The sequence below is a fragment of the Streptomyces sp. NPDC039423 genome (assembly GCF_055598725.1).
Map to the genome: position 1 here is coordinate 57,672 of NZ_JBVKAH010000011.1, position 57,006 is coordinate 114,677.

The window sequence follows — 57,006 nt, forward strand, 5'->3', positions numbered from 1 at the left end:
CACGGGCTCCGGGAAGCGCCTTGACTCGGCACGCATCACTGCATCAGGATGCGCCGATAGGGCTGGTAATTGCAAGAGTAGCGATGTTATTCCATCACCGGAACTCTGCCATCGTCGAATCTCCGGCCCGGACTATTCAAAGCTACCCGGGAGGAGCGCGTTTCCATGCGCGTGCTGTTCGTCTCGTATCCGGCCATTGGCCATGTCTTCCCCACGATTCCGCTGGCCTGGGCGCTGCGCTCGGCCGGACACGAGGTCCTGGTCGCCAGCGCGGGTGACGCCCTGGAGGCCGCCAACGCCGGTCTGCACGTGGCGGACGTCTGCCCCGGCTTCGAGCTGGAGGGGTTCCTCCAGTCGACGGCCGGTGAGCTGATGGCGCGGCTGCGCGGGCCGGGCGGTGTCGATCCGATGGACGGGCTGCGGCTGTTCACCCACCTCAACAACCACCTGGCGGACGGCATCGTGCGGACCGCCGACGCGTTCCGGCCCGATCTGATCGTCTTCGAGCAGATCTTCGTGTCCGGTCTGATCGCCGCCGCGCGGCTCGGTGTTCCCGCCGTGCAGCACAACTTCGGCTTCGCGCGCGGTACGCAGCTCCGTGAGCTGACGGTGTCGATGCTGAGCGAGACGATGGCCCGGCACGGCGTCACCGGGGTGCCCGCCGACGTACCGGTGATCGACATCGCGCCGCCGAGCATGGCGGAGGCCGAGCGTGACGGCTGGTCGATGCGGCCGGTCCCGTACAACAGCGGTGCCGTGCTGCCGGACTGGCTGCTGGACGAGCCGGGGCGGCGCCGCATCGGTGTGACGCTGGGCACGGCTTCGGTGCACGTGAACGGCCTGGGCCCGGTCCAGCGGCTGGTGGCCGCGGCCTCGGCCGTGGACGCGGAGTTCGTGCTGGCGCTGGGCGACGTGGACACGGCGGCGCTCGGCGAACTCCCGGACAATGTCCGGGTGGTGGGCTGGGTGCCGCTGACGGCGCTGCTCCAGACCTGTGACGCGGCGGTGCACCACGGTGGCGCGGGCACGACGCTGGCCGCGCTGAACGCGGGCGTACCGCAGCTTGTCCTGCCGGACGGCGCGGACCGCCAGATCAACGCGGAGGCGGTACGGGACCGGGGGGCGGGTCTGCTCGGCACGGCGGACGACCTCGACGCGGCGGTCCTCGGCCGGCTGCTGTCGGACGAGAAGATGTCGGCGGTCGCGCGGGAGGTGCGGGAGGAGATCGGGACGATGCCCTCTCCCGCGTCGCTGGTGCCGAGGCTGGAGGAGCTGGCGGGCTGAGCCCCCCGGGGCCCGGCGGGACGAGCTCGGGGTCCGGCGGGACGGCGCCGGTTCGGACCCGGCGCCCGACCTCCGCACCCGGCGGGACGAGCGGCAGGGGCCGTATCCGGGAGTGATTTCCGGATACGGCCCCTGCGGCGTCAGGTGCATGCGGGACGCGCGGGACGTACGGCGCATGCGGGAGGCGGCCCGGGGGGTGAGGTGGAGGGGCGGCACGGGGGTTGCCACCCCTCCACCTCCCGGGGGATCGCCAGTTGGTCAGGGGCCTCGAGTCCCGGGCAGCGGGGCTCGAGGGGTTCGAGCGGGTCGATCGGGGTGGAGCGGGGCGAGCGGTCCGGTGGTCTCAGGTGCGCGGCACGCGCTCGATGAAGGGGGCGAGCAGCTTGGGCACGGCTTCCTCGGCGAAGGCGAGGCCCGCGCCGACCGGGACGTCCCGGATCTTGTACACGCCGTCGCCGGCCGCCGTGGTGGCGCCGATGGTGAGCAGACCGTTGCGCCGCTGGAAGTAGGAGCGGGTGATGTTCCAGCCGATGACGCCGTCGCGCTGAAGGGCGGCGGTACGGCGGGCGAAGGTGCCGGCACGGACGACGAGGTAGCGGTCGCGGAGGCCGTGGCCGAGGGCGCGGTAGGCGTCGTTGGCGAGGGCGATGACGACCGGCAGGCCGATGAGCGCCGTGATCCACGCGGTGTGGACGAGTACGGGGGTGAGCCACAGGCCCAGGCCCAGCGGAACGGCGACGATGGCGCCGAGGACCAGCAGGCCGCGGTTGACGCGGCGGCGGCGGGCGACGCGCGGGTGGGCGACGAGGTCGGCGAGCTCCGTCGGGGACCGCTCCTCGGCGAGGACGTCGGCGGCGACCCGCAGGGCCTCCGCCCGGGGCACCGGTGGCGTCAGGGAGCGGCGGCTGCGGTTCTCCTCGCTGTTGCCGAGGCCGCTGGCGATGGCGTTCAGGCGGGCGCCGCCGGCCCAGCGCAGCAGCATCGGCTCGGTGACCTCGACGCCGCGCAGCCTGCGCTCCTCGATGGTGACGGAGCGGGAGATGACCAGCCCTCGGCGTACCCGGAAGACACCGTCCTGTTCGCGCTCCAGGCGGTACTTGGCCCAGGCGTCCACGAAGGTGGCGACGGAGACCGCGACACCCGCGACGGCGGTGATGACGACGGCGACGAGGATGCCGAACCACAGGGGCACGGAGCCGAAGCGCTCCTCGAGGTCCTTGACGATGCCGAGTTCGAGCGGGTCGACCTTCATCTCGTGCAGGATGCGGTACGCGGTGCCGACGCCGATGAAGACGCTGCCGACGCCCCAGACGGTGAGCGGCGCGTACCGCAGCCAGGCCCAGTCCATCTCGGCGATGGTGAGGTCCTCGTCGTGGCCGGTGGTGCGGGCGCTGCCGCGGCGGTCGAGGAGGAGCCGGCGCAGTTCGCGGGCGTGTTGCTTGGTGATGCCGTCGAGGGACAGCTTGCGGCTGGAGGAGGAGCTCTGCTCGCCGGTGCCGATCTGGAGCGAGGTGAGGCCGAAGAGGCGGTGCATCGGCTTGGCGTCGAGGTCGATGCTGCGGATCCGGTCGACGGGGACGGAGCGGCGGCTGCGGAAGAGCAGCCCGGAGCGCAGTTCGAGGCGGTCGCCGGCGACCCGGAAGCGGGTGGTGAGCAGGCGCATCGTGCTGATGCCGGTGATGACCAGGAAGGTGATCACCAGGGAGCCGAGCGAGATGAGCGCCTGGAGGTTGGCGCCGGTGAGGGCGACGGTCAGGGCGAACAGGGCGAGCGGACCGGCGAGCATGCTGAGGTTGACAAGGAGCAGCCGGGGGCTGAGCTTGGTCCACCCGGGGTCGGCGGCGGCCTGGACCGTACCGTCGGTGTGCGCCGTTCCGGTGGTGCTGTCGTGGCTCATGTCGCGTCTCCGGGGGTGGCCTGGGTCGAGGTGGTGAGGTGCTCGACCACTTCCTGCGCGGTCCGGTGGTCGATGCCCTTGATCTTCACGGCGCCGGAGGAGGAGGCGGTGGTGACGGTGATGCCGGAGAGGCCGAAGAGCTGCTGGAGGGGGCCGCGGAGGGTGTCGACGGTCTGGATGCGGGACAGGGGGACGACCCGCCAGCGCTGCCAGAGCCAGCCGGACGCCGCGTAGACGGCTTCGTCGGTGGTTTCCCAGCGGTGGACCCGGTAGCGCCAGATCGGCATGACGGCCATGTAGGCGAGGCCCGGTACGAGCGAGATCAGGAAGGCCCAGCCGAAGAACGGCCTGGCGGGCGGGATGAAGAGGTACAGCACGCCGAAGACGAGCGGGAGGGGCAGGGCGAACATCGACGACTGGAGCGTCCACCAGCCGATCGCCCTGCGTTCGACGCGATTGCGCGGGGGCCTGAGCCTTACATCATCCATGCGTTCCACTGCTTCACCCTAGCTCTGAGACGATCTTGTACCGAACCTGATCCGACGTCCGTCATCTCAGTGCGTGCCCGCGGAACTGCCCTGTCGGGCACCGGTGTTGCCGGTCGCGGGGAGCTGGCCGCCGCGCAGCCGGCGGCGCTTGTTCAGCAGGACGGCGGTCCGCGTCAGCACCATGGCGAGGGCCATGAAGACGAAGGCGTTGGAGTAGACGTCCTGCCCGCTGAGCTTGTACTCGATGCTGAAACGGATGATGCCCTCGCTGAACCAGTGCTCCGAACCGTAGGCGAAGAGCACGCGCGAGGCGGACAGCGCGGTCCACACCAGGGCGTACCCGACACCGCCCTTGGTGTAGATCTCGCCGGAGGCGTCCCGGTGGGCGGGGAGCAGGGCGGCGGCGACCAGTCCGCAGATGACGCCGGCGCCGATGCCGGCGAGCTGGAGGGAGGGGTCGTTGCCGTCGAGCGGCAGGGTGTGCACGAACAGCGCGAGGACGATGACGACCGCGAGGATCGAGCGCAGCATCCGCATGTTGGTGACCTTGCGGGTGCCGAGGTCGGTCGACAGGATGATGATCAGGATCGTCCCGCTGGCGATCAGTGCGGTCAAGAACGGGCTCATGCGGCGGGCCTCTTCCTCGGTCTCGGCGGTGCCGGTGTCGTGCACCGCCGTTTTCGTGCGGCAGTGCGGTGCTCCCTGCCTCTCACCTGCAACGCTAGGGGCGGGACGGGGCCCGTGTGGACAACCGTCCAGTGGGTTCGGTCGTCAACCGATCGGTGGACACGGTGGACACCGCCCCATCCCGGGGAGCACCGCTGCCACCCCCGCACGCGGCCCGTCGCCACCCCCGCACCCGGCCGCGTGCCCGGCGTCCCTGCCGCCCCCCGCCCGACCCCGTCGCCACCCGCACCCGGCGCCCCTGCCACCCCGCCCCGGCCCCCTGCCCGGCGTCGTGCCGGGCCCGGCCGAGGTGATAGGACTGGTGACGTGAGCACTGAAACGCGGGTGGTGGAGGCGGCCGGCGGCCCGGATCATTCGCCCGAGGCGGGGACCCGTTGGTTCGGCCTCTGGGACGCGTTCTTCGCCGTCTCGTACGTCGTCACCACCATGCTGCTGTTCACCTCGGCGGGCGAGCAGGTCCACCGTGCCGTGGCGATGGCCGCGCTGACGCTGGCCGTCCCCTGGTACGCGGCCCTGGGGCGCAGCGCGATGATCCAGCCGGGCCAGGGGCACGGGCGGCGGAGCATCGTCTTCTCGGTGGGTCTGTTCCTGCTGTTCGCGGTGGCGGTGCTCTTCGACCTGGCGGCGTCGTTCGCGCTGTTCGCCGTGGTGCCGATGCTGATGATGAGTTTGGCGACCTCGCCGGCGATCGCCGTGGTGGTCCTGGCGAACCTGATGCCGATGACGGTGGTGTGGCTGCGTGGCGGCACCCTGAGCCGCGACATCATGGCCGTGCTGCCGACGTCGCTGCTCGGGATCGCGCTGTCGGTCATGCTCGGGCTGTGGATCACGCGGGTGACCCGGCAGAGCCGGGAACGGGCGGAACTGATCGAGGAGTTGCACCGCAACCGTGAGCGGGTGGCCGCGCTGTCACGGGCGGCGGGGGTCTCGGCCGAGCGGGAGCGGCTCGCCCGGGAGATCCACGACACCCTCGCCCAGGGCCTCACCAGCATCATCGGCCTCGTGGAGGCCGCCGAGACGGAGCTGACGGCCGATCCCGAACTGGCCAGGGAGCATCTGGGGCTCGCCGGGCAGGTGGCGCGCGAAAGCCTGTCCGAGGCGCGGGAGTTCGTCACGGAGCTGACGCCGCCCGCGCTGCGTGAGTCGTCACTGGTGCAGGCCGCCCGGCGGCAGGCGGAGGGGCTGACGGCGCAGACCGGGATACGGGCGGACGTCTCCGTCGAGGGTGATGAGCGGGAACTGCCGATGGCCGTCAGCGTGGTGCTGCTGCGTTCCCTCCAGGAGGCCATCTCCAACATCCGCAAGCACGCGAGCGAGGCACGCTCGGCCGAGGTCCGGCTGGTGTACGGGCGGGAGACGGCGCGGCTGCTCGTACGGGACGACGGGCCGGGGTTCGCCGTGGGCGACGACGACCAGCAGGGGTTCGGGCTGCGCGGCATGCGGACCCGGGCGCAGGAGATCAACGGGGCGGTGACCGTGGTCAGCGCTCCGGGGCGGGGCACCACCGTCGAGGTGACGGTGCCCGTGCCCGCGAGTGGAGGGGCGGACGGTGGGAGCTGACGGGACGATCAGCGTGATGTTGGTCGACGACCACCCGGTCGTACGGGAGGGCCTCAGCTCGATGCTGCGGTCCGCCGACGGGGTGAGCGTCGTCGGGCAGGCCGGTTCGGGCGAGGAGGCGATCGCGATGGTCGCCGGGCTCGCTCCCGACATCGTCCTGCTCGACCTGCGGATGGGCGGGATGGACGGGGTGGAGACCACCGGTCATCTGCTGCGCGTCGCTCCGGCCACCAAGGTGGTGATCGTGACGACGTACGAGACGGACACCGACATCCTGCGGGCCGTGGAGGCGGGCGCGGCCGGCTATCTGCTGAAGGGCAGCTCGCGCGACGACCTGGTGCAGGCGGTGAAGGCGGCGGCCCGGGGCGAGACGGTCCTGACGCCCTCGCTGGCGCCGAAGCTGTTCCGGGCGAGGGTGGTGGAACCGCCGGCGCTGTCGGACCGGGAGCGGGAGGTGCTCCAGCTCGTCAGCCTGGGGCTGACGAACGCGGACATCGGGCGCCGGCTGTTCATCAGCGAGGCAACGGTGAAGACGCATTTGCTGCGGACGTTCAAGAAGCTGTCGGTCTCGGACCGTACGGCCGCGGTCATCACGGCGCTGGAACGCGGCCTGCTGTCCTGAAGGTTCCTGCGCCGGTACCGGAAGCGGTACCGGCGCCACCCCTCCACTCCCCCGCACGCCCCTCCCCTCCCCCTCCCCTTGTCACGCCCGCCTCCCGAGGGGTCAGGCGATGCCCGGGAGGCTCATGTCGGAGAGGCGGGCGGGCAGGTCGCGGCGGCGCTTGACCTTCAGCTTGCGGTAGATGCGCGTCAAGTGCTGCTCGACGGTCGACACGGTGACGTACAGCTTGGTCGCTATCTCCCGGTTGGTGTGGCCGCGCGCCGCGAGCAGGGCGACCCGCGCCTCGGCCTCCGACAGGACCTCGACCTCGCTGGGGGCCTCCGTCTCCCGGCCGCTCTGGGCGGCTCCGGTGTCGCCGTCGCCCTGGCCCGGCATGAACTGCTGGCACAGGGGTTCGGCACCGCAGGACTTGGCGACGTGCCAGGCCTTGCGAACCAGCATGCGGGCGCGGTTGAAGTCGCCCAGCGCGCGGTAGCCCCGGCCCAGTTCGCCGAGGGCCGTGGCCAGTTGAAGCCGGTCGCCGCCCTCCTCCAGGGTCTCGACGGCTTCGGTGAGGCGCTTGAGCCGGACGGTGAGGTCGGTGCCGGTGCGGGCGAGCGCGAGCAGCAGGAAGCCGCGGGTCCGGCTGCCCGCGGGGCCCGTCTCGCGCGCCTTCTGCTGCTCGGTGTACTCCTTGGCGCGGGCCGTGTTGCCGAGGGCGAGCCACGCCTCGGCGGCGTCCAGTCGCCAGGGGACCAGCTCGGCCGCGTCCATGCCCCAGGACTGCATCAGCTCGCCGCAGTTGAGGAAGTCGCGCAGGGCGGCGTGGTAGCGGCCGGTGGCCAGGTGGCAGCGGCCCCGGGCCCGGAGGTAGTGCAGGCCGGGGAGGGTGCTGAACATGGCTTCCGGTACGGGCTGTTCGAGCAGGCTCATCGCCTCGTCGTGGTTGCCCATGCCGAGTTCGGACTCGACGAGGATGGCCAGCGGCAGCGCGATGCCGACGCCCCAGCTCTGCACCGAGATGCGGGACATGGCGTGACGGGCCTGAGCGGCGGCGCCGGGCAGGTCGCCCCTGCGCAGGGAGATCTCGGCGCGGACCACCCCGAGGGCGGCCTGCCAGGTGGGGGTGTTGCGGCCGGAGCATTCGGCGAGGAGGCGTTCGCACCAGGCGAGTGCGAGGTCGAGGCGTCCGGCGTAGACGACGGCGAGGAGCGCGAAGACGAGGGGCTGGAGGGTGCGGTCGCTCAGGTGGTAGCGCTGGAGGACCCGGATCGCCTCGCCGACGGCGGCGTCGGCCTGGTTCCGGCCGCCCAGGGCGGTGCGGACGGCCTCGGCGGCCTGCACGTGGGCGTTGTCGGGGATGTCGTACGGGACGGTCTCGAGTCCCGCGAGGGGCAGAGCTCCAGGGGCGCCTGACAGCGTTGTCCGCGACGGGTGCGCGGCGCCGAGGACGTCCCGTACCGGAGGGCTGACCATGGTGAGCCAGCTCTGGGCGGCGGCGAGGGTGTTCGGGTCGTACGCGGGGGCGCGGCCTTCGGCGCGGGCCTTGCCGTCGGCTTCCTGGAGGCGCAGTACGGCCTCGCCCACGGCGCGGGACTCGCCCATCCACAGGAGGCAGGACACGACGTGTACGAGGTCGCGGTCGGCGAGCCGGCCGGCGGTGAGCTCGCGGGAGAGCTGGCGGAGGTGCCCCTCGGCCGCGGCGGGGCTGCTGCGCCAGACGATGCTGACGAGGCGGGACTTGAGCGAGGCGTGCCGGGGGCCTTCGGCGCAGGAGGCGACGGCCAGTTCGCCGCAGCGCAGGGCGAGGTCGTGCTCGTCGTCGACGAGGGCGTACTCGGCGGCCTCCTGGAGGACGGGGATGGCCCAGTCCTCGACGTTCTTGCGGGCGGCGAGGAGGTGGCGGGCGACGTCGAGGGCCGCCGCGCCCTCCTGGTGGAGGAGCTTCGCGGCGCGGGAGTGCAGTGCGGACAGGACGCCGGCCGGCGCGGCTTCGAGGACGGCGGTGCGGGCCGCGGGGTCGCGGAAGGAGCCGTCGTGCAGGACGGCGCAGCGGGCGAGGTCCTGGAGGGCCTGTTCGGTGGCCTTGACGTGGAGGTCGACGATCCGGCTGAGGAGGACCGGGGAGCCGGCGTCGCCGAGGACGGCGACGCCGCGGGCGACGGTGAGCAGTTCGGGGTCGCCGCGGTGGAGGCAGTCGAGGACGGCGCGTTCGAAGGTTTCGGCGGGGGCGAGCCGCTGGAAGGGCTCGCTGTCGCCGAGCGCCGTGAGGCCGTCGCCGACGAGGGCTCTGACCAGCAGCGGGTTGCCGCCGGTGGTCTCCTGGCACTCGGCGGACAGTCGCTGTGCGGCCGAGGGGGAGAAGTGGTCGGCGAGGACGCGGGCGATGCCGCGCGTGCTGAGCAGCGGGAGCCGGAGGGTGGTGCAGTTGGGCTGGCGCTGGAGTTCGGCGTGGAAGGCGAGTTGTGCGGGCCGGAGGCGTACGGCTTCGGTGAGCACGATGAGGACCCCGGCCTGCCGTACGCGCCGGGCGAGGCACAGCAGGAAGGCGAGGGAGAGTTCGTCGCCGTGGTGGACGTCGTCGACGGCCATGACGACGGTCCGGTTGCGGGCGAGGCGCAGCAGTGCGGTGGAGACGTGCGGCAGGACGCGCATGCCGGCTTCGGCGGCGGCTTCGGCGTCGGTGGTCCCGTCGGTGACGCGGTCGAGCAGTTCGGTGGCGTAGGCGTGTACGTCGGGGGCCACGGGGGCCGCGCTGTCGAGGATCCTGCGCAGGATGCCGAAGGGCAGGTAGCGCTCCGCGCGGGAGCCGGCCGCCTCCAGTACCAGCGCGCCCTGCGCGAGGGCCTCTTCGGTGAAGCTCTCCAGCAGGCTGGTCTTACCTCCCGCGACCGCCCCGCTGATGACGGCGACGCGTCCTCTGCCGCGCGTCGCACTGCCGAGCAGTTCCTTGAGTGTCTCCAGTTGCTTTTCGCGCTCGACGAGCCTGGCCGCCACAGATTTTCCTTCCCCCGAACTGCATGACTTGCTCACGATCCACACCGGTCCGTGGCGTGCCCGGCTGGCGACGCCGACGCGGCTCCGTGTGGTGTGACGGGCGCGATGCGCCCTGCCGGGCCGCCACCGCGGCCTGCCCCCGCCGGTTCGCCTCCGGTCGGCCGTTGGTCATGCGGCCGTCCGGATGCACGGGGTTCCGCCGGGCCCCTGCCCGGCGTGGTGGTTCCCGCCGCGTTCCGCTCAGTGGCTTCGAGCCGCGGTGGTGAGTTCCTCCATCACGATCTTCATGATGTGTTCCTGATGGTTCGCCAAGAAGAAATGGCCGCCGGGGAAACGGTGAATGTCGAATCCGCCTGTGGTGTGGGCTTCCCAGGCGTCGGCCTCTTCGCTGCTGGTCTTCGGGTCCGCGTCACCGGTGAGGACGGTGATGGGGGCGCGCACGGCGTCTTCGCGGGCGGCCCGGTAGTTCTCGATGGCGGTGTAGTCGCTGCGGATGGCGGGGAGGACCATGCGGAGGATTTCCTCGTTCCCGAGAATCTTCGCATCGGTCCCACTGAGTTCCCGCATTTCCTTCACGATTCCGTCATCGTCCCGCAGGTGCACGGTCTCGTGACGGTAGCTGGAGGGCGAGCGGCGGCCGGAGGCGAAGATCCGCAAGGGGCTGGTGCCGTGGTCGCGCTCCAGCCTGCGGGTCACCTCGAAGGCGAGGACGGCGCCCATGCTGTGGCCGAAGAATGCAAGGGGCCGATCGAGCCACGGCTCGAGTTGTGCGGTCAGCGCGTCCGCGTAGGCACCGATGTCGGTGATCCCGGGCTCGTCCCTGCGGTCCTGCCGACCGGGGTACTGGATGGAGAGGACGTCCACCCCCGGGGCCAGCGACTGGGACATGGGGAAGTAGAAGGAGGCCGAGCCACCGGCGTGCGGCAGGCAGACCAGTTGGACCGGACTTTCGTCCGAAGCGTGGTAGCGGCGAACCCAGAGGCCGGTGTTTTGCTTTTCAATCAATGGACTGAAACTCCCTGTTCAAGTCCCAGATGCGTCGCGCGCGGCCGGCGGTTCGAACGCTTCCGCCAGTTCCGTACACGCGTTTCGGTGTAGCCAGTTCTAGCAGAGCGCCCAAAGCCGGGAGTACCCCTACTTCACACCCCTACTTTGGCTGGAACCAATCAGTCCAAAGCGCTGACCGACCCGGGCGAGAACCGCCACGACGAACCCACCCCGGCGGAGTCCCCCACCCCTCACCGAGGACCCCCTGGCCGAAAACCACCCCCACGCCGACGTCCAGTCCACGCCAGATCTTTACCTTCGCTTTGCGGCCCCCGCCACCCCACTCACCCACCCCCGCAGGCACACCTCCCCCCGTCTACCCCACCTCCCCGGCGGTACGCACCGAACGCCCCGGCACCTCACACCTCAGGGCCCCGCACCGTCGAACGGATGAGGCGGCCGGACAGCCGGCCGCGGTCCCGTACCGCGAAAGAGGAGGATGCGATGACCTCGCACGAGTCCGCCATCAGGACCCTGCTGGAACACCGCGTCGACGCGAGCCAGGCCAAGGACATCGACCGGCTCATGACCCTGTACTCCGACGACATCGTCTACTACGACGCCGTCCCCCCGCTCCGATTCACCGGGCACGAGGAGGTCCGCCGCAACTTCCTCCGCTGGTTCGACGCGTACGACGGCCCGATCACCCTGGAGACGCACGCCCTCACCGTCACCGCCGGCGACGCCGACCTCGCCTTCGCCCACATGCTCCACCTGGACTCCGGCACCCGCACGAACGGCATGAACATCGGGCTGTGGGTCCGGTCGAGCGTCTGCCTCCGCCGCTCCGGCGACCGCTGGCTGATCACTCACGAGCACATCTCGATGCCCATCGACCCGGAAACCCTCCGAGCCTGGTTCCCGCCGCAGCAGTGAGCCGGCCCCGCCAAACCGGCCGCCCGGCACCCGGCCCACTCACGTCCATGCGGGGTGACTCAGCGGGTCCCCACCATGTGGCCGAACCACGAGGGGTCGTCCACACCACCCTCGTCCTCGTGCCACTGCGGCGGGGCGGTCGGCGGGCGGGAAGCGTCACCGTGCCGCCGAGGCTGGCCGCAAGTTCCCTAGGTGGTCGCACAGGGTGGTTCGTACGGCAGTTGGTGAACGTATCGGCTCCATTGCTGCCGACTCAGGGCGCCGGAGCTCCCGGCACAGATACGGCTGATGGCGGACTCGACGTTCAGGTCCCAGAGCGTGGCCACGCCGTCGTCGGTGGTGGCGGCCAGGGTACGACTGTCCGGGCTGAAAGCCAGGACGGCGACGAATCCGGTCTCCACGGTCAGCGGCCCGCCGATGGCGGTGGGGTTGTCGGGATCGGAGACGTCCCACAGGTGGATGGTGCCGTTGTCGGTGTGGCCGGCCGCCGCGAGGGTGTGCCCGTCCGGGCTAAAGGCCACCGACCACAGGCTGCCGCCGGGTACGGTCAGGGGGCTGCCCCTGCGCGTGAGGCGGTGGGGGTCGGTGGCATCCCACAGGGTGACGGTGCCGCGGCTGTTCCCGGTGGCGAGGGTGCGGCCGTCCGGACTGAACGCCACCCAGGTGCTGGTGGCGGTCGGCTGGTCGATCGGCTGCCCGATGCGGACCTCAGGGTCCGTCGTACTCCACAGTCCGACGGTGCCGTTGCTGCCGTCGCCGCCGGCCGCCAGCATCGTGCCGTCGCGGCTGAACGCCAGGGACATGACGGACGACGTACGGGAATTGGAGATGCCGCCCCGGGAGACGGGGTGTGCGGGGTCGCTGACGTCCCAGAGGGCGATACTGCCGGACCTGTGGTCGCCGGCCGCGGCCAGGGTGTCGCCGTCGGGGCTGAACGCCAGCGAGAAGATGAGCCCGCCGGCCCCGGTGAGGGTCTCACCGAGGCGAACGGGATTGCCGGGGTCGGTGGTGTTCCACAACGTGACGGTGCCGCCGCTATCGCCCGCGGCCAGGGTGCGGCCGTCCGGGCTGAACGCCACGGCGTCGACCGGGTCATCGGGGCCGGTGAGCGGATCACCGCGGGGAACGGGGTGGTTGGGGTCGGTGGTGTTCAACAGCGAGACGGTGTTGTTCTGGTTTCCGGCGGCCAGGGTCCGCCCGTCGGGGCTGAACGCCACGGATGCCACGTTCCCGCCGGCGCCGGTGATCCGGGTCGGCGGCAGATTCCACAGATCGACGTGGCCGTCGGTGTTCCCGGCGGCCAGGGTGAGGCTGTCCGGGCTGAACACCACGTCGGTCACCGCGCTGCCGGGACCGGTCAGCGGCCTGCCCAGAGGGCCGATGGCCTGGGGATGGGAGACGTTCCACAGATGGATGGTGTGGTCGGCGCTGCCGGCCGCCAGCGTGTGACCGTCGGGGCTGAACGCCACCGACATGACGGACTGGGTGAGACCCGTCAGCGGCTTGCCCAGGGGGGCGGGGCGGCCGGGATCGGCGACCTTCCACAGGTGGACCCTGCCGGGGGAGGCCCCGGCGGCCAGGGTGCCGCCGTCGGGGCTGAACGCCACGGAGTTGACGCGGTGCCCGGCCTTGACGGAACGGCCGCGGCCCGGGTGGGCCGGGTCGGTGGTGTTCCACAAGCTGATGGTGCCGGCCTCGTCGTCGCACGCGGCGGCCAGGGTACGCCCGGTGGGGCTGAACGCGATGCGACGGGAGAAGACTCCGGGGCAGCCGAGGTTCAGGGGCGCTCCCGCGGGGTCGACGTCGTCGGGGCGGGTGACGTGCCACAGGCTGACGAGTCCGGCGTGCCATTCGGCGGCCAGGGTACGGCCGTCGAGGCTGAACGCCAGCGAGTCGACGGCGGTCGCGGCGTCGAGACCCTGAATGGCGGGAGCCTTCGGCCGGCCGAGCAGGACGGGGTGACTGGGGCTGGTCAGGCTCCACAGGTCGACGAATCCGCCGGAACCGCCGTCGCCCTTGTCACTGACGCGGCCCCCGACGGCCAGCACCCGCCCGTCCGGGCTGAAGGCGAGCGACCGGATCGACGCCACGGAACGGCTCACGGATATGGGCCGGCCCAGCGCCACCGGACGGCCGGGATCGGAGACGTCCCACAGCCGGACGACGTTCTGGCGGTGGTACCCGGCCGCCAGCATGTGCCCGTCCGGGCTGTAGGCCACGGTGTTCACCGCGCCGTGCCGGCCGGGCAGCCGGGTGGCCAGCGGTGTGTTCTCGGTGCTGATGAGCCGGGACGCCGCCTCCTCGGTCGGGTCCATGCGATAGGCGGTCAACGCGAGTTGGGCGGACAGCGAGGGATCGGTCGGCGCCAGTTGCACGGACGCGGACGTGACGGCGGCGTTGATGGCCTGGTCGCGGGCGCGCAGGGCCCGGGACTCCTGCCGGAAGGCGAACACCGCGGTCAGCGAGGCGATCACGGCCAGGGCGGTGATGGTGGCGACCGCGGCGCGCCGGAGCCATTGCCCGCGCCGCTGGTGGTGGCGGGCGGCTGCCAGGAACGCCCGGGCGGCGGCGCTGAGTTCCGGCCCGTGCGTCCCGGCCCAGGCGAGTGCGGCCTCCAGGCGGTTGCCGCGGTACAGCGCGGCCGCCTCCCGGCCGGCCCGTTCCCAATGCGTGGCCGCCTCTTCGAGATCCTGCCGTACGAGGTTCCCGCTGCGGTCGTGCTCGATCCAGCCCCGCAGCCGGGGCCAGGCGCGGATGAGCACCTCATGTGTCATCACGACCGTGTCCCGGTCCCGGGTGAGCAGCCGGCCGCGGGTGAAGTCGTCCAGGACCCTGACGGCCGCTTCCCGGTCCGGCGCGTGACGCAGCAGCTCGTCGTACCGGACGCGCCGGCGGCTGTCGTCGGCGTCGCGCCCCACGATGACGAGCCGCAGGAACACCCACCGCGCGGCCTCCTGGCAGGGCGGCGGCAGGATGTCGTAGAGCCTGTTCGCCGTGGTGGCGATGGCGCCCTGGATGCCGCCGGTGACGCGGTAGCCGTCCACGGTGAGCGTGTGCCCGTGCCGCTGCTGCCAGGTGGCCCGCAGGGCGTGCGCGAGCAGCGGCAGCCGGCCCGTGGTGCTCGTACCGACCGTTCCGCCGACCGCCCCCAGGTCCGCCAGCAGCACCTCGACCAGGCCGTCCTCGACGTCGAGGCCCACGCTGCCGGCCGGGCGGCGGATCGCGTCCTTGAGTTCGTGCTCCGTCATCGGCTCCAGCAGGACCGGTCCGGCCCGGAGCGCCGCCCGTAGCTGCGGATGGGCCGTGCACGCGGCGTAGAAGTCCGCGCGTACTCCCAGCACCACGACCGCACCGCCCGTGGGCCGGGCCAGACGGTCGAGCACGTCGATGAGCCACTGCCGGTCGGTCTCGTCGCCGCAGGCCGTGAAGATCTCTTCGAACTGGTCGACCACGACGACCAGGCCCACGGAGGGGGACGCCCCGGTGGGCGCCGGATCGCCGGCTCCGGTGATCTCGTGCAGTTCGGCAACGCACCGTGCGGGATCGGCCCGCCACGCCGCTGCCGTGCTCCGGGCGGTCCCGGCTTCGAGCCCGGCGGAGGTGGCCAGCGCCAGGGCCGGGGACGCCGTCGGGGTCAGCAGCAGCCGCGGCCACGTGCTCGAACCCGCCACCGGAAGCCGGCCGTCGTCCAGGGCCGGCAGTACCCCGGCCGCGAGCAGGGACGACTTCCCGGCCCCCGAGGGGCCGATCAGCACCAGCGGGCCGCCCTCACGCATCCGGGCGTCCATCCGCTCGCACACAAGGTGAACCATGCGCTCACGGCCGTGGAACCACTGCTTGTGCTGCGCGCCGAACGGGGCCAAGCCCGGGTACGGGCACAGCACTCGGTCGGCTCCGTGCCCGGGCACGGTTCTGCGCCCCTCGGCGCCATAGCGGACGTGGAGGTCACGGCCGGCCTGGAAGACGCTGCCGCCGCCCGTCGCGCTCGCCTCCTGCCGTTTCGGCTGCCAGAGGGGCGGCCCGTCGGGGGACGGGGTACCGGTGCCGCGTTCCGTCACGCCTGTCCGCCTCTGGTGACGGTCATGTCCCGGCCCGCCAGGTAGGCGTCGCCCCCGGAGACGTGTGCCTCCAGCGTCATCGAGCCCGTGACCACCTGTTCCGGGGTTCCGGCGGAGCGCGGCTCCCCGCCGAACAGCGCGCGCAGCTCCTCGACGGCGTCCGGCCGCGTGGCCATGAGCCGGATGATGCGGGCCTGCCACTCGGCGACCAGCAGACCTTGGAGCTCCTGTCCGTCGCCCGCCTCCCGCGCCTGGAGCAACTCACCTCGCGCGTCGGTGAGTTCCTCTTCGACCCGCTCCGGGTGCGCGGACCGCCACAGCGACAGGACCGAGGACTTGACCGCGGCCCAGCCGTCCGTCGCCAGCAGATCGATCAGACGCGCTGCGGCCACCGACGCCAGGCCGGCGAGTTCCACACTCGTCTCCATGTCTTCTCCTTGTCCCTTACCGGCCGTGGGCCGCGATCGCGGTCATCGTCAGGTGGGACGCGATGAACACGCGGTCGCCGCCCACCGTCCACAGGAACCCCACGTCCGGCTGCCCCGGGTCGCTGTATCTCCACCGCGCCCTGCCGGTGGCCGCGTCGATGGCCCACAACGTCTTGGCGCCGTCGGTGGCGAAGACGGTGTCGGCCGAACACTGCGCGCTCTTGCCGGAAATCCTCAAGGAGGCGTTGAACATGTTGGAACCGCCCGTCTCGCTGGCCCCGTCGAGCGTCGCGACCCACCGGAGCGTGCCGTCGGCCGTGGCCAGGGCGACCAGGTCGCTGCCGACGGGTACGTGGACGGTCGCGCCGTCCAGGCTGGAGAACGGGGCGCCGATCTGGACCCGGTCCCCGTTCTTCGCATGGAAGCGCTGATGCCACTTCTCGCTGCCCGTGGCCGCGTCGACGGCGAACAGCGTGTCGCCGCTGCCACCGGCGAACAGGAACAGCCCGGCGGCGTAGCACGTCAGCGGCCAGCCGGTGGTGAAGTAGAACCCGCCGTACGGGACGGATACCTTCCAGCCGCGGGCGCCTCTCCTGCCGGCGTCGATCATCTGGACGCGGCCGGGTTTCCTGCCCGGCACGGCCGAGGTGGCCAGCAGGTGAGACCCGGTGGGTGGCACCAGCACGTTATTGATGTCCGTGCCCTTGACCCGCCACAGCCCCTTGCCGGTCGCGGCGTTGAACGCACGGATGTAACCGGTGGTCGGGGACGTGGACGAGTACGACCCGTCCAACAGGCTCATCGTCCCGCACACGTACACCGTGTTCCCCGCGACGGCCACATAGGTGCTCCGGTACATCGCGGTGGGCTTGCCCCCGCCGGATTCGACTTCGGCCATCCTGGTCGCCCACTTCGCCTTCCCACTGGCGGCGTCGAACGCCGCCAGCAGGCCCGACTGATCGGGGGTGTCGCAGAGCAGGTAGAACACTCCGTCCGCGTACGCCGTCGGGTACTTGGAGCTGGTCGTGCCGTATTCGTTGACCGTGTTCAGCTGGGGGAACACGGATTTTCCGGTCGCGGCGTCCAGGAAGGACGTGGCCGTGTCCGTGACCACCATGACCACCTTGGCGGAGGCTTCCAGGCAGGTGGGGGCGTGTTTTCCAGCGCCCGACCATGCCTTCGCGGCGTCGGGTCCGGTCAGGACGATCGGTGCCGGTCCGTCCGTCGAGGACGGCGACGCGGAGGAGGCCGACGGAGATCGTACGCCTGACGGAGAGGCCGGCCGTGCGGTGGGCCCGGGCCCGCCGGCCCGGCCGGCGGGTGCTGTCGACGAGTCGCCGGCAAAGGCGAGTGCCGCCGCGGCCCCGCCGAATACGGCCGCGCCCCCCGCCAGACCGATGAGCAGCTTCCGGCGGCTGACACCCGCGCCGGCGGCGTTCACCGGCGGCGGAGGAAACACCGCGCCCCGGCCGCCAACCCCGGCGGACGCCGATCCCACCGCCGCGGTCGCGGCGGCCATGTCGGCGGTCACCGCCGGCGACAGCCAACTGCCCGCAGGGGCCGGCAGGTCTTGACGCCTCAGGTATTCGACGAGCTGCTCCGCGGTGGGACGGTCCGGCGGTTCCGGGTACAGGCAGCCGCCGATCACCTCGCGCAGCGACACGGGGAGGGCGCCTGTGTCCGGCTCGCCTCCGGAAGTTGCGAACAGCACGGTCGACCCGAGGTCGAACATGTCGTCCGTCGGTAAGGGCGCCGGACCGCCGGTGGCTCCCACGAGCCCCACTGCGGTGAAGCGGGGCCCATCCATGGTCAGCAGCACCGAGTCCGGGCTCACCCCGCCGTGGACCCTCCCGGCCGCGTGGAGTGCGGCCAGCCCCCGCGCGAGGCCCTCGGCGAGCACCCGCAGAGCCGGTTCGGACAGCGGGCCGTGCCGGTCCACCGCCTGCCGGAGCGGCAGTCCGGCGATGAACTCGGTCGCCAGCCACGGAACCGGCGCGTCGGCGTCGGCATCCACCACCGGTACGAGGAAGGCACCGGACAGCGTCCGTGCCGCCTCGACGGCGGCTCGGAACCGGTCACGGAACCCCGGGTCGGCGCCCAGTTCGGGCCCCACGACGGTGACTGTGACGAGTAGCCCCTCGTCCGTGCGGGCCGCGAAGACTTCGCTCCCGCCGACCGTGCTCTGCCTTCCGAGCAGCACATACGGCCCGACCCGATGAGCACCGTCTGCTCCGGGATGATCCATCGTCCGCCCCTCACGCCAGCCTGATCGTCTGGTCACGGGCCGCCTGGTAGGCGCTGCCGCCGCCGGACACATGGGCCGTCATGGTCGCTGACGGCCCGGGCTCCGCGGCCGGCGCAGTACCTCGCCCGGGTTCGACAGGGGTATCTGTATCGGGCAGGAGAGCGGTCAGCGCGTCGCCCAAATGCTTCAGCCCGCCCGGCAGATGGGTCTCCGGCACGCGGAGGAACTGCAGGTGCGCCAGCTCCGCGATCTCGGTCGGCAGCGCAGAGGCGTCGGGCAGCATCGTCGCGTCTCCCAGGAGGACCGGGACGACGCGGTTTCCCGCCCGCAGAGCCGTCGCGATCTCCAGGCGGACCCAGTCGTGAGCCCGGTCCAGGAGCCGCACACCGTCCTCGCCCCGTGCGTCGAGCCACCCTGGCCCGATCAGTACGCACATGAGCTCGCACTCGGCGGCCTGCCGCCGCAGGATCTCGGCGAAATCGGCCCCGGGCGGAATCGACTGCCCCGACTTGAAGATCTCGTCGGCACCCAAGCGGTCGGACAGCGCGCGGTAGACGCGGTCCCGCATCCACCGGGAGTCCGGTTTGCGAAAGCTGAGGAAGATGCGCGGCACAATTGCCCCCTCTCCGGCAAGACTTGACGTCAGGGATCGTGCTCACCCTAGGGGTGGCGTACGCGCTCGGTGGCTATTCGCCGAGGATTGAATAGCGACCGCAAGGCTCCGTACGCTGGTTGGTATGGATGCGGTGGACAGCGCGGCAGGGACGGTCTCGGCAGGGAGATCGACCAGCACCCGTCTGCCGCCGGGCGACTTCGGCGTCGTCCTGGCCACACTCCGGGCGCGTCGGGGGTGGAGCGTGCGCGAGTTCGCCCGGCGTGCGAACGTGTCCGAAGGGCAGATCTGCAATCTGGAGAGCGGGGTGCGCAACCCGACCCCCGCTGTGGCGGCGGCATGCGACACGGCCTTCGGCACCGGCGGGGAACTCGTCGAGCTGGCCGGTGTCAGCCGCCGCGGCGCCCGGGCCGAGAGCGTCATCGAGGCCGGCCCCGTGGTCGCCGGATACGAGCGCATCCTGCGGGAGCTGAAGGACATCGGCAGATCCACCGGCCCGGGATTCGTCACCGCTTCGATGAAGTCGATCACGCGGATCCTGACGGACGCCGGTTCGCACGCCGTTGGCCGGCAGCGTGCCGAAATCTGGTTACTGGCCTCGAAGTTCGCCGAATACACGGGGTGGATGGCACAAGAGGCGGGAAATCCCGCGGAGGCGTTGCGCTGGACGAATTTCGCTGTCCGGTGGGGCGCACACGGCGGGGACGAAACGGTGGCCGCGTACGCCCTGGTCCGCAAGGCGTTCATCGCCCAGCACCGCGGTGACACCTGTGCGGTGATCGGGTTCGCCGACCAGGCGGCCGGGCACCCGGCGGCCAACCCGGTGATCCGCGCGCACGCCGCGCGACGCGCCGCCCAGGGGCACGCGCGCCGTGGCGATGCGGGGGCCTGCCAGGAGGCACTGGAGCGGTTCAGAAGCCACGCCGCCGAGGCCATCGGCGACCGGACCCCTCACTGGGGCCCGCGCATCGAGAACGGCAACCCTCAGCTCATTGAGGCGTCCTGCATGCTCAGCCTCCATCGCTTCGAGCTGGCCGCCGACCTTTTCGCCGCCGAGCACCGGCCGGCCGTCCCGGCGGACAGCAACTCCCGAGCGCGCTTCGCGGTTCGGCAGGCGACAGCCCTGGCCGGTTCCGGCCGCCTCGACGACGCCTGTCACATCGTCGAGGCCACGCTGCCCGTGATCAGGCGCATCGACTCGGCCACCGCCCGCGCGGAGCTGGGCCGGTTCGTGGAACAGGCCCGGACCCGGAAAGCCGGCCCGGGCCAACTCTCCCTCATCGACGCATCGGCCGCCCTCGCGAACGGCTGACAGTCGCGACTCGAGCCTCATCATCGTCCCTCCTTCCTCGGTGCCGAATCAGGCCCCACCGACCAACCAGCCATCCGGTCACTGACCGGCTACGACCACTGCCCTTGGATCAATCGTCCAGGCGCCCCCCGCCCGGGGCGATCAGGCCCGTCTCGTAGGCGAAGACGACGGCTTGGACGCGGTCGCGCAGGTCCAGCTTCGACAGGATGCGGCCGACGTGGCTCTTGACCGTGGTCGGGCTGAGGAACAGCCGGGAGGCGAGTTCGGCATTACTGAGGCCCGTCGCGAGTAGGCGGAGCACCTCGAGCTCGCGTGGGGTCAGGCCGGACGGATCGCGGTGCGGGGCGATGGTCTGCGGTTCGTCGCGATGGGCGAAGCGTTCGATCAGCCGACGAGTGATCGTGGGTGCGAGGAGGGCGTCGCCGGTCTGCACCAGGCGTAGGGCGGAGACCAGATGTTCGGGAGAGACGTCCTTGAGCAGGAAGCCGCTGGCGCCGGCCGTGAGCGCGGCGTAGACGTAGTGGTCGAGGTCGTATGTGGTGAGGATGACGACCCGCGTTCCCGCCGGGCCGGCGCCGCCGATGATGTGCCTGGTGGCCTCGATGCCGTCCATCTCCGGCATCCGGATGTCCATGAGGACGACGTCGGGCCGCGTACGGCGAACCGCTGCAACAGCCTCGGCTCCGTCGGCGGCCTCGGCCGTCACTTCGATGCCGTCCGCTGCCAAGATCATTCTGAAACCGGTGCGCACGAGGGCCTGATCATCGGCGATGACGGCACGCAGAGGTGGCTGGTCCGCGGTCATATCACGCTCCGTGGGATGCGGGCCGTCACCCGGTAGCCGCCGGTCTGCATCGGTCCGGCCGTCAGCTCGCCCTTGTAGACGGTCAACCGCTCGCGCAGCCCCATGTGGCCACGGCCGTTGCTCCGCACCGGCGGGGAATCCTTGGCACCACCGGTGTCCGTGATCTCGATCTCCAGACAGGCGTCGGTGTAACCGATGGCGACGGACGCCTGCGCGCCGCGCGCATGTTTGATCGTGTTGGTCAGCGCCTCCTGTACGACGCGATACGCCGCGAGGTCCACCCCCGGTGGCAGAGGATCCGGGGGCAACGACACCCCGACGCTCACGGGCGTACCGGCGCCGCGTACTCGTGCGACGAGCGCGTCGAGCTGCGCGAGCCCCGGCTGGGGCTCCAGGCCGCCGGGCTTCTCGTGGTCCGAGGCGGCCAGCAGGCCCATCACGTGGCGGAGTTCGGACATGGCGGCCCGACCGCCCGCCTCGACGGCCAGCAGTGCCTCCTTGGACTGCTCGGGCGCCATGTCCATCACTTTGCGGGCCGCACCGGCCTGAATCACCATCACGCTCACATTGTGGGTCACAACGTCGTGCAGTTCGGCGGCAATGCGGGCACGCTCCTCCTCGACGGCGCGGCGCGTGGCCTCCTCCTGAGCGGCCTGCAGTTCTGTCACCCGGTCCCGGCTGGAGGCCAGCCGCAGTTGCAGAAAGCGGACGAGGCTGGCCAGCATCCCTGCCACCAGGAGCACGAATCCCGGGCTGGACCATCCGGGGAGCACGGGTTCCGCGTTACGGAAGGCGAAACCGGACAGCGTGGCGGCGATCACCAGGACGGCTATCGCCGCTAGCCGGTAACGGCTGTACACGACGGCGCTGTAGGCGGCGATGACACAGGCCAGGACGGTGATCCAGGTGGCGGAGCTGCCGATGGCCAGTGCCGCGCCCAGCACCACCACGAACGTGGACAGCGGATGCCGGCGCCGGGCCACCAGCGGCAGCGTCGACAGGACGACCAGGGCCCAGGGCGTGGAAGGGGGTCCCTCCTCCTCGGGCAGCCGATCAGGGTCGGGCGGCGGGGGCGGGGCCGGGACCCCGGTCCCGTCGTCCACCGTGGGGGGGTTGATGTTCACCAGCCCATCACCGGGATAGCGGACCGCCACGAACAGGGCGATGACGGTCAGTACGACCGCCAGCACCACGTCGGCGCGCGCCGCTCGCGGGGACAGCGGGGAGGCCTGCGCCTCCGGGCGTAGCGCGTCCATGAGTTGCCGGTACCGACCGCGCCGGTCTTCCGTCTCCATCCCTGCATTCTGCTGCGCTCTCCGCTCGGCGGCGTCCGCCTGTCCGGCCAGGGCATTGCCCCAGAGGCCTACTTCTCAGGGATGACTCCGCGGCCGAATCCTCCGCAGGAAGGGCCTGATGTTGGTTCCGCGGCCGACGCGCCCCACACACGGCACCTCTAGGTTCGCAGGACCGGCAACGGCATGTGCCTCTCGCGACCGCAAGGACGGACAACTCATATGCATCAAGTGATCGAACTGGAGGGTGTGGCGAAGCGCTACGACAGCGCCGGCGCGCCGGCGCTCGGACCGCTCACGCTCAGCGTCGCCAAGGGTGAGGCCCTTGCCGTGACGGGCCCTTCAGGCAGCGGCAAGTCCACGCTGCTGAACCTCGTCGCAGGCCTGGACAAGCCGACCGATGGCACTGTGATCGTGGCCGGGCGACGGATCGACCAGTTGAGCGAGCACGCCCTCGCAACGTTCCGTCGCGAGCACATCGGCATGGCCTTCCAGTTCTTCAATCTTCTCGACGACCTCACCGTCACCGACAACATTCAGCTCCCGGCCCAGCTGACCGGGACCGGTCGGCGCAAGGCCGCGGCCCGCGCGGGTGAGCTCATGGAGATGCTGGGCATCCAGAAGCATGCCCGCGCCTACCCGGGCCGACTGTCCGGAGGCGAGCGCCAACGGGTCGCGGTCGCCCGGGCCTTGGTCAACCGGCCCGCGCTGCTGCTCGCCGACGAGCCCACCGGTGCGCTCGACACCGCCTCGGGCCACGACGTCCGCAATCTGCTGATGGATCTGCACCGCGCCGGACAGACCATCGTGCTGGTGACACATGACCTGACGCTGGCGGAGGCGTGCGCGAGCCGCACTATTCACCTGGTCGACGGTCACGTCGCCCTCGACACGTACGCGCGGGCCGTCCGATGAGCCTGTTCGGCACCGGCGCGATGGGCCGGGTCGTGCGCTCCGGCGTCGGCCGACGGCGGGTGCAGACAGTGGTGATCGCCGTGGCCACGATGATGGCCGTGGCGTCGGCGGTGGTCGCCGGGTCGCTGATGGTCGCCGCGGCCGCGCCCTTCGACCACGCCTTCGGGAAGCAGCAGGGTGCGCACATCACCGCCCAGTTCGATCCGGCCAAGGCGAGTGCGGCGCAGTTGGCAAGGACCAGGAAGTTGCCCGGCGTCGCCGCGAGCGCGGGGCCCTACCCGTCCACGGCGTTCCGCCCGGTCGACCGGGCGGGCTTCCGATTGCCGATGCTGACCCTGGTCGGGCGGTCGGGTCCGGACGGCGACATGGACCGGGTGGATCTGAAGTCCGGCCGGTGGGCGCAGAAGCGGGGCGAGATCGTGCTCGCCGCGTCGTTCGAGGGGCCCGGCGTCGGGATCGGCGCCGCCCTGAAGGCTTCGGACGCCGAGGGCGCCCCGGCCCTTTCGATCGTCGGCTTCGCTGTGTCGGCCGGCAGGACGGCCGACTCCTGGGCGACTCCCGCGCAGGTCGACGCGCTGGCCTCGGAGGGCAGCCCGGTCACGAGTCAGATGCTCTACCGCTTCGACTCCGCGAGCACGAAGCAGCAGATCATCGCCGACCAAAAGAAGCTCGCCGCCTCCGTGCGGTCCGGGGCGCTGCTGGGTACCCAGTCCTGGCTGGACACCAAACGCGCCGCTGATCAGGGTGCGGCGGCGACCGTCCCGTTCGTGATGGCTTTCGGCGTGCTCGGCATCGTGATGTCGGTGATCATCGTCAGCAGTGTGATCAGTGGTGCGGTCGGCACCAGCCTGCGCAGAATCGGCATTCTCAAGGCCATCGGCTTCACCCCACGCGAGGTCGTACGCGCCTACGTGGCCCAGGCGCTGATCCCGACCGTCGTCGGCATCGCCCTGGGTGTCGTCCTGGGCAACCTCCTTGCCGTGCCCCTGCTGTCCGACACCGAGTCGGTGTACGGCGGCGTCTCGCTCTCGGTGGCCTGGTGGGTGGACGTCGCCGTACCGGCCGCCACCTTGGTCGTCGTGGGGCTCGCGGCGCTGATTCCCGCGCTGCGGGCCGGAAGGCTGCGTACGATCGAGGCCATCGCGGTCGGCCGGTCACCGCGCACCGGGCGCGGCCAGTGGGCGCATCGGGCGACGGGGCTGCTGCCGCTGCCGCGGCCGGTGACCTACGGTCTCGCGACCCCCTTCACGCATCCGGTACGTACTCTCGCGATGCTGCTCGCGGTGGCGTTCGGTACGGTCGCGGCGACGTTCGCTGTGGGGCTGACCTCGTCCCTGAACGCGATCGGCACCTCGCAGGACCCGGAGAACCGTGCGGCGGTCACGGTCACGACGACCAAGGCGATCGAAGTCGCTCCCCCTCCGCCGCCTCCTGTGGGGGGCGACGCGGGAGATCCGCCTCCCCCCGGCGGCAGCGATGCAGGCCCGCCTCCCGTGGAGAACAGCGCGGCGGGGACGTCCAAGAAGCCCAAGGCCGCCGATCCGGCGAAGGTTCGGGCCGCCGTCACGTCGCAGCCGGGTACGGAGTCGTACTACGGCAAGGCCCGGACCGAGGTCGCCGTGGCCGGGATCTCAGGATCGATCCAGGCCAGCCTCTACGAGGGCGATTCGCGCTCTGGCAGCTACGAGATGATTTCCGGGCACTGGCTCACTGGTAAGGGACAGGTCGTGGTGCCCTCGCGCTTCCTGGAAAGGACAAGCACCAAGATCGGTGACATGGTGCGGGTGACCTACGAGAAGGACACCGCGAACCTGCGGATCGTGGGCGAGTCCTTCGACACGTCGGGCAGCCGGCTGGAGATCCACGCGGACATGGCCGACTTCGAGTCGGCCGAGCCCAGCACCTTCCTCGTCGAAACGAAGTCCGGCGTCTCCGCCGACGACTACGCCCGCAAGGTCGCCGCGGTCGTGCAGCCGCTGGGAGGCGACGCCACGACCGGCTCCGAGTCGGGGCAGGACGGCGTCATCCTCATCATGGCCGCGATGGCGGTGCTGCTCACCCTCATGCTGATCACCGTGGCCGGTCTCGGCGTACTCAACTCCGTGGTCCTGGACACCCGGGAACGCATCCACGACCTGGGCGTCTGCAAGGCGATCGGCATGTCACCGCGGCAGACCCTGAGCCTCGTGCTCGCCTCGGTGGCCTTGATCGGCGTGATCGGCGGGCTGCTCGGCGTGCCGGCGGGGTACGCGCTGCACCACGTCGTCATGCCGGTGATGGGGCATGCCGTAGGCACCAGCCTGCCGTCGCCGGTCCTCGATGTGTACGAGCCTGTTCAGCTACTCCTGCTGGGGCTCGGCGGAGTCGTGATCGCGATGCTGGGCGCACTGATCCCGGCCGGCTGGGCCGCCAGGGCGCGTACGGCCACGGCGCTGCGCACCGAGTAAGCAACCGCGCACCCGGACGCGCCTGAGCAGCCCGGCAAAACCGTCAGGTCAGAGCCCTTACTTAACCGGCTCCAGGATCGCCACGCACTCCACGTGGTGCGTCATCGGAAAGATGTCCCGGCAGGATGGATCTCGCATAACACCAGGTCAGGAGCCGTTTCCTGCTCCGCCGAAGGGCCCTTCGCGCGCACGGAGCGTCAAACGGGCGTCACGCCCAAGGGCCACGTCCTGGTCGGTCATTGCTGGGGAATTCATGACCCTTGCCAGTGCAGCCAGCCGCGACTTCGTCAACTACCGGGAGCCGGTCCGGCCCGAGACCTGCCGCGAAGCCGTTGACCTGGCCGAGACGCTGCTGCCCGCCACTCCAGGGGTCACCCGCGCGGTCGTCATCGTCACCGCCCCCGCTCAGCTCACCCTGTGGCGCTCCCTGCGCCTTGCGCGGACCCTGTGAATACCGGTGGCAACACTCGCCCACCTTCCCGTCCGGGATTGGAACCGCAGGTGTCGAGCCCGCCCGGCTACGCCCGAGCAGCCCACGAAAACCGCAGGTCAGATCCCCTTTGCAGTAAGCTCCAGAATCGCCACGCACTCCACATGAGGCGCCCTTGCCTCGTCGAACGTCAGGAAACGGGGAACCAGGTCGCGAGGCGCTTGGCGATCGCCGGTACATCGACGTTGTCCTGCGCGACTTCCTCGACGAACGGGCCGGCCACAGAGACGGGCGGCGGGACGGTACTCGCGCTGACGCCGTTGAACCGCAGGAAGACACGCATGGCGAGCCAGGCGGTGCGCTTGTTGCCGTCGATCAGCGCATGGTTGCGGGCGACAGAGTGCAGCAGCGCCGCAGCCTTCTCGTGCAACGTGGGATACAGCTCGGCTCCGAACACGTTCGTCCGGGGTCGCTCGATCGCCGACACCAGAAGGCCCATGTCACGCACGCTGTGCTCCGTACCGTTGACCGTACGGGCGATGGCCAGGATTTCGTCGAGCTGGATGTAGCGCACGTCGGTCACTTCAGGTAGTCCAGGATCTCCGCATCGCTGTCCATGAGCTCGGCCAGGACGTCATCGACCTTCAGCTCGGCCCGGTCCTGGGCGTCACGGATGGCCTCAATGGCAAGTTCCTGCTTGCTGCGGCCCTCCCGACGAGCCCGCTCGGTGAGCTTCGCGTCAAGGTCGTCGGGGAGTCGAAGTGTCATCGCCATACAGAGATGATACCAGGCCGGTATCAAGTGGCGCGGTCGGGCCGCACTCGGCTCCGCGGAGCGTGGAACCAGACGGCCGTGCGCATCGCAACCGCGGAGGCCCGAAGACTTCCATTTCGAGCGTCATCCGAGCGTCAAGAATCCCGCAAGAGCCACTTGAGGCGTCGCCGTGGCAAGCGCATCACTCACGAATCCGCAGGTCAGAGAGCTCTCAAAGATCGATCCGCCCGCTCGAACCGCTGCACGGAGGGAAACGGGTCGAGTAACCCGCCCGAACAACAAAACCGCAGGTCAGGAGCCCTTTACGGCAGGCTCAAGAATCGCCACGCACTCCACGTGATGCGTCATCGGGAACAGGTCGAACGCCCGCAGCGTGCGCACCCGGTAGCCCGTTTCCGCGAAGTAGGCGATGTCCCGGGCGAGGGCGGCCGGGTCGCAGGCGACGTAGGCGATCCTCCGCGCACCAAGGCCCGCCAGGTGCTTGACGGTCTGCTTGCCGGCGCCCGCGCGGGGCGGGTCCAGGACGATGAGGTCGACCTCGGTGATGCCCGTGCGCGGGAGGGCCTGCTCGACCTTGCCCTGCTCGATGCGGACGCGCTCGAAGTGCTGGAGGTTGTGGCGGGCGTCCTCCACCGCGCGCTTGCCCGACTCGATGCCGAGGACGGCGCCCTTGTCGCCCACCCGGTCGGCCAGGGCGCCCGCGAAGAGGCCGGCGCCGCAGTAGAGGTCCAGGGCCGTGTCGCCCTTGCGGGGCAGCAGGCCCTGCATGACGGCGCGCACCAGGGTGTCGGCCGCCTGGGGGTGGACCTGCCAGAAGCCGCCGTTGCCGACGCGGTACGTGCGGTCGTCGGCGCGCTCGCGCACGAACGGGCGGCCGTGGACCCGGTGGACGCCGCCGTCCTCGGCGACCCGCAGGACCGAGACCGGCTTGTCGAGCTCCACCAGCGGGAGGCGGGCGCCCGGGCGGGGGGTCAGGACGACCTGGCGGTCCTGGGAACCGGTCGCGGCGATGGCGTCCACGGACTCCATGCCGGACCAGTCACGCCGCTCGATGCCCAGTTCGCCGACGCCCGGCGCCGCGATCAGGCAGCGGTCGATGGGCTGGACCTCGTGCGAGCGGTGCTTGCGCAGGCCCGCGTGCCCGTCGGCGTCGATCGCGTACTGGACGCGGGTGCGCCAGGCAGGGACCTCGCCCGCCGGGACCTTGTCGCCCTCGGCGGGCATGACAGTGCCGTCCCAGCCGGCCTCCTCGGGCGTCAGGCCGGCCAGCCGCTTAAGCTGCTCGGCGACGACCTCGCCCTTCAGGCGGCGCTGCGCGCCGGGCTTGGCGTGTTGCCAGTCGCAGCCGCCGCACTTGCCGGGCCCGGCGTACGGGCACGGCGCCTCGACCCGGTCCTTGGAAGCGGTGAGGACGCGGACCGCGTCGGCGCGCAGGAACCGGGAGTCCTCGGCACCCTCCGTGACGCGGACGACGACCCGCTCGCCGGGCAGCGCGTGCCGGACGAAGAGCACGCGGCCCTCGTCGGTTCGGGCGATGCAGTGGCCGCCATGCGCGACGGGGCCGACCTCGACCTCGTACTCGTCCCCGACCAGGGACGAGGACGACGAGGACTCGGGTGCGTTCTGCATGAGGGGGTGACTCCAAGGGCTGAGGGGGGCTGCCAGGCGGCGGCAGCCCTCCAGTCTACGTGCCTCCCGGGTCAGCTCTTCCCCGTCGGCTCCTTGGGGCGCTCCACCGCCGGGCCGCGGCGCACCGAACCGGGCGCGTTCCACTCCTGGCGCTTCTTCGCCCGCTTCTTCGCGACCTCGGAGGACTGGAGCTGGTACGGGACGGAGGTGACCATCACGCCCGGGGTGAACAGCAGCCGCCCCTTCAGGCGCAGCGCGCTCTGGTTGTGCAGCAGGTGCTCGTACCAGTGGCCGACCACGTACTCCGGGATGATCACGCTCACCGCGTCGCGGGGGCTCTCGCGCCGGATGCTCTTGACGTACTCGATCACGGGGCGGGTGATCTCGCGGTACGGGGAGTCGAGGATCTTCAGCGGTACGTTGATGCCGCGCCGCTCCCACTCCTCCTTGAGCGCCTTGGTCTCGGCCGGGTCCACGTTGATGCTGAGCGCCTCCAGCTTGTCGGAGCGCATCAGCCGGGCGTACGCGACCGCCCGCAGCGTGGGGCGGTGGACCTTGGAGACCAGGACGATGGAGTGGACGCGGGAGGGGCGGACGGTGTCGTCGCTGGGCTCGTCCGGTGCGGAGATCTCGTCGGCGACGCGGTCGTAGTGCTTACGGATCGCGGTCATCGTCCCGTAGAAGATGACCATGCCGAGCAGGGCGACCCAGGCGCCGTGGGTGAACTTGGTCGCCAGGACGACGACGAGGACCAGGCCGGTGAAGAACGCGCCGAAGGTGTTGATCGCCCGGGAGCGGATCATGCGGCGGCGGGCGGCCTGGTCGCGCTCGGTGCGCAGGTGGCGGTTCCAGTGCCGGACCATGCCGGTCTGGCTGAGGGTGAAGGAGACGAAGACGCCGACGATGTAGAGCTGGATCAGCCGCGTGGAGTCCGCCCCGTACAGCCACACCAGCAGGATGGCCGCGCCCGCGAGGAGCACGATGCCGTTGGAGAAGGCGAGCCGGTCGCCACGGGTGTGGAGCTGGCGCGGCAGGTACCGGTCCTGGGCGAGGATCGAGCCGAGGAGCGGGAAGCCGTTGTACGCGGTGTTGGCGGCGAGGAACAGGACGAGCGCGGTGGCCGCGGCGAGCAGGATGAAGAAGAAGGTGTCCTGGCCGAAGACGGCGGCCGCGACCTGGGAGATCACCGGGTTCTGCACGTAATCCGGGCCGACCGGGACGCCGTCGCGGATCAGGTCGTGGGCGGGCTGCTCGGCCATCTTCACGTCGGTGGCCATGGCCAGGCCGATGATGCCGCAGAACATGGTGACGGCCAGGCCGCCCATGAGGGCGAGGGTGGTGGCGGCGTTCTTGCTCTTGGGCTTGCGGAAGGCGGGTACGCCGTTGCTGATGGCCTCGACGCCGGTGAGCGCGGCACATCCGGAGGAGAACGCGCGCAGCAGGAGGAAGACGAGGGCGAAGCCGGCGAGGCCCTCGTGCTCGGGCCGGATCTCGAAGTCGGCGGTGGGGGCCTTCATGGCGTCGTCGAGGACGAGCCCCTTGTAGGCGCCCCACGCGATCATGATGAAGACGCCGGCGACGAAGACGTACGTCGGGATGGCGAAGAGCTTGCCCGACTCCTTCACGCCCCGGAGGTTCATGAGGGTGAGGAGGACGATTATCGCGATGGCCGAGAACACCTTGTGCTCGACGACGAACGGGACGGCCGAGCCGAGGTTCTCCACTCCGGAGGAGATGGAGACGGCGACCGTGAGGACGTAGTCGACGAGGAGCGCGCTGGCGACGGTGAGGCCGGCCTTGGGGCCGAGGTTGGTGTTGGCGACCTCGTAGTCGCCGCCGCCGCTGGGGTAGGCGTGGACGTTCTGCCGGTAGGAGGCGACGACCGTGAACATCAGGACCACGACGGCGACCGCGATCCAGGGGCTGAAGTGGTACGCCGACACACCCGCGATGGAGAGGACCAGCAGGACTTCTCCCGGCGCGTACGCCACCGAGGAAAGCGGGTCGGATGCGAAGACGGGGAGCGCGATGCGTTTGGGGAGAAGGGTTTCTCCCAGCCTGTCGCTGCGCAGCGCCCGGCCGATCAGGATCCGTTTGGGCACGTCGGTCAGTTTGGACACGCAGAGGATCGTAAGCGCTCGAAATGAGCCCCGCCCACCCACCACCCCTGCTTGCCGAGGAAACTTGCGATCCCTTAACGCGGACGGCACGGGACGGTACCGGGTGATCGCTCAGCGGCACCGGAAGAGGGGCGTGACCGGGGCCACCGGCCGCAGGGCCGGCGCCGGGCCGGGGGTGTGCGGGCGGCCCGTGGCCGGAACGTGCCGCGGCCGCGTCTGCCGCCTCGGATGAGGGCAACGGAGGGGTGGCGGCATAAGCTCGTCATCGGGCAACACCGCACGCAGGCTGAGAGAGAAGAGTGAGCAGGGTGTTTTCGCAGGTCAGCAAGATGACCAGGAGTGCGGGGTAAGCGGACGTGCACATCGTCATCATGGGCTGCGGGCGAGTGGGAGCCGCACTCGCGCAGACCCTGGAACAGCAGGGACACACGGTCGCCGTCGTCGACCAGGACCCGACGGCCTTCCGGCGCCTCGGCTCCGGCTTCGGCGGACGGCGCGTCACCGGTGTCGGCTTCGACCAGGACACCCTGCGTGAGGCGGGGATCGAGGAGGCCGGAGCGTTCGCCGCGGTGAGCAGCGGTGACAACTCCAACATCATCGCGGCGCGGGTCGCGCGCGAGATGTTCGGCATCGAGAACGTCGCCGCCCGTATCTACGACCCCCGCCGTGCCGAGGTCTACCAGCGCCTGGGCATCCCGACCGTCGCCACCGTGCGCTGGACCGCCGACCAGATGCTGCGGCGGCTGCTGCCGTCCGGTGCCGAACCGCTGTGGCGGGACCCGAGCGGTGGTGTGCAGCTCGCCGAGGTGCACACGTCCGCGTCGTGGATCGGCCACAAGATCAGCCGGCTCCAGGAGGAGACCGGCGTACGCGTGGCCTTCCTCACCCGCTTGGGCGAGGCGGTCCTGCCGACGTCGCAGACCGTGCTCCAGGAGGGCGATCTGGTGCACGTGATGATGCGTACGGACGAGATCGAGAAGGTCGAGGCGGCCTTCGCCGAAGGTCCTGAGGAGGGCGGTCACTGATGCGGGTCGCTATTGCGGGCGCCGGCGCGGTGGGCCGTTCCATCGCGGGCGAGCTGCTGGAGAACGGGCACGAGGTGCTCCTCATCGACAAGGCGCCGACGGCGATCTCGGTGGAGCGGGTGCCGCAGGCCGAGTGGCTGCTGGCCGACGCGTGCGAGATCACGTCGCTGGACGAGGCCGCCTTGCAGCGCTGCAACGTCGTGATCGCGGCGACCGGTGACGACAAGGTGAACCTGGTCGTCTCGCTGCTCGCGAAGACCGAGTACGGGGTGCCCCGGGTGGTCGCCCGGGTGAACAACCCGAAGAACGAATGGCTGTTCAACGAGTCGTGGGGCGTCGACGTCGCGGTCTCCACGCCGCGCCTGATGTCGGCGCTGGTGGAGGAGGCGGTGAGCGTCGGCGACCTGGTCCGGCTGCTGCGCTTCAGCCACGGCGACGCGAACCTCGTGGAGCTGACGCTCCCGCCGGAGTCGGCGATGGCCGGTACGTCGGTGGGCGACGTGGCCTGGCCGCAGGACACCTCGCTGGTGACGATCATCCGCGGTTCGCGCGTGCTGACGCCGGGCCCGGAGGAGACCCTGGAGGCGGGTGACGAGCTGCTGTTCGTCGCGGCCCAGGCCCGCGAGGAACAGTTGGAGGATCTGCTCTCGGTGCGCCGCGAGGACGCCACGAGCTGAGGCCGTGCCGTACGGCGAGGGGCCCTGGACCACATACGGTCCAGGGCCCCTCCGCGTACACCGGTCCGGTGTGTCCGGCGCAGCGCGCCGTGGCGTCCGGCGGGTGTCAGACGTCGCCGTGGTGGGGGTGGGGCGGGGGCGCCTGGCCCGCCGCGGCGGCCTTGCGCTCCTCCTCGGCGCGCTCCTCCGCCTCCATCTCCGCGAACACGTCGATCGGCGGCGGCGCCTTCGCCAGGAACAGCCAGGTGAGGTAGACCGCCAGCAGGAAGGGCGGGATCTTCAGGATGACCAGCACCCAGCCGAGCTGGGTGGTGTCCGCCCACCAGTACAGCGGGAAGAGGATCGCGCACTTGGCGAGCAGGATCAGGCCCCAGGCCCAGCTTGCCTTGGCGTACGCCTTCTTGCGGCCGGGGTTGCGGGTGCGCCAGGAGAGGTTCTCCTTGAAGACCGGGCCGAGCATCAGGCCGATCAGCGGGACGCCCGCGAGGGTGGTGACGATGTACGCGATCGCCAGGCCCAGCGTGTAGAGCATCCCCGGCAGGTAGAAGTCCTTGGCGTTGCCGGTCATCATCGCGAAGACCACGCCGAAGGCGACGCCGAAGACACCGCTGAAGGCGTGCTTGACGGTGTCGCGGCGGACCAGGCGGACCGCGACCAGCAGCAGGGACACGCCCAGCGCCGCGAGGGCCGACAGGTGCAGGTCCTTGTTGATCGTGTAGATCGTGACGAAGAGCAGGCCGGGGAGGACTGTCTCCACCATGCCGCGCACGCCGCCGAAGGCGTCGAACAGGGCCGCTTCCGTCACGGCCCTGGAGTCGTGCGCGCCGTGGGCGGGGCCCGGCGCGGCGGCCCGGTCGGCGTCCTGGTCGGTGGGGGTCGGCTTGTCGAGTGACGTCACCGGCTACTCCTGTCCCAGCGGTCGGAGTTCGTATTTGGGATTGAAGAGGACCCTGCGGCCGTGGCTCATGGAGATCCGGCCGGAGGCGATGAGCTTACGGCCCGGTTCTATGCCCACGATGGACCGTCGGCCCAGCCACACCACGTCCAGCGGGGCCGTGCCGTCGAAGAGTTCCGCCTCCAGCGCGGGCACGCCGGCCCGCGGGCGCAGGGTGACCGTCCGCAAGGTACCAGTCACCTTGACGATCTGCCGGTCGTCGCAGTCCGAGATACGGATGCACCCCGAAGCCTGCGTGTCCTCCCGGAGCTCCTCCGACTCCAGCTCCCCCTGGGAGCTGGAGAGCCGGTCGAGCATCCGGCGGAAACGGCCGGTCTGCTTCTCGGTTCGCGGTGCAGCACTCATACAGAAAGCGTACCGGCCCTCATTGGCGGCGGATCAGCGCTCGAACCTGTACCCCATCCCGGGCTCGGTGATGAAGTGCCGGGGGTGCGAGGGGTCGGCCTCCAGCTTGCGGCGGAGCTGGGCCATGTAGACGCGGAGGTAGTTGGTCTCGGTGCCGTAGGAGGGTCCCCACACCTCCTGGAGCAGTTGCTTCTGGCCGACGAGCCGGCCGCCGTTGCGGACGAGGACCTCGAGGAGGTGCCATTCGGTGGGCGTCAGACGTACGTCACGTCCACCGCGCTGGACCTTCTTGGCGGCGAGGTCCACCGTGAAGCCGGCCGTCTCGACCACGACGGTGCCGTCGTCGCCGCCCACCGGTTCGGCCCGCCGCACGGCGGCGCGCAGCCGGGCCAGCAGCTCGTCCATGCCGAAGGGCTTGGTGACGTAGTCGTCGGCGCCGGCGTCCAGGGCCTCGACCTTCTCGTCGGAGGTCTGGCGGGCGGAGAGCACCAGGATCGGGACGCGGGTCCAGCCCCGCAGGCCCTTGATCACCTCGACGCCGTCCATGTCGGGCAGGCCGAGGTCGAGGATGATCACGTCGGGGTGGCGGCCGGCGGCCAGTTCGAGCGCCGTCGCGCCGTCGGGTGCCGCGTCGACCTCGTACTTGCGTGCCTTCAGGTTGATCACGAGGGCGCGCACGATCTGCGGCTCGTCGTCGACCACGAGCACCCGCGTCATGAGGGGCCTGCTTTCTCCAGCGGGGGGACGGGGGGAACAGCGGCGGGGGCGGCCGCCTTGAGGGTGAGGACCATGGTGAGGCCGCCGCCGGGGGTGTCCTCGGCGGTGATGGTGCCGCCCATCGCCTCCACGAAGCCGCGCGCGACGGCGAGGCCCAGGCCGACCCCGGCGCCGCGCGGTGCGTCGCCGTAGCGCTGGAAGGGGGCGAAGATGCGGTCCTTGGCCTCGTCGGGCACGCCGGTGCCACGGTCGACGACGCGCAGCTCGACGCGGTCGGCCATGGCGCTGGCCGACACCAGCACCGGTGCGGCGCCCAGCCCGTACTTGACGGCGTTCTCGACGACGTTGGCGACGGCCCGCTCCAGCAGGCCCTTGTCGACCTCGACCATCGGGAGGCTCTCGGGGATGTCCAGCTCGGCGCTGCCGTCGGGCACGCCGCCGAGCGCCATGGGGACGACCTCGTCGAGGTCGATGGCGCGGATCAGCGGGGTGACGGTGCCGGTCTGGAGGCGGGACATGTCGAGCAGGTTGCCGACGAGGTGGTCGAGCCGGTCGGCGCCCGCCTCGATGCCTTCGAGGAGCTCGGCGCGGTCCTCCTCGGACCACTCGACGTCGTCGGACCGCAGCGAGGACACGGCGGCCTTGATGCCCGCGAGGGGCGTACGGAGGTCATGGCTGACGGCCGCCAGCAGCGAGGTGCGGATCTTGTTGCCCTCGGCGAGCTTGCGGGCCTCCTCGGCCTCGCCGACCAGCCGCTGCCGGTCGAGGACGACGGCGGCCTGGGCGGCGAAGGCGCCGAGCACCCGGCGGTCCTCGGCGGGCAGGACGCGGCCCGACAGGGCCAGGGCCATGTGGTCGCCGACGGGCATGTCGACGTCGGCGTCCTCGGGGCGCGCCACGGGCCGGCGGCCCACGCTCCCCGCGCGGGTCCACGGTTCGACGTCGCTCTCGCGCTCCAGGAGCGCCACCGACTCCATGGAGAACGTCTCGCGGACCCGCTCCAGCAGGGCGTCCAGGGCGGTCTCGCCCCGCAGCACGCTGCCGGCCAGGAAGGACAGCACCTCGGACTCGGCGCGCAGCCGGGCCGCCTGGTGGGTGCGGCGCGCGGCGAGGTCGACGACGGAGGCGACGGAGACGGCGACGCCGAAGAAGACGGCGATGGCGACCATGTTGCGGGGGTCGGCGACGGTGAACCGGTACAGGGGCGGGGCGAAGAACCAGTTGAGCAGCAGGGAGCCGAAGGCCGCCGAGGCCAGGGACGGGGCCAGGCCGCCGAGCAGCGCGGAGGCCACGGTGAGCGACAGGAACAGCAGCATGTCGTTGGCGAGGCCGAGGTCCGCCTCGATGTGGGTGAGCAGCAGCGTCAGCAGCGCGGGGCCGGCGACGCCGGTCAGCCAGCCGCAGATGGTGCGGGAGCGGCCGAGGCGGGCACCGCGGGCGACGGGCAGGCCGCGGCCCCGGGCGACCTCCTCGTGGGTGACGATGTGGACGTCCAGGTCGGGTCCGGAGTCCCGGGCGACGGTGGCGCCGACGCCGGGGCCGAACACGTACTGCCAGGTCTTGCGGCGGCTGGAGCCGAGGACGATCTGGGTGGCGTTGACGCCGCGGGCGAACTCCAGGAGCGCGGAGGGCACGTCGTCGCCGATGACGTGGTGGAAGGAGCCGCCGAGGTCCTCGACGAGGGTGCGCTGGACGGCCAGCTCCTTGGGCGAGGCGGAGGTCAGGCCGTCGCTGCGGGCGATGTAGACGGCGAGCATCTCGCTGCCGGAGCCCTTGGCCGCCATCCGGGACGCGCGGCGGATGAGGGTGCGGCCCTCGGGGCCGCCGGTGAGGCCGATGACGATGCGCTCACGCGCCTGCCAGGTGGTGCGGATGTTGTGCTCGCCGCGGTACTGCTGGAGGTACTCGTCGACCCGGTCGGCGGTCCACAGCAGGGCCAGCTCGCGCAGGGCGGTGAGGTTGCCGGGGCGGAAGTAGTTGGAGAGGGCCGCGTCGACCTTGTCGGGCTGGTAGATGTTGCCGTGGGCCATGCGGCGGCGCAGCGCCTGGGGCGACATGTCGACCAGCTCGATCTGGTCGGCGCGCCGGACGACCTCGTCGGGCACGGTCTCCCGTTGCCGTACGCCGGTTATGGACTCCACGACGTCGCCCAGCGACTCCAGGTGCTGGATGTTGACGGTGGAGATGACGTCGATGCCGGCGGCGAGCAGTTCCTCGACGTCCTGCCAGCGCTTGGCGTTGCGCGAGCCGGGGAGATTGGTGTGGGCCAGGTCGTCGACCAGGGCGACGGCCGGGCGCCGCGCCAGGACCGCGTCCACGTCCATTTCGGCGTGGTGGGTGCCGTCGTGGGCGAGCTCCTTGCGGGGTATCTGTTCCAGTCCGTGCAGCATCACCTCCGTACGGGGGCGGTCGTGGTGCTCGGCGAAGGCGACGGCGCAGTCGGTGCCGCGTTCGACGCGGCGGTGCGCCTCGGAGAGCATCGCGTACGTCTTGCCGACGCCCGGTGCCGCACCCAGGTAGATCCGTAGCTTGCCGCGTCCCATGGCCTCATTGTCGTCATTTGTCGTTCGACTGCTTGTGCGTAGACCTTACGACCGGTGGTGGCGGCGAACCGGACGCGGAGGGGGGGTTCCCGGGCGTCTTGACGGGATTCTGATGCGGCCGGCGGTGCGGTCGGGGGCCGACGCCGGCAGGCGAGTGCGGTCGGGGGCCGATGCCGCCGGCGGGCGGGGTGCCGTCGCCCGGTTCCGCCTGGGGACAACGCGGTGGGCCGCACCCGTCGTACGGGTACGGCCCATCATGGGTGCGGGAGAGAGGGGTCAGCGGACCTCGGTGATCTCCGGGCCGCGCTGGAGCTGTCCCATGCCGCCGGAGAACCGCGACGACTCCTGGTCCTCCTGCTGGACGCCCTCGGGCACCATCTGCGCGTCGTTCGGCAGCTTCAGGACGATCGGGTCACGGGGCGCCATGGGGCCCTCGCCCCGTACGACGACGGTGTCCCGGAAGATCTGCTCCAGCAGGCCCGCGGCCTCCGGCTGGACCGCGCCCTGGCCGGAGATGACCCCGCGCAGGAACCAGCGGGGGCCGTCCACGCCGACGAAGCGCACGAGCTGTACGCCGCCGGTGCCGTCGGGCAGCTTGACCGGCACCTGGGCCCGGAGCTCCCAGCCGAGCGGGCCCTCGACCTCGTCGATGATGCCGCCCTGCTGCGTGATCCCGGAGGCGATCTCCTCGCGGACCTCGCCCCAGATGCCCTCCTTCTTGGGGGCCGCGAACGCCTGCAGCTGGACGGCGCTGTCGCGCAGCACCACCGTCGCCGCGACGATCGCGTCGCCCGCGACCTCCACGCGCAGCTCCATGCCCTCGACCCCGGGCACGAACATGCCGCCCAGGTCCACGCGGCCCTCCTCGGGCCGGGAGACCTCGGAGACGTCCCAGGGGCCGTCGGGCCGGGGCGCCGGCGGAAGGTTCACCCGGCGCGGCTCGCTGTCCGCCGCGTCGTCAGTGCCGACCTCGTCGACGACCTGCTCGGCCTCGCCCGCCGCGTCGGCAGCGGCACCGCTCTTCTTGCGACGTCCGAACACGTCACTGTCCTTCCCGGTCGGATACGACCGAAGCGTATCGATTCCCACCCGTCCAGCCCTCCGTGGCGGCATGACCGCCGGTGGACCCGAAGCCCCCCTCGGCCCGCGCCGAGCCGGGAAGCTCCGCCACTTCGTGGAAACGGACCTTCTCGACTTGCTGAACGACCAGTTGGGCGATCCGGTCGAACCGCTCGAACCGCACGCTCTCGCGCGGGTCCAGGTTGACCACGATCACCTTGATCTCCCCACGGTACCCGGCATCCACCGTCCCTGGGGCATTCACGAGGGCCACTCCGCAACGAGCTGCGAGACCCGAACGGGGGTGCACGAACGCGGCGTACCCGTCGGGCAGCGCGATGGACACTCCGGTGGGCAGGACCGCGCGCTCGCCGGGGGCCAGTTCGGCGGCCTCGGTGGTGACGAGATCGGCGCCCGCGTCGCCCGGGTGCCCGTACGACGGGAGCGGCACCTCCGGGTCCACGCGGCGGATCAGGACGTCGACAGGGTTACGCATCAGGGGTTCACCTCGAAGGCGCGGGAGCGCCGGACCTGGTCGGGGTCGGCCATGGCCGCCCGGATCTCCTCCGGGCGCCCGTTGTCGATGAAGTGATCGACCTTGACCTCGATGAAGAGGGCTTCGGCGCGGACGGCGACGGGCCCCTCGGGGCCGCCGATCCTGCCGGTCGCCGTGGAGTAGATCTTCCGGCCGTGTACGGCGGTGACCTCGGCCTCCAGGTGCAGGACCGTGCCGACGGGCACCGGGCGCACGAAGTCGGTCTCCAGCCGGCCGGTCACCGCGATCACCCGCAGCAGCCAGTTCAGCGAGCCGAGCGTCTCGTCGAGCGCGGTGGCGAGGATGCCGCCGTGCGCGAGGCCCGGGGCGCCCTGGTGGTCGGTGGTGACCGTGAACTCGGCGGTGACGGTCACGCCCTCGCCCGCCCTGGCCGCGAGGTGCAGCCCGTGGGGCTGTCCGCCGCCGCAGCCGAAGCAGTGCTCGTAATGGGCGCCCAGGAGCTCGCCGGGGGCGGGCGCGTCGGGGTGCCGTGCCGGCGGTATGGCGTCGGCCGGGGGCGTCAGTGCAGTGCTCACAGCGGGAGACCTTACCCGCGCGGCGGAGCACCGGTCGCGCCGTGCCAAGCTTGGGTGTATGCAGCCTTCCGCAGCGGCTTCCGTTCCGGCCTCCGCCCCGCAGTACGACGAGCGTCTCACCGCTCCCCGCTCCTGGTGGCTGCTGGCCGCCCTGGTCGGCGTCTCGGGGGCGCTGATGACGATGCCGCTGGGCACCCTGCCCACGCTGGGCGGACTGATCGTCGGGGGCGCGCTGGCGGCGATGGCGGTCAGTTCGTACGGCTCGGCACGGATCCGGGTGGTGGCGGGCTCGCTGGTCGCCGGGGACGCGCGCATCCCGGTGTCGGCGCTGGGCGAGCCCGAGGTGCTGGACGCCGAGGAGGCGCGGGCCTGGCGGACGTACAAGGCGGACACGCGCGCGTTCATGCTGATGCGCGGCTACGTTCCGGCGGCGGTGCGCGTCGAGGTCACCGACCCGGACGATCCGACCCCGTACGTGTACCTCTCCAGCCGCGACCCCGAGGCGCTGGCGGCGGCGCTGACCGCCGTACGGGCCCAGGCGTAGGTCCCGGGCGGGCGACCGCGCGGGGGCGTTTCCCCGGGCGGGCGACCGCGCGTGAGCCGGGGGCGGTCCCGGGGGCGGGCGAGGGAGTGTCCGGAAAGATCGGCGAGACACCCCCTAGAGGCCGAGCTCCTTGGGGTTGTCCGGCTGTTCCAGCGGGGGCAGGGCGGGGAGCGCGTCCCAGGGCACCTGCCGGGTGCGGAGGTCCTTGCGGATGCGCTCGGCGAGCTTCTTGGTGTCGCGCCGGTTCATCACGGCACCGACGGCCGCGCCGACCATGAACGGCATCAGGTTCGGCAGGTTGCGGACCATGCGCTTCATGATCTGCTGGCGCAGTTCGCGTTTCATGCGGCCGCCGAGGGCCGCGTTGACGGTGGCGGGCTTGGTGACGTCGATGCCCCGCTCCTCCGTCCAGGAGGTCAGGTACGCCGTCGCACGCTCCTTGAGGTTGCCCGGGGGCCGCTGTCCGTAGACCTCGTGGAGTTCGGCGATGAGCTTCAGCTCGATCGCCGCGACGCCCGTGATCTCGGCGGCCATCTCGGCCGGCATCGCGGGCGGTACGGGCAGCATGGCGGCCGCGCCGACGCCGGCGCCCACCGTGGAGGTGGCGTTGGCGGCGCCCGCGATCAGCTTGTCCGCGAGCTGCTCGGGGGTCAGGCCCGGGAACTGCCGGCGCAACGTGGCCAGGTCCCGGACGGGAACGCGCGGGGCGTTCTCGATGAGCCGGTCGGCGAGGTGGGCGAGGCCCGCCTTGGCACCGTCACGGCTCTTGAGCACGCCACGCCGGACGGCGTCGATGCGCCGTGCCCCGGTGGACGGGGCGGACGTGGCGGTCAGGTCGACCGGCGCCCCCGCCCTTCCGGCCGCCTCGAGCGAGGCCGAGGGGCCTCGCTCGTCTTCACGCGCGCCGGGGGAGGGCAGGAGGGCGGAGGACTCGGCGGGCGCGTCCTGTGCGCCTGGTGCCGGGCCTGTGCCGCCCTGGTACGCCTCCGGCTTCCGATGGAGCCGGAAGCGTCGCTTCCGAGACGGGGTGTCGCCTGCCACGGCCGACGGACCTCAGTCGCAGTCTCGGCAGATCGGCTGACCGTTCTTCTCGCGGGCCAGCTGGCTGCGGTGGTGGACCAGGAAGCAGCTCATGCAGGTGAACTCGTCCGCCTGCTTGGGCAGCACCCGGACGGCCAGCTCCTCGTTCGAGAGGTCCGCGCCGGGCAGCTCCAGGCCCTCGGCCGCCTCGAACTCGTCGACGTCGACGGTCGAGGTCGACTTGTCGTTGCGCCGGGCCTTCAGCTCTTCAAGGCTGTCCGAGTCGACGTCGTCGTCGGTCTTGCGTGGGGTGTCGTAATCCGTTGCCATGTCGCTCTCCCCCTCTGGGTGGTTGCGGTGTCTCCAGCGCACGTAACGCGTGAGAGGCCGGACTTGTGCCCGACCTGAGGCGGAGATTTTGCCTCACATCAAGGTCTGTTACTCAATCGACACCCAACCGGACCCCTCGAGAGTGATCGGGTTTGGATGGCGAACGGGACCGTACACGGTCCGGGAGCCGCGCCCTACAGGCGCCACCCCCTGTACTTCCCGTGATCTCACCCCCCGGAAACCCGGACTTTTCCTGGTTTTCCGGGGGAATTCTTGATCACGGAGAGTAGATGGCCGGAACGATTCCCTTGTGATCGATCACACACGTAACTCTCGTGAACAGGTCACGAGAATTCCGCGCAAAGCGAACAGCTCGGACGGCTCGACCGGCGTGTCACAACGGAAGCGTGACACGCATGACGAGGCCGCCGCCCTCGCGGGGCTCCGCGATGATACGGCCCCCGTGGGCCCGCGCGACCGACCGGGCGATCGACAGGCCCAGTCCGACCCCCTTGTCACTGCCGGTCCGCTCCTGTCGCAGGCGTCTGAACGGCTCGAAGAGGTTGTCGATCTCGTACGCGGGAACCACTGGTCCCGTGTTCGAGACGACCAGGACCGCCTGGCCGTGCTGCGTCTCGGTGGTGACCTCGACCCAGCCCTCGTCCACGTTGTACCGGACCGCGTTCTGGACCAGGTTCAGGGCGATCCGCTCCAGCAGCACGCCATTGCCCTGGACGACGGCGGGCGCCCGCTCGCCGCGGATCTCCACGCCCTTCGCCCCGGCCTCGGCCCGGGTCTGGTCGAGGGCACGCGAGGCGACCTCCGCCAGGTCCACGGGCTTGCGCTCCACGATCTCGTTGTCGCTCCGGGCCAGCAGCAGCAGGCCCTCCACGAGCTGCTCGCTGCGCTCGTTGGTGGCCAGCAGCGTCTTGCCCAGTTGCTGGAGCTCCACGGGCGCCCCGGGGTCGGAGAGGTGCACCTCCAGCAGGGTGCGGTTGATCGCCAGCGGCGTGCGCAGCTCGTGCGAGGCGTTGGCGACGAAGCGCTGCTGGGCGGTGAAGGCCCGCTCCAGGCGGTCCAGCATGTCGTCGAAGGTGTCCGCGAGCTCCTTGAGCTCGTCGTCCGGCCCGTCCAGCTCGATCCGGCGGGAGAGGTCCGTACCGGCCACGTTGCGGGCGGTACGGGTGATCCGGCCCAGCGGCGACAGGACCCGGCCGGCCATCGCGTACCCGAAGGCGAAGGCGATGACGCTCAGGCCGAGCAGCGCGAACAGGGAACGGCGCAGCAGATCGTCCAGGGCGTGCTGGCGCTGTTCGTTCACGCACGAGTTCATCGCCCGGTTGAACTCGTCGGGACCGGCCTCGACCGGGAAGATGCAGACGTTGCTCGCCACCTGGCCGTTGACGATCTTGAACGGGAGTTCGCTGCCGACGTGCAGGGCCTGCGCGGCCAGCAGGTAGATGATCGACAGCAGCAGGATGCCGGCGATCAGGAACATGCCGCCGTACAGCAGCGTGAGCCGTATGCGGATCGTCGGACGCAGCCAGGGGCGGACGGGCTCCCGGGGGTCCCAGGTCGGCTTCGGGGGCGCCTGTGGCGGCGCGGGGGTCGCGGCCACGGGTCAGATCCGGTAACCGGAGCCAGGCACGGTGACGATCACCGGCGGCTCGCCGAGCTTGCGGCGCAGGGTCATCACCGTGACGCGCACCACGTTGGTGAAGGGGTCGGTGTTCTCGTCCCAGGCCTTCTCCAGAAGCTGCTCGGCCGAGACGACGGCACCCTCGCTGCGCATCAGTACCTCCAGGACGGCGAACTCCTTCGGTGCGAGCTGGATCTCCCTGCCGTCGCGGAAGACTTCGCGCCGGTTCGGGTCGAGCTTGATCCCGGCCCGCTCCAGCACCGGCGGCAGCGGCACCGTCGTCCGCCGCCCGAGCGCCCGCACCCGGGCGGTGAGCTCGCTGAACGCGAACGGCTTGGGCAGGTAGTCGTCGGCGCCGATCTCCAGGCCCTCCACCCGGTCGCTGACGTCCCCGGAGGCGGTCAGCATCAGCACCCGGGTGGGCATGCCCAGATCGACGATCTTGCGGCAGACGTCGTCCCCGTGGACGAGCGGCAGGTCGCGGTCGAGGACGACCACGTCGTAGTCGTTGACCCCGATGCGCTCCAGGGCGGCCGCCCCGTCGTACACGACGTCGACGGCCATGGCCTCCCGGCGCAGACCGGTGGCCACCGCATCGGCGAGCAGCTGCTCGTCCTCGACGACGAGTACGCGCACGGCGCTGTTCCTTCCTCCGAGCCCGGTTTCCGGGCAGGTATTTCCGCACGGAGTGTGCGGGTGTCCATCCTGCCCCTTACGCGCGTAAACCGGCTGTAAGGCGGCCTGCGGCAGCGACGGACCCGGCGGGGCGGCGCGGGAATCGACGGAATTCCCGGAGCAGTTGAGGTTTCCGTGAGGAAGCCATTGGGGAGGACGACTGCACACCCGAGATCACGCCGCGTATGTGGCGCGCCACGAACCGCTCTGTCTCCCAGAGGGTGCAATGCGTGATCGAACGACAACCCTCGGCACACCCCCGTGCCACCGACCCATGACGAGGGGGCGCACGATGGACGCTTTCACCGCAGGACTGCTGCAGCGCATAAGGGCCACGGAGACCGACCTCACGCGGGCTCGCGAGACGGGAGACGACTTCCTGGCCGATGTCGAGCAGGCGGAGCTCGACGACCTCCGCCGGCTCGCCGCGGAACACGGCGTGGACGTCACCCCCGCGCACGCCTGACACGACACGAAGGGCGCGCAGCCCACCGGCCCCGGCCCCCGCGGAACCCCGCGGCGACCGGGGCCTTTCGTACGCCCGGGGGGCGGCCCGAGCCCGGGTGGGGCTCGGGTGGGGCTTGGGCGCGGTCCGGGTGGGGTCCGGGTGGGGCTTGGGCGGGGTCCTAGTCGTGCCAGGCGCCGAAGTCCTCCAGGAGGGCCTGGAGCGGTGCGAAGACGCCCGGGGACGCCGCCACCGTCAGTTCGCCCGACGGGGCGGTGCCGGGGCGGCCGCCGGTCAGGGCGCCGGCTTCGCGGGCGATCAGGGCACCGGCCGCCAGGTCCCAGGGGCGGAGCCCGCGCTCGTAGTAGCCGTCCAGGCGGCCGGCGGCGACGTCGGAGAGGTCGACCGCGGCGGAGCCGCTGCGCCGGATGTCGCGGAGCCGGGGGATCAGGCGCCGGGCCACGTCGGCCTGGTGGGCGCGGACCTCGGCCACGTAGTTGAAGCCGGTCGACACCAGTGCCTGGTCCAGCGGCGGGGCGGGCCGGCAGCGGATGGGCCGGTCGTTCAGGAAGGCGCCACCGCCGAGCACCGCGCGGAAGGTCTCCCCGCGCATCGGGGCCTCGACGACCCCGACGACGGTCTCGCCGTTCCGCTCGGCGGCGATGGAGACCGCCCAGGTCGGCAGGCCGTACAGGTAGTTCACCGTGCCGTCCAGGGGGTCGACGACCCAGCGGACGCCGGTGGTGCCGTCCATGGCGGCGCCCTCCTCGCCGAGGAGGCCGTCGTCGGGGCGGTGCTCGGCGAGGAAGGCGGTGATCAGTTTCTCGGCGGCGATGTCCATCTCGGTGACGACGTCGATGGGGCTCGACTTGGTCGCCGCGACGCCGAGGTCGGCCGGGCGGCCGTCACGCAGCAGGGCACCGGCCCGGCGCCCGGCCTCCAGGGCGAGGTCCAGGAGCTCGGTGAGGAGCGGGTCGCGCGGGTCGGTCACAGCGTCTCCTTACGCGTACGGGCTGTCGGCGCCGGCCGCCGCGGGCCGCTCGGCGCGGGCCGGGCAGCAGCCGGCCGGGCACAGGTCGTGCGAGGCGCCGAGGGCGCCCAGCGCGCAGCGCTCCACCGCGGTGCCCCGCTCGGCGGCCGCGCGCTCCAGGACCAGGTCGCGGACGGCGGCCGCGAAGCGCGGGTCGTCGCCCACCGTCGCCGACCTGCGTACCGGCAGGCCGAGCTCGGCGGCCTTGGCGGTGGCCTCGGTGTCCAGGTCGTACAGGACCTCCATGTGGTCCGAGACGAACCCGATCGGGACCATCACGACCGCCGGTGCCCCGGCGCCGTGCAGGGCCTCCAGGTGGTCGCAGATGTCCGGCTCCAGCCACGGGATGTGCGGGGCGCCGCTGCGCGACTGGTAGACGAGCTCCCAGGGGTGGTCGATCCCGGTCTCGTCCCGTACGGCGTCGGCGATGAGCCGGGCGACCTCCAGGTGCTGCCTGACGTACGCGCCGCCCTCGCCGTGCTCGCCGGCGGGGCCGGAGGTGTCGGCGGCGGAGGTCGGGATGGAATGCGTGGTGAAGGCGAGGTGGGCGCCCGCGCGGACCGGCTCGTCGAGCTCGGCCAGCGACTTCAGGACGCCCTCGATCATGGGCCGGACGAACCCGGGGTGGTTGAAGTAGTGCCGCAGCTTGTCCACCCGGGGCAGCGGCAGGCCCTCCGCTTCCAGCGTGGCCAGGGCGTCCGCCAAGTTCTCCCGGTACTGGCGACAGCCGGAGTACGAGGCGTAGGCACTGGTGGCGAGGACCGCGATGCGGCGGTGTCCGTCGGTGACCATCTCGCGAAGCGCGTCGGTGAGGTACGGCGCCCAGTTCCGGTTGCCCCAATGGACGGGCAGGTCGAGGCCGGCGTCCGCGAAGTCCTTGCGCAGCGCGGCCAGCAGCGCGCGGTTCTGGTCGTTGATGGGGCTGACGCCGCCGAAGAGGAAGTAGTGCTGCCCCACTTCCTTGAGGCGTTCCTTGGGGATGCCCCGCCCCCGGGTCACGTTCTCCAGGAACGGGACCACGTCGTCGGGGCCCTCGGGGCCGCCGAAGGAGAGCAGCAGCAGGGCGTCGTACGGGGCTGGATCGCGCTGATCGGCCATGGCATCGGACATGGGATCGATCCTGCCACCAGGGTCCGACAGCCGGGAAACCGCCGTGCGCCGTCACCCGTTCGGACGTAACCTGTGAAGGCTGCCCATACGCCTTACGCAGGCGCCCCCATGCTCACTGGCCGGAGACCGTCTTGCCCAGTCCCTACCGCGCGATCTTCTCCGCCCCCGGCTCCGTCGGTTTCTCCGCCGCCGGTTTCCTCGGCCGGATGCCGCTGGCCATGATGGGCATCGGCATCGTCACGATGATCTCCCAGGTCACCGGCCGGTACGGGCTGGCCGGCGCGCTGTCCGCGACGCTCGCCGTCTCGGCCGCCGTGCTCGGCCCGCAGGTCTCCCGGCTGGTCGACCGGTACGGGCAGCGCCGGGTGCTGCGCCCGGCCACCCTGATCACGGTGGTGGCCGTCGCGGGGCTGCTGGTCTGCGCCCAGCAGGGGCTGCCGGAGTGGACGCTGTTCGTGTTCTCGGCGTCCGCCGGGTGCGTGCCGAGCATCGGGGCGATGACCCGGGCGCGCTGGGCGGCGATCTACCGGGGCTCACCGCGCGAGCTGCACACCGCGTACTCGTTCGAGTCGATCGTCGACGAGGTGTGCTTCATCTTCGGCCCGATCGTCTCCATCGGCCTGTCGACCGTCTGGTTCCCGGAGGCGGGGCCGCTGCTGGCCGCCCTGTTCCTGCTGACCGGCGTCTGGTGGCTGACCGCGCAGCGGGGCACGGAGCCGACGCCGCACCCGATCGAGCAGCACACCGGCGGCTCGGCGCTGCGCTCCCCCGGCCTCCAGGTGCTGGTGGCCGCGTTCGTCGCGACCGGCACGATCTTCGGCGCGGTGGACGTGGTGACGGTGGCGTTCGCCGAGGAGGAGGGCCACAAGGCCGCGGCCAGCCTGGTGCTGGCGGTGTACGCGCTGGGTTCGTGCCTCGCGGGCGCGGTCTTCGGGCTGCTGCATCTGAAGGGCGAGCCGTCGCGCAGGTGGGTTCTGGGTGTCTGTGCGATGGCCGTGAGTATGATCCCCCTCCAACTGGCCGGGAGCCTGCCGTTCCTGGCCGTGGCGCTCTTTGTCGCGGGCCTCGCCATCGCACCGACGATGGTGACGACCATGGCCCTCGTCGAGGCCCACGTACCGCGCACCAAACTGACCGAGGGCATGTCCTGGACGGGTACCGGGCTCGCGGTCGGCGTGGCGCTCGGCTCCTCGGCCGCGGGCTGGGTGGTCGACGCGCACGGGGCGGCCGCGGGGTACGCGGTCCCCGGCGTCGCGGGAGTGCTCGCGGCCGCGGTGGCGTTCCTGGGGTACCGCCGGCTGCGCAAGCCGGTGCCGACGTGGGAGGGGCAGCGTGAGCAGGACCCGGAACAGCCGGAGCGGCAGCACCACGTGGCGTAACTGGGCGGGCACCGTGGCCGTCACACCCATACGGGAGGCGCGTCCCGCTTCGGTCCAGGAGCTGGCGGACACGGTGCGGGGCGCCGCGGAAGAGGGTCTGAGGGTCAAGACGGTCGGGACGGGTCATTCGTTCACGGCCATCGCCGCCACCGACGGCGTGCTGGTCCGCCCGGACCTGCTGACCGGCATCCGTCGGATCGACCGGCGTGAGCTGACCGTCACGGTGGAGTCGGGCACACCGCTGAAGCGGTTGAACGCGGCCCTGGCGCGGGAGGGCCTGTCGCTCACGAACATGGGCGACATCATGGAGCAGACGGTGGCGGGCGCCGTCAGCACCGGTACGCACGGCACGGGCCGTGACTCGGCGTCGATCGCCGCGCAGATCCGGGAGCTGGAGCTGGTCACGGCCGACGGGCGGGTGCTGACCTGCTCGGAGAAGGAGAACCCGGAGGTGTTCGCGGCCGCCCGGATCGGGCTGGGCGCGCTCGGGGTCGTCTCGGCCATCACCTTCGCGGTGGAGCCGGTCTTCCTGCTGACCGCGCGTGAGGAGCCGATGACCTTCGACCGGGTCACCGCGGAGTTCGACGCGCTGCACGCGGAGAACGAGCACTTCGAGTTCTACTGGTTCCCCCACACCGGCAACTGCAACACCAAGCGCAACAACCGCAGCGCGGGCCCGGCGGCCCCGCCCGGGCGCGTCAGCGGCTGGATCGAGGACGAACTGCTCTCCAACGGGCTCTTCCAGGTGGTGAACTCGATCGGGCGGGCGGTTCCGGCGGCCGTCCCCGCGATCGCCAAGGTCTCCAGCCGCGCCCTGTCGGCCCGTACGTACACGGACATCCCCTACAAGGTCTTCACAAGTCCACGCCGGGTGCGATTCGTGGAGATGGAGTACGCGCTGCCGAGGGAGGCGGTGGTGGGCGCGCTGCGCGAGCTGAAGGCGATGGTCGACCGGTCGCCGCTCCGCGTCAGTTTCCCGGTGGAGGTGCGGACGGCGCCCGCGGACGACATCACGCTCTCGACGGCCTCGGGCCGGGACACCGCGTACATCGCGGTCCACATGTACAAGGGCACGCCGCACCGGGCGTACTTCACGGCGGCGGAGCGGATCATGACGGCCCACGGGGGACGGCCGCACTGGGGGAAGCTGCACACCCGGGACGCCGCGTACCTCGCGGAGGTGTACCCGCGGTTCGGCGAGTTCACCGCGCTGCGTGACCGTCTGGACCCGGACCGGGTGTTCGGCAACGACTATCTGCGACGGGTGCTGGGCGACTGACCGTCCGCCGGCCGTCGCTCCGTCCTTTCTGTACCGGTTTTCCGCGTGTACACCCTCTCATCCCTCTCTACTCTCTGTTCACCCATCTGCCCCAACATGCAAGGAGAAGAGACCTTTAGGAGAAGCGAATAGTTCCATTTCTACGGATTCCATGCACGAGGCCACGGGTGACGGCCGGTCAGGGAGCCCAACTGCCGTACGCCCGGAGAACTTCGGCGGCGCGCCGGTCCACCCAGGTGGCCCGAATGGAGTACTGTGGCGAGCCCTGGGCCCCGATCCCTTTCGGGTGTCCGGGACCAACGGGAGGGGGCCGAAAAGCGGCACTCGTTCCGGCGGCGCCGCAGCACCGCACGGCCGCCTGCTGCACGGAGTGACCTCGACGGTCACCCTGCGTGGCGAACAGGTAACCGTGCCATAACGGCGTTCAGGGCCCACGCCCGACACGCCGGGCAACACGGCAAGGTTGTGGCAGGCTGCACCCGGGCAGGCCACACTCGACTAGCGGAAGCAGCGACGCAGGTGACGTCGGCAGGCACCACCCGGGAGGTCCCCATGCCCGAACTGCGTGTCGTGGCCGTCTCCAACGACGGCACACGACTGGTGCTGAAGGCTGCTGACAGCACGGAGTACACGCTTCCGATCGACGAGCGGCTGCGCGCCGCCGTGCGCAACGACCGCGCCCGCCTCGGCCAGATCGAGATCGAGGTGGAGAGCCACCTCAGGCCCCGGGACATCCAGGCGCGTATACGCGCCGGTGCCTCCGCCGAAGAGGTCGCCCAGCTCGCCGGCATCCCCGTCGAGCGGGTACGACGCTTCGAGGGCCCCGTCCTCGCCGAGCGCGCCTTCATGGCCGAGCGGGCCCGCAAGACCCCCGTCCGCCGGCCCGGCGAGAACACCGGTCCGCAGCTCGGCGAGGCGGTGCAGGAGCGGCTGCTGCTGCGCGGCGCCGACAAGGACACCGTGGTCTGGGACTCCTGGCGCCGCGACGACGGCACCTGGGAAGTGCTGCTGGTCTACCGGGTCGCGGGTGAGGTGCACTCGGCGAGCTGGACGTACGACCCGCCCCGCCGGCTCGTCCAGGCCGTGGACGACGAGGCGCGCGCGCTGATCGGCGAGACCGACGACGCGGTGGCCGTCCAGGAACCGAGCTTCCCGTTCGTACCGCGTATCGCGCGCCTCCCCCGCGATCGGCCGCTCGACCGCGCACTCGACCGGCAGATCGACCGCCCGGCGCCCGTTCCGGCCCCCGAGTCGGAGGACGAGCCCGAGCGCGACTCGCTGACCAGCCTGCTGGAGGCGGTGCCGAGCTTCCGGGGCGACATGGTCGTGCCCGAGCTCCCGGCCGCCGAACCCGCGGCGGCGGCCGAAGCCGACCAGGAGCCGGACGCTGAGGAGCCCCCGGCCCCGGCCGCCTCGGCGGGCGCGGGTTCGGCGTACGCGGACGTCCTGATGCCGCGCGCGGTGAGCGGTCACCGCGACCGCCTGACCGGCACGACCGACCGCCAGGCCGAAGCGGACGGCGTCCGCCCCGGCCGCCGGGCGGCGGTCCCGAGCTGGGACGAGATCGTCTTCGGTACACGCCGCAAGAAGCAGGAGTAGCGCACGAGTAGCGGGAGCAGCGGAAGCGGCCGGAGCGGCCAGGCTCCGTAGGCGCTTGGCGTGAACGCGTGACGCGTGAGCGCGTGAACCGCCGCCCCACGTCCCCGGTACCGTCCGGGGCGTGGGGCGGCGGTGTGCGTGGCCGGTGGCTTCGGTGACCGGCGGGCGGCGGGTTGCGGGCGGCCCGATCAGCCGCGGGACGGGCCCTTGGCGACCGGACGGGCCGGGTCGGAGGACCACTCGGACCAGGACCCCGCGTACAGCCCGGCCCGGATGCCGGCCAGTTCCAGGGCCAGGACCTCGTGGGCGCCCGACACGCCCGAACCGCAGTACACGCCGACCTCCGGGGCGTCGGTCGCGCCCAGGGCCTTGAAGCGGGCCGCCAGGGTCTCGGCGGGCAGGAAGCGGCCGTCCTCGTCCACGTTCTCCGTCGTCGGGGCCGAGGCCGCGCCCGGGATGTGCCCGCCCACGGGGTCGATCGGTTCCACCTCGCCCCGGTACCGCTCCCCCGCCCGCGCGTCCAGCAACAGGCCCGTGCGCGCCAGCGCCGCCGCCGCGTCCGCGTCCAGCAGCGGCAGGGCACCCGGCTCGGGCGTGAAGTCCCCGACCACGGGCGTGGGCTCCTCGGTCGTCAGTTCGCCCCGCCAGGCCGCGAGGCCGCCGTCCAGCACCCGCACGTCCGGGTGTCCCGTCCAGCGCAGCAGCCACCAGGCACGGGCGGCCGCCCAGCCCTGGCCGCCGTCGTACACCACGACCGGCCAGCCGGCGCGTACCCCGGCCCGGCGCATCACCGCGCCGAACTCCGCCACGTCCGGCAGCGGGTGGCGGCCCCCGGCGCCGGGCGGCCCCGCGAGCTCCGTGTCGAGGTCGGCGTACACGGCGCCCGGGATGTGCCCCGCCTCGTAGGCGGGCCGGCCGGGCGGGCCGCCGAGCTGCCAGCGGACGTCCAGGAGGACCGGCGGGCGCGCGCCGGTGAGCTCATCGACCAGATCGGATGCCGAGATGATGGGATTCATGACGCCATCCTCGCGCAGACGCGGGCCGTCGCGGACGAGCCGGGAGGACCGGGCCGGTCGCGGCGGGGATGGGAAACGGAATTCTGGGCATCCTCCTGCGGAATCGCGCCATTCCACGGCGCGGCCGGGGCCCACCGCGCGGCCGATGGTGCAAGCATCTGACGGGGCGTACGGCCGGGCCCACGGCCCGTGGCCGCCACCGCGACGGCCCCGCCGCACCGGCACGGCAGCGCCGGGTCCCCGTACGGCCACGACGATGGTCCGAGGAGAGAATGACGATGAGCGAGGCGGCTCGGCGCGAACCCGGTACACCCTGCTGGGTGAGCTTGATGGCACATCGCCTTGACGCGACGCAGCGGTTCTACGGGGAGCTGTTCGGCTGGCGGTTCGAACCGGGCCCGCAGCAGCTCGGTCCGTACGTGCGCGGCCTGCTGGACGGCGAGGAAGTGGCGGGTATCGGCCAGCTTCCGGCCGACCGGGACCTGCCGACCGCCTGGACGACGTACCTGGCGTCCGACGACGCCGGCGCGACCGCCGAGGCGATCCGCTGCGGTGGAGGCACGGTCGCCGTCGGTCCGCTCACCGCGGACGACGCCGGACGGCTGGTGATCTGCTCCGATCCGACCGGGGCGGTCTTCGGGGTCTGGCAGGCCGCGGCGCACCTCGGCACGACCGTGGGGGGCGTGCCCGGGACGCCCGTGTGGAACGAACTGCTGACGCAGGAGACCGAGGCGGTCGGCAAGTTCTACAAGACGGTGTTCGGGTACGAGCTCGATCCCGTCGACTCGGCCGAGGCGGACCTGGTGACGCTGCGGGTGGGCGACCGGCCGGTCGCCTCCCTGCGGGGCGTCGGCACGTCCCTGCCGCGCGACCGGGGCGCTCACTGGATGACCTGGTTCGAGGTGGTGGACACCGATGACGCGGCGCGGCGGGTGACCGGGCTCGGGGGCCGGGTGCTGGTGGGCCCGCACGACGAGCCGGCCGGTCGGGTGGCGACGGTCGCGGACCCGGAGGGCGCGGTCTTCACTCTGGTGCGGTCGTCCGCGGCCGGGCGCCCGGCGGCGGAGAGGTGACGGTGGTCGCGGGGACGGCGGTACCCGGGCGACCCGCCGGCTACTCGGCCGGGACGGGGAGGACGTCCGGGGACAGCGCGGCGGCGCGGGCGCTGGCGGCCGTCATACGGCGCCGGTGGTGGCGGCGGCACAGCACCTCGTACCCGACCTCGTCACCGGCGTTGACGTCGCCCACGACGACCTGCGCGCCCTCGACGACCATCTCGCCGCCGACGGTGCGCGCGTTGTGCGTGGCCCGCGCCCCGCACCAGCACAGGGCCTCGACCTGGAGCACCTCGACCCGGTCGGCGAGCTCGACGAGGCGCTGGGAGCCGGGGAACAGCTTGGAGCGGAAGTCCGTGGTGATGCCGAAGGCGAAGACGTCCAGTTCGAGGTCGTCGACGACGCGGGCGAGCTGGTCGATCTGCTCCGGGGCGAGGAACTGCGCCTCGTCCGCGATCACGTAGTCGCAGCGGCCGCCCTTGGAGAGGTGGGCGACGAGGTAGGCGTAGAAGTCGAAGCCCTCGGCGGCCTCGACGGCGTCGGTGACCAGGCCGAGGCGGGACGACAGCTTGCCCTCGCCGGCGCGGTCGTCACGGGTGAAGATCATGCCCTGGAGACCGCGCGCGGACCGGTTGTGCTCGATCTGCAGAGCGAGGGTGCTCTTTCCGCAGTCCATCGTTCCGGAGAAGAACACCAGCTCGGGCATGGGGAAGTGACGACCTTTCGGGTCAGGCGGGAAGGGAGGGTCGCTGCGGGCGGTTACGCGCGTACTTCGAGGAGCGGGACGAGCTGCTCCACGGGCGTCATCGAGCCGTGCACGCCGACCATCGCGGACTCGTTCGGCTCGTTGACGGACGCCGTGATGATGACGTCGTCGTGGGCGGCGGCGACGACGTCACCGATCCTGCCGAGGACGCGCTCGTCGACGGCCGGGCCGAACCAGCCGGCGTCGATCGCCTCGTCGCGGCTCGCCACCCAGAACTGTTCGCCGAGCACCTCGCGCCAGCACGCCAGTACGTCGGCGGCGGCTCCCGGCACGGCGTAGACGTGGCGGGCCCGGCCCTCGCCGCCGAGCAGGGCCACCCCGGCGCGCAGCTCCCAGTCCTCGTCGAAGTCGATGCGGGACCGCTCGTCGAACGGGATGTCGATCATGCCGTGGTCCGCGGTGACGTACAGCGCGCTGCGGTCCGGTAGCTGCTCGGCGAGGCGCTGGACGAGCCGGTCGACGCACATGAGCTGGCCGCGCCAGGCGTCGGAGTCGACGCCGAAGCGGTGTCCGCTGCCGTCGACCTCGCTGTAGTACGTGTAGACGAGGGACCGGTCCCCGGCGGCCAGTTGCGCGGCGGTGAGGTCCATCCGCTCCTCGCCGGTGAGCCGCCCGTGAAACGTTCCGCCACTGAGCGCGACCTTGGTCAGCGGGGTGTCCCGGAAGGTCGGGGAGGAGACCTGCGCGGTGTGGACGCCTGCCGCGTCGGCGAGCTGGAACACGGTCGGGTACGGCTGCCAGGCGTGCGGCGGCGTCCAGGGCTTCCAGCGGAGCTGGTTCATCAGCGCGCCGATCGCGGGGTCGCGCACGGTGTAGCCGGGCAGGCCGTGCTCGCCCGGCGGCCGGCCGGTGCCGACCGAGGCCAGCGAGGTGGCGGTGGTGGCGGGGAAGCCAGCGGTGATGGGCCGGCCGGTGCCGCCCCGGGAGCCGGCGAGGAGCGAGGTCAGATAGGGGGCCTCGTGGGGGTGGGCCTTGATCTGCTCCCAGCCCAGGCCGTCGATGAGGAACACACAGTTCCGGTCGGCGGGCGTCAGCTCGGTGATGCGGTGCTCGCACCCGGGGACGCCGAGGCCGGCGGCGAGGGTCGGCAGCAGGTCGGCGAGCGAGCCGGAGCCGTACTCGGGCACGGGCGCGGTGTCGAGCGCCAGCGGGGCCGGCTCGTCGGGCCAGGTGGACGCCATGTGTGCGGGCTGGACCATCAGCGGGTGGCCGCGGTGGCTTCGGACAGCGCCTGGGCGAAGGCGAGCGCCTGGCGGACCGTCTCGGGGCCGTCGCCGGCCTCGCTGACGCGCAGGCTCAGGTCGTCGGCCGTGGAGTTGCCGGTGTAGCCGTGATCGGCGTCGCAGTTCGGGTCGCCGCAGGCGGCGGGCTCCAGGTCGATCCGGGAGACGGCGCCCCAGCCGATGGTGAGGACCACCTCACGCGGCAGGGTGCCCGGCGTGTACGACTCCGGGTTGGCGACGACGCGGCTCAGGACGACGGACGAGATCCGGCCGAGCTTGACCGACTCGGTGGAGGTCGTGGCGTAGGGCGTCGGGGAGCTGGTGTCGGCGTTCTGCTCGTCGGTGTGGCTGACGATGAAGCGGTTGGCCGTCAGGACGAGGACCGTCACGTGGCGGCGCACCTCGTTGGCGTCGAAGGTGGTCTCCTGGTGGACCAGGTACGACGCGATCGGCTCGCCGCCGACGGCGGCCTCGACCGCCTCGGCCACGAGGGCCGGGTAGTAGCCGCTGCGCTCGATCGCCGCGCGCAGCCCCTGGGTGGTCGTACCGGTCTTCGCCATGAGCTCCATCCTACGGGGGCGCGGTGACTGCGCGGGACGCTGTGGAGCCCGGTGTGGTTGCGGGGAGGGGGCGGCTCCCGGGCGAGGCGGTCGCCCGGGCGCGGCAGGGGGCGGCCCCGGGGCGGGTCAGTAGCTGGGGAGGCGGCGGGGGCCGAGGTCGGTGCGGGCGGGGGGTGGGGCGAGCCGGACGGTCGCGCCGAGGACCGAGAGGCCGCGCGGGGCGACGACCACCGGCTCCAGGGCGACGGCCACGATCTCCGGGTGATCGTCGACCAGCCGGGACACCCGGAGCAGCAGCTCCTCCAGGGCGGGGGTGTCCACGGGGGCGGAGCCGCGCCAGCCGAACAGCAGGGGCGCGGTGCGGAGGGAGCGGATCTGTTCGGCGACGTCCCGGTCGGTGGCGGGGACCAGGCGGTGCGCGGTGTCGCCCAGCAGCTCGGAGGCCGCGCCGGCGAGCCCGAAGGACAGGACGGCGCCGACGGCGGGGTCGATGGCGGCCCGTACGACGGTGTCGACGCCGCGCGGGACCATGGCCTGGACGACCGGCTGGAGCTCCTCGGGCTTGCCGAGGGTCTCGGTCAACTCCGCGTAGGCGGTGCGGAGCTGCTCCTCGGTGGCCAGGTCGAGGCGTACGCCGCCGAGGTCGGGGCGGTGGCGCAGGTGCGGCGCGGTGGTCTTGAGGGCGACGGGGTAGCCGAGGCCGGCGGCGGCCCGGGCGGCCTCGTCCGGGGTGGGCGCGGGCAGGGTGGGGTGTACGGGGACGCCGTAGCGCCCGAGCAGCTCGCGGGCGGCGCCGGGGGCGAGGGTGACGCCCCGCTCGTCCACGTCCTCCGAGAGGGCGCGTTCGATCTGGGCGGCGGCCCCGGGCTCATCGATGCCCTCGTACTCCGGTACGCGCCCCGGGTCGGCCACCTGGCGGCGCCACTGTCCGTACCGGACCGCCTCGGCCAGCGCCCGGACGGCCCGCTCGGCGGCGGGGTAGGCGGGGATCCGGTGTCCGTCGGCGGGGACGCCGGACGCGGCGGGCGCCTCCGGAGCGGGTGCCTCGGCGGCGGTGGCCCCGGCGGCGGCCGGCGGCTCGGGGGCCGGGGGTGCGCCCGGGGCGGGCGGGGCGGGGGCGGTGGGCGCCGTGCTGGTGGCCGCCGCGAGGGCGTCGGCGAGGGCGCCCATCTCGACGTGGACGACCAGCACCGGTTTGGCCGGGGCCTCCGCCGAGGCGGCCCGCAGCGCTTCGGCCAGGACCTCGCCGTCCCCGGACTCGGTCACCCCGTTCTCACCGACCCAGGGGATGGCCGTGACCACCACCGCGTCGCACCCGTCGTCCCGGAGGGCCTCGGTGAGGGCCGCCCGGAAGTCCTGCGGGGTGGCCGCCGTGGTCAGGTCGCGCGGCCGCCGGGGCCGCAGCCCCTCCGTCAGGCAGGCGTCGTAGGTGAGCAGGCCGAGCGACTCCGAGTTGCCGAGGATGGCCACCCGGGGCCCCGCCGGGAGCGGCTGCCCGGCCAGGAGCAGTCCGGCGTCGACCAGCTCGGTGACGGTGTCGACGCGGATCACGCCCGCCTGGCGCAGCAGCGCCGACACCGTGGTGTGGGGGATGCGAGTGACCGGTACGGCGTGCCCCGGGGGTGCGCTGCCGCTGTGCCGGGCTCCCTTGACGACGACGACCGGCTTGACCGCCGCCGTGCGCCGGGCGAGCCGGGTGAACTTGCGGGGGTTGCCGATCGATTCCAGGTAGAGCAGGACGACGTCGGTGTCGGGGTCGTCGTACCAGTGCTGGAGGATGTCGTTGCCGGAGACGTCCGCGCGGTTGCCCGCCGAGATGAAGGACGACAGGCCGGCTCCGCGCCGGTGCAGTCCGGACAGCAGGGCGATGCCGATGGCTCCGGACTGGGTGAACAGCCCGATCCGGCCCCGGGCCGGGGGGTGCGGGGCGAGCGAGGCGTTGAGCCGGACGCCGGGCGCGGTGTTGATGATCCCGAACGCGTTGGGGCCGATGATGCGCATGCCGTACGAACGCGCCTGGCGTACCAGTTCCCGCTGGCGCGTCCTGCCGTCGGCGCCCTGTTCGGCGTACCCGGCGGTGAGGACCACCAGGCCCCGCACGCCGTGTTCGCCGCAGTCGGCGACGGCCTCGGGGACCCGCTCGGAGGGTACGGCGACGACCGCGAGGTCGACCGGCTCCCCGATGTCGGCGACCGACCGGAAGGCGGGCACGCCGTCCAGGGAGGTCGTCGTCTCCGGAAGGGCGCGGTTCACGGCGTACACCCGGCCCGTGTAGTCGGCCTCCAGGAGGTTGCGGAGGACCGTGCGGCCGACCCCGCCGGGCGCGCGGCCGGCGCCGACGACGGCGACGGAGCCGGGGGCGAGGAGCCGCTGCACCGACCTGGCCTCGGCGCGCTGTTCGCGGGCGCGCTGGACCGCCAGGGAGCGGTCGGTGGGCTC

Annotated in this window: 49 protein-coding genes (1 of these 49 cut by a window edge); 16 read left to right on the top strand and 33 right to left on the bottom strand. The window is 71.9% G+C overall.

All coding sequences use genetic code 11. The features are described 5' to 3' along the window. The first annotated feature begins 165 nt into the window (after nt 1-165). Nucleotides 166-1,284, top strand: coding sequence for a nucleotide disphospho-sugar-binding domain-containing protein (locus ACZ7LK_RS28090; protein WP_471143997.1), 1,119 nt, complete (start codon nt 166-168; stop codon nt 1,282-1,284). A 343-nt stretch (nt 1,285-1,627) separates the two neighbouring features. On the opposite strand, the gene ACZ7LK_RS28095 is transcribed toward ACZ7LK_RS28090, so the two are convergent. From ACZ7LK_RS28095 to ACZ7LK_RS28105, 3 genes are all read right to left on the bottom strand, one after another. Further along, on the bottom strand, nt 1,628-3,181 hold the full coding sequence (locus ACZ7LK_RS28095; protein ID WP_471143999.1) for a PH domain-containing protein: 1,554 nt from the start codon (nt 3,179-3,181) through the stop codon (nt 1,628-1,630). Next, nucleotides 3,178-3,669, bottom strand: coding sequence for a PH domain-containing protein (locus ACZ7LK_RS28100; protein WP_392277762.1), 492 nt, complete (start codon nt 3,667-3,669; stop codon nt 3,178-3,180). The genes ACZ7LK_RS28095 and ACZ7LK_RS28100 overlap by 4 nt, the downstream gene beginning before the upstream one ends. 66 nt (nt 3,670-3,735) lie before the next feature. Beyond that, a complete protein-coding gene (locus ACZ7LK_RS28105) occupies nt 3,736-4,296 on the bottom strand; it encodes a hypothetical protein (RefSeq protein ID WP_471144001.1) in 561 nt (186 codons plus the stop codon). A gap of 366 nt (nt 4,297-4,662) precedes the next feature. Here ACZ7LK_RS28105 and ACZ7LK_RS28110 point away from each other — a divergent pair, with 366 nt between their 5' ends. Together ACZ7LK_RS28110 and ACZ7LK_RS28115 are read left to right on the top strand one after the other, a co-directional pair. Continuing rightward, the gene (locus ACZ7LK_RS28110) at nt 4,663-5,916 is read left to right on the top strand and encodes a sensor histidine kinase (RefSeq protein WP_471144003.1); all 1,254 of its coding nucleotides are present in this window, start codon (nt 4,663-4,665) and stop codon (nt 5,914-5,916) included. A 16-nt stretch (nt 5,917-5,932) separates the two neighbouring features. Then, a complete protein-coding gene (locus ACZ7LK_RS28115) occupies nt 5,933-6,538 on the top strand; it encodes a response regulator (protein WP_392277768.1) in 606 nt (201 codons plus the stop codon). A gap of 102 nt (nt 6,539-6,640) precedes the next feature. On the opposite strand, the gene ACZ7LK_RS28120 is transcribed toward ACZ7LK_RS28115, so the two are convergent. Then, entirely contained in the window at nt 6,641-9,514 is a 2,874-nt protein-coding gene (locus ACZ7LK_RS28120) for a helix-turn-helix transcriptional regulator (RefSeq protein WP_471144005.1), read from the bottom strand. A 240-nt stretch (nt 9,515-9,754) separates the two neighbouring features. Then, nucleotides 9,755-10,519, bottom strand: a complete 765-nt coding sequence (locus tag ACZ7LK_RS28125) for a thioesterase II family protein (protein ID WP_392277758.1) — start codon at nt 10,517-10,519, stop codon at nt 9,755-9,757. 486 nt (nt 10,520-11,005) lie between these two features. Between ACZ7LK_RS28125 and ACZ7LK_RS28130 the strand changes: the two genes are divergently transcribed. After that, a complete protein-coding gene (locus ACZ7LK_RS28130; RefSeq protein WP_471144007.1) occupies nt 11,006-11,437 on the top strand; it encodes a YybH family protein in 432 nt (143 codons plus the stop codon). Between the two features lie 188 nt (nt 11,438-11,625). Here ACZ7LK_RS28130 and ACZ7LK_RS28135 read toward each other — a convergent pair whose 3' ends face one another. From ACZ7LK_RS28135 to ACZ7LK_RS28150, 4 genes are all read right to left on the bottom strand, one after another. Further along, the gene (locus ACZ7LK_RS28135; RefSeq protein WP_471144009.1) at nt 11,626-15,495 is read right to left on the bottom strand and encodes an nSTAND1 domain-containing NTPase; all 3,870 of its coding nucleotides are present in this window, start codon (nt 15,493-15,495) and stop codon (nt 11,626-11,628) included. Then, complete coding sequence (locus tag ACZ7LK_RS28140) at nt 15,492-15,923, bottom strand: hypothetical protein (protein ID WP_471144011.1); 432 nt, start codon at nt 15,921-15,923, stop codon at nt 15,492-15,494. The genes ACZ7LK_RS28135 and ACZ7LK_RS28140 overlap by 4 nt, the downstream gene beginning before the upstream one ends. A 16-nt stretch (nt 15,924-15,939) precedes the next feature. Further along, entirely contained in the window at nt 15,940-18,036 is a 2,097-nt protein-coding gene (locus ACZ7LK_RS28145) for an outer membrane protein assembly factor BamB family protein (protein ID WP_471144013.1), read from the bottom strand. A 142-nt stretch (nt 18,037-18,178) separates the two neighbouring features. Further along, the gene (locus ACZ7LK_RS28150) at nt 18,179-18,781 is read right to left on the bottom strand and encodes a toll/interleukin-1 receptor domain-containing protein (RefSeq protein ID WP_471144015.1); all 603 of its coding nucleotides are present in this window, start codon (nt 18,779-18,781) and stop codon (nt 18,179-18,181) included. A 124-nt stretch (nt 18,782-18,905) separates the two neighbouring features. Here ACZ7LK_RS28150 and ACZ7LK_RS28155 point away from each other — a divergent pair, with 124 nt between their 5' ends. Continuing rightward, entirely contained in the window at nt 18,906-20,093 is a 1,188-nt protein-coding gene (locus tag ACZ7LK_RS28155) for a helix-turn-helix domain-containing protein (protein ID WP_471144016.1), read from the top strand. Between the two features lie 109 nt (nt 20,094-20,202). Here ACZ7LK_RS28155 and ACZ7LK_RS28160 read toward each other — a convergent pair whose 3' ends face one another. Continuing rightward, the gene (locus tag ACZ7LK_RS28160; RefSeq protein ID WP_392277751.1) at nt 20,203-20,898 is read right to left on the bottom strand and encodes a response regulator; all 696 of its coding nucleotides are present in this window, start codon (nt 20,896-20,898) and stop codon (nt 20,203-20,205) included. Continuing rightward, on the bottom strand, nt 20,895-22,193 hold the full coding sequence (locus ACZ7LK_RS28165) for a sensor histidine kinase (protein ID WP_471144017.1): 1,299 nt from the start codon (nt 22,191-22,193) through the stop codon (nt 20,895-20,897). The genes ACZ7LK_RS28160 and ACZ7LK_RS28165 overlap by 4 nt, the downstream gene beginning before the upstream one ends. A gap of 219 nt (nt 22,194-22,412) precedes the next feature. Between ACZ7LK_RS28165 and ACZ7LK_RS28170 the strand changes: the two genes are divergently transcribed. From ACZ7LK_RS28170 to ACZ7LK_RS28180, 3 genes are all read left to right on the top strand, one after another. Further along, nucleotides 22,413-23,105, top strand: coding sequence for an ABC transporter ATP-binding protein (locus ACZ7LK_RS28170; RefSeq protein ID WP_392277749.1), 693 nt, complete (start codon nt 22,413-22,415; stop codon nt 23,103-23,105). After that, nucleotides 23,102-25,552, top strand: coding sequence for an ABC transporter permease (locus ACZ7LK_RS28175; RefSeq protein WP_471144091.1), 2,451 nt, complete (start codon nt 23,102-23,104; stop codon nt 25,550-25,552). The genes ACZ7LK_RS28170 and ACZ7LK_RS28175 overlap by 4 nt, the downstream gene beginning before the upstream one ends. Before the next feature lie 253 nt (nt 25,553-25,805). After that, the gene (locus tag ACZ7LK_RS28180) at nt 25,806-26,003 is read left to right on the top strand and encodes a hypothetical protein (protein ID WP_471144020.1); all 198 of its coding nucleotides are present in this window, start codon (nt 25,806-25,808) and stop codon (nt 26,001-26,003) included. A 169-nt stretch (nt 26,004-26,172) separates the two neighbouring features. Here ACZ7LK_RS28180 and ACZ7LK_RS28185 read toward each other — a convergent pair whose 3' ends face one another. The 4 genes from ACZ7LK_RS28185 to ACZ7LK_RS28200 form a co-directional block, all read right to left on the bottom strand. After that, entirely contained in the window at nt 26,173-26,565 is a 393-nt protein-coding gene (locus ACZ7LK_RS28185; RefSeq protein WP_392276901.1) for a type II toxin-antitoxin system death-on-curing family toxin, read from the bottom strand. Beyond that, a complete protein-coding gene (locus tag ACZ7LK_RS28190) occupies nt 26,562-26,756 on the bottom strand; it encodes a ribbon-helix-helix protein, CopG family (protein ID WP_007445201.1) in 195 nt (64 codons plus the stop codon). The genes ACZ7LK_RS28185 and ACZ7LK_RS28190 overlap by 4 nt, the downstream gene beginning before the upstream one ends. Nucleotides 26,757-27,047: 291 nt before the next feature. Then, complete coding sequence (locus ACZ7LK_RS28195; protein ID WP_392276902.1) at nt 27,048-28,385, bottom strand: class I SAM-dependent RNA methyltransferase; 1,338 nt, start codon at nt 28,383-28,385, stop codon at nt 27,048-27,050. 71 nt (nt 28,386-28,456) lie between these two features. Continuing rightward, complete coding sequence (locus tag ACZ7LK_RS28200) at nt 28,457-30,505, bottom strand: APC family permease (RefSeq protein ID WP_392276903.1); 2,049 nt, start codon at nt 30,503-30,505, stop codon at nt 28,457-28,459. Nucleotides 30,506-30,861: 356 nt separating this feature from the next. Here ACZ7LK_RS28200 and ACZ7LK_RS28205 point away from each other — a divergent pair, with 356 nt between their 5' ends. Both ACZ7LK_RS28205 and ACZ7LK_RS28210 read left to right on the top strand, forming a co-directional pair. Further along, entirely contained in the window at nt 30,862-31,530 is a 669-nt protein-coding gene (locus tag ACZ7LK_RS28205) for a potassium channel family protein (RefSeq protein ID WP_392276904.1), read from the top strand. Then, nucleotides 31,530-32,207, top strand: coding sequence for a potassium channel family protein (locus ACZ7LK_RS28210; RefSeq protein ID WP_392276905.1), 678 nt, complete (start codon nt 31,530-31,532; stop codon nt 32,205-32,207). Before ACZ7LK_RS28205 ends, ACZ7LK_RS28210 begins: the two co-directional genes overlap by 1 nt. Nucleotides 32,208-32,313: 106 nt before the next feature. On the opposite strand, the gene ACZ7LK_RS28215 is transcribed toward ACZ7LK_RS28210, so the two are convergent. From ACZ7LK_RS28215 to ACZ7LK_RS28245, 7 genes are all read right to left on the bottom strand, one after another. Further along, nucleotides 32,314-33,105 carry a DUF3159 domain-containing protein gene (locus ACZ7LK_RS28215; protein WP_469463853.1) on the bottom strand — a complete coding sequence of 264 codons (792 nt, stop codon included), beginning with the start codon at nt 33,103-33,105 and terminating at the stop codon, nt 32,314-32,316. A gap of 3 nt (nt 33,106-33,108) precedes the next feature. Then, nucleotides 33,109-33,507 carry an OB-fold nucleic acid binding domain-containing protein gene (locus tag ACZ7LK_RS28220; protein ID WP_392276907.1) on the bottom strand — a complete coding sequence of 133 codons (399 nt, stop codon included), beginning with the start codon at nt 33,505-33,507 and terminating at the stop codon, nt 33,109-33,111. A gap of 33 nt (nt 33,508-33,540) precedes the next feature. Next, a complete protein-coding gene (locus tag ACZ7LK_RS28225; protein WP_392276908.1) occupies nt 33,541-34,224 on the bottom strand; it encodes a response regulator in 684 nt (227 codons plus the stop codon). Then, complete coding sequence (locus ACZ7LK_RS28230; protein WP_471144024.1) at nt 34,221-36,767, bottom strand: DUF4118 domain-containing protein; 2,547 nt, start codon at nt 36,765-36,767, stop codon at nt 34,221-34,223. The genes ACZ7LK_RS28225 and ACZ7LK_RS28230 overlap by 4 nt, the downstream gene beginning before the upstream one ends. A 276-nt stretch (nt 36,768-37,043) precedes the next feature. After that, nucleotides 37,044-37,808, bottom strand: a complete 765-nt coding sequence (locus tag ACZ7LK_RS28235; protein WP_392276910.1) for a DUF3710 domain-containing protein — start codon at nt 37,806-37,808, stop codon at nt 37,044-37,046. Between the two features lies 1 nt (nt 37,809). Further along, nucleotides 37,810-38,322: a dUTP diphosphatase gene (dut, locus tag ACZ7LK_RS28240; protein ID WP_189553709.1), complete on the bottom strand. Its 513-nt coding sequence runs from the start codon at nt 38,320-38,322 to the stop codon at nt 37,810-37,812. Then, nucleotides 38,322-38,897, bottom strand: a complete 576-nt coding sequence (locus ACZ7LK_RS28245; protein ID WP_469463852.1) for a PaaI family thioesterase — start codon at nt 38,895-38,897, stop codon at nt 38,322-38,324. The genes dut and ACZ7LK_RS28245 overlap by 1 nt, the downstream gene beginning before the upstream one ends. Before the next feature lie 58 nt (nt 38,898-38,955). Here ACZ7LK_RS28245 and ACZ7LK_RS28250 point away from each other — a divergent pair, with 58 nt between their 5' ends. After that, nucleotides 38,956-39,441, top strand: coding sequence for a DUF3093 domain-containing protein (locus ACZ7LK_RS28250; RefSeq protein WP_392276912.1), 486 nt, complete (start codon nt 38,956-38,958; stop codon nt 39,439-39,441). A 114-nt stretch (nt 39,442-39,555) separates the two neighbouring features. Here the strand turns inward: ACZ7LK_RS28250 and ACZ7LK_RS28255 are convergent, their stop codons facing one another. The 4 genes from ACZ7LK_RS28255 to ACZ7LK_RS28270 form a co-directional block, all read right to left on the bottom strand. Beyond that, nucleotides 39,556-40,482 carry a hypothetical protein gene (locus tag ACZ7LK_RS28255; protein ID WP_392276913.1) on the bottom strand — a complete coding sequence of 309 codons (927 nt, stop codon included), beginning with the start codon at nt 40,480-40,482 and terminating at the stop codon, nt 39,556-39,558. A 12-nt stretch (nt 40,483-40,494) separates the two neighbouring features. Beyond that, on the bottom strand, nt 40,495-40,791 hold the full coding sequence (locus tag ACZ7LK_RS28260) for a DUF4193 domain-containing protein (RefSeq protein ID WP_003955561.1): 297 nt from the start codon (nt 40,789-40,791) through the stop codon (nt 40,495-40,497). 394 nt (nt 40,792-41,185) lie between these two features. Beyond that, nucleotides 41,186-42,409: a sensor histidine kinase gene (locus ACZ7LK_RS28265; RefSeq protein ID WP_392276914.1), complete on the bottom strand. Its 1,224-nt coding sequence runs from the start codon at nt 42,407-42,409 to the stop codon at nt 41,186-41,188. Nucleotides 42,410-42,412: 3 nt separating this feature from the next. Continuing rightward, nucleotides 42,413-43,066, bottom strand: coding sequence for a response regulator transcription factor (locus tag ACZ7LK_RS28270; protein ID WP_189553714.1), 654 nt, complete (start codon nt 43,064-43,066; stop codon nt 42,413-42,415). A 331-nt stretch (nt 43,067-43,397) separates the two neighbouring features. On the opposite strand from ACZ7LK_RS28270, the gene ACZ7LK_RS28275 reads away from it, so the two are divergent. After that, nucleotides 43,398-43,571, top strand: coding sequence for a hypothetical protein (locus ACZ7LK_RS28275; RefSeq protein WP_392276915.1), 174 nt, complete (start codon nt 43,398-43,400; stop codon nt 43,569-43,571). 160 nt (nt 43,572-43,731) lie between these two features. Here the strand turns inward: ACZ7LK_RS28275 and ACZ7LK_RS28280 are convergent, their stop codons facing one another. Beyond that, on the bottom strand, nt 43,732-44,541 hold the full coding sequence (locus tag ACZ7LK_RS28280) for an inositol monophosphatase family protein (RefSeq protein ID WP_392276916.1): 810 nt from the start codon (nt 44,539-44,541) through the stop codon (nt 43,732-43,734). A 9-nt stretch (nt 44,542-44,550) separates the two neighbouring features. After that, nucleotides 44,551-45,678, bottom strand: coding sequence for a ferrochelatase (locus ACZ7LK_RS28285; protein ID WP_471144092.1), 1,128 nt, complete (start codon nt 45,676-45,678; stop codon nt 44,551-44,553). 143 nt (nt 45,679-45,821) lie between these two features. Here ACZ7LK_RS28285 and ACZ7LK_RS28290 point away from each other — a divergent pair, with 143 nt between their 5' ends. The 3 genes from ACZ7LK_RS28290 (at nt 45,822) to sepH (ending at nt 49,947) form a co-directional block, all read left to right on the top strand. Then, nucleotides 45,822-47,069: an MFS transporter gene (locus tag ACZ7LK_RS28290; RefSeq protein ID WP_392276917.1), complete on the top strand. Its 1,248-nt coding sequence runs from the start codon at nt 45,822-45,824 to the stop codon at nt 47,067-47,069. Continuing rightward, nucleotides 47,023-48,348, top strand: coding sequence for a D-arabinono-1,4-lactone oxidase (locus ACZ7LK_RS28295; RefSeq protein ID WP_471144029.1), 1,326 nt, complete (start codon nt 47,023-47,025; stop codon nt 48,346-48,348). The genes ACZ7LK_RS28290 and ACZ7LK_RS28295 overlap by 47 nt, the downstream gene beginning before the upstream one ends. A gap of 552 nt (nt 48,349-48,900) precedes the next feature. Continuing rightward, nucleotides 48,901-49,947, top strand: coding sequence for a septation protein SepH (sepH, locus tag ACZ7LK_RS28300; RefSeq protein WP_392276919.1), 1,047 nt, complete (start codon nt 48,901-48,903; stop codon nt 49,945-49,947). Nucleotides 49,948-50,135: 188 nt separating this feature from the next. Here the strand turns inward: sepH and ACZ7LK_RS28305 are convergent, their stop codons facing one another. Further along, the gene (locus tag ACZ7LK_RS28305) at nt 50,136-50,963 is read right to left on the bottom strand and encodes a sulfurtransferase (RefSeq protein ID WP_471144031.1); all 828 of its coding nucleotides are present in this window, start codon (nt 50,961-50,963) and stop codon (nt 50,136-50,138) included. Nucleotides 50,964-51,241: 278 nt separating this feature from the next. On the opposite strand from ACZ7LK_RS28305, the gene ACZ7LK_RS28310 reads away from it, so the two are divergent. Next, nucleotides 51,242-52,036 (top strand): VOC family protein, encoded by a 795-nt coding sequence (locus tag ACZ7LK_RS28310; protein WP_471144033.1) that lies wholly within the window; start codon nt 51,242-51,244, stop codon nt 52,034-52,036. 40 nt (nt 52,037-52,076) lie between these two features. Here the strand turns inward: ACZ7LK_RS28310 and ACZ7LK_RS28315 are convergent, their stop codons facing one another. The 4 genes from ACZ7LK_RS28315 to ACZ7LK_RS28330 form a co-directional block, all read right to left on the bottom strand. After that, nucleotides 52,077-52,724, bottom strand: coding sequence for a thymidine kinase (locus ACZ7LK_RS28315; protein WP_392276922.1), 648 nt, complete (start codon nt 52,722-52,724; stop codon nt 52,077-52,079). Nucleotides 52,725-52,777: 53 nt separating this feature from the next. Continuing rightward, a complete protein-coding gene (locus tag ACZ7LK_RS28320) occupies nt 52,778-53,983 on the bottom strand; it encodes an alkaline phosphatase family protein (protein WP_471144035.1) in 1,206 nt (401 codons plus the stop codon). Further along, complete coding sequence (locus tag ACZ7LK_RS28325; protein WP_073755400.1) at nt 53,983-54,567, bottom strand: DUF5998 family protein; 585 nt, start codon at nt 54,565-54,567, stop codon at nt 53,983-53,985. Before ACZ7LK_RS28325 ends, ACZ7LK_RS28320 begins: the two co-directional genes overlap by 1 nt. Nucleotides 54,568-54,693: 126 nt before the next feature. Next, nucleotides 54,694-57,006 carry the 3' portion of a bifunctional acetate--CoA ligase family protein/GNAT family N-acetyltransferase gene (locus tag ACZ7LK_RS28330; protein ID WP_471144038.1) on the bottom strand. 558 nt of this gene lie beyond the right edge of the window, so the window shows 2,313 of its 2,871 coding nt (coding positions 559-2,871); its start codon lies off the right edge, out of view — the gene reads right to left on this strand; it ends in the stop codon at nt 54,694-54,696.

Excerpts from the sequence above, each read along its gene's own strand:
- sepH (WP_392276919.1), top strand. The coding sequence starts at position 48,901 with ATGCCCGAACTGCGTGTCGTGGCCGTCTCCAACGACGGCACACGACTG.
- ACZ7LK_RS28195 (WP_392276902.1), bottom strand. The coding sequence starts at position 28,385 with ATGCAGAACGCACCCGAGTCCTCGTCGTCCTCGTCCCTGGTCGGGGAC.
- ACZ7LK_RS28310 (WP_471144033.1), top strand. The coding sequence starts at position 51,242 with ATGAGCGAGGCGGCTCGGCGCGAACCCGGTACACCCTGCTGGGTGAGC.
- ACZ7LK_RS28130 (WP_471144007.1), top strand. The coding sequence starts at position 11,006 with ATGACCTCGCACGAGTCCGCCATCAGGACCCTGCTGGAACACCGCGTC.
- ACZ7LK_RS28100 (WP_392277762.1), bottom strand. The coding sequence starts at position 3,669 with ATGGATGATGTAAGGCTCAGGCCCCCGCGCAATCGCGTCGAACGCAGG.
- ACZ7LK_RS28115 (WP_392277768.1), top strand. The coding sequence starts at position 5,933 with ATGTTGGTCGACGACCACCCGGTCGTACGGGAGGGCCTCAGCTCGATG.
- ACZ7LK_RS28260 (WP_003955561.1), bottom strand. The coding sequence starts at position 40,791 with ATGGCAACGGATTACGACACCCCACGCAAGACCGACGACGACGTCGAC.
- ACZ7LK_RS28170 (WP_392277749.1), top strand. The coding sequence starts at position 22,413 with ATGCATCAAGTGATCGAACTGGAGGGTGTGGCGAAGCGCTACGACAGC.
- ACZ7LK_RS28305 (WP_471144031.1), bottom strand. The coding sequence starts at position 50,963 with ATGAATCCCATCATCTCGGCATCCGATCTGGTCGATGAGCTCACCGGC.
- ACZ7LK_RS28175 (WP_471144091.1), top strand. The coding sequence starts at position 23,102 with ATGAGCCTGTTCGGCACCGGCGCGATGGGCCGGGTCGTGCGCTCCGGC.
- ACZ7LK_RS28180 (WP_471144020.1), top strand. The coding sequence starts at position 25,806 with ATGACCCTTGCCAGTGCAGCCAGCCGCGACTTCGTCAACTACCGGGAG.
- ACZ7LK_RS28160 (WP_392277751.1), bottom strand. The coding sequence starts at position 20,898 with ATGACCGCGGACCAGCCACCTCTGCGTGCCGTCATCGCCGATGATCAG.
- ACZ7LK_RS28225 (WP_392276908.1), bottom strand. The coding sequence starts at position 34,224 with ATGACGCGGGTGCTCGTGGTCGACGACGAGCCGCAGATCGTGCGCGCC.
- ACZ7LK_RS28320 (WP_471144035.1), bottom strand. The coding sequence starts at position 53,983 with ATGGTCCAGCCCGCACACATGGCGTCCACCTGGCCCGACGAGCCGGCC.
- ACZ7LK_RS28275 (WP_392276915.1), top strand. The coding sequence starts at position 43,398 with ATGGACGCTTTCACCGCAGGACTGCTGCAGCGCATAAGGGCCACGGAG.
- ACZ7LK_RS28140 (WP_471144011.1), bottom strand. The coding sequence starts at position 15,923 with ATGGAGACGAGTGTGGAACTCGCCGGCCTGGCGTCGGTGGCCGCAGCG.
- ACZ7LK_RS28190 (WP_007445201.1), bottom strand. The coding sequence starts at position 26,756 with ATGGCGATGACACTTCGACTCCCCGACGACCTTGACGCGAAGCTCACC.
- ACZ7LK_RS28250 (WP_392276912.1), top strand. The coding sequence starts at position 38,956 with ATGCAGCCTTCCGCAGCGGCTTCCGTTCCGGCCTCCGCCCCGCAGTAC.
- ACZ7LK_RS28210 (WP_392276905.1), top strand. The coding sequence starts at position 31,530 with ATGCGGGTCGCTATTGCGGGCGCCGGCGCGGTGGGCCGTTCCATCGCG.
- ACZ7LK_RS28165 (WP_471144017.1), bottom strand. The coding sequence starts at position 22,193 with ATGGAGACGGAAGACCGGCGCGGTCGGTACCGGCAACTCATGGACGCG.
- ACZ7LK_RS28285 (WP_471144092.1), bottom strand. The coding sequence starts at position 45,678 with ATGGCCGATCAGCGCGATCCAGCCCCGTACGACGCCCTGCTGCTGCTC.
- ACZ7LK_RS28315 (WP_392276922.1), bottom strand. The coding sequence starts at position 52,724 with ATGCCCGAGCTGGTGTTCTTCTCCGGAACGATGGACTGCGGAAAGAGC.
- ACZ7LK_RS28155 (WP_471144016.1), top strand. The coding sequence starts at position 18,906 with ATGGATGCGGTGGACAGCGCGGCAGGGACGGTCTCGGCAGGGAGATCG.
- ACZ7LK_RS28090 (WP_471143997.1), top strand. The coding sequence starts at position 166 with ATGCGCGTGCTGTTCGTCTCGTATCCGGCCATTGGCCATGTCTTCCCC.
- ACZ7LK_RS28105 (WP_471144001.1), bottom strand. The coding sequence starts at position 4,296 with ATGAGCCCGTTCTTGACCGCACTGATCGCCAGCGGGACGATCCTGATC.
- ACZ7LK_RS28220 (WP_392276907.1), bottom strand. The coding sequence starts at position 33,507 with ATGAGTGCTGCACCGCGAACCGAGAAGCAGACCGGCCGTTTCCGCCGG.
- ACZ7LK_RS28230 (WP_471144024.1), bottom strand. The coding sequence starts at position 36,767 with ATGGGACGCGGCAAGCTACGGATCTACCTGGGTGCGGCACCGGGCGTC.
- ACZ7LK_RS28095 (WP_471143999.1), bottom strand. The coding sequence starts at position 3,181 with ATGAGCCACGACAGCACCACCGGAACGGCGCACACCGACGGTACGGTC.
- dut (WP_189553709.1), bottom strand. The coding sequence starts at position 38,322 with ATGCGTAACCCTGTCGACGTCCTGATCCGCCGCGTGGACCCGGAGGTG.
- ACZ7LK_RS28325 (WP_073755400.1), bottom strand. The coding sequence starts at position 54,567 with ATGGCGAAGACCGGTACGACCACCCAGGGGCTGCGCGCGGCGATCGAG.